Genomic DNA, 57,671 nt, shown 5'->3' with positions numbered 1-57,671 from the left:
CTAAGAGGTAAGAAAATACTAACACAAACTATAGACAATTTTTTGTATAATTACTATTTGATGAGACACAAAGATATAAAAAGATTTGTAGAGAGATATAAAAAAATACTATGAGGTGGTAGGTTTGTGATTATTGTATATATGTGCTATGGAAGTGCCCACTCTTCTGTTGTAGCTGCTTCTATACACATAGGACTTTTACCTATTGACAGAGTGCCTACTTATGAAGAAATTGTTTCTCTTCCGCATTATGATAAAACTTCCAACGATGAAATTGGTACTCTTTTTTATATGGGTAAGGATGAATTTGGGAACCATGTGTACATTGTCGGTGCGAGAAATGGGCGAGGAATAGTGACAAAAGCTATTTACAGTTTTTTGTCTTTATATGGAATTTCTGAAAAAGATATATTAGTCGTAGATGCACTTCCTATCATAGGACTTACTACAAAGATTGGAGGTATTACGTCAAGGCGCTTAGGAATTATCTTTTTAGGTAGGCCTATAACGGTATATGGTATATTGAAAAAATACAACAATTTCGTAAAATTAGTAACAGATATTAAAATAAAGTTGCAAATAAGATCTTGACGTATTGATAGGATTAATTCATAATTGAAAAGAGAGGAGTTAATTTAGGAGGAAAAATATGCATAAAATAAATATAAAAGATGTAATAAAAGGAAGTATAGCATGGGATTTAGATATACAAAAAGGAGACAAACTCATTACATTAAATGGAAAAGAAATAATTGATATAATAGATTATCGATATGAAGTGTCAAATGAGTTTATACAATTAGAAATTGAAAAGGCTACAGGAGAAAGATATATTTTTGAAGTGGAAAAAGACTATGATGAGGATTTAGGGTTAGTCTTTGAAGAAGAAATAATTGACAAACCAAAACATTGTAGAAATAAGTGTATTTTTTGCTTTATTGACCAATTACCTAAAGGAGTCCGCAAATCTCTTTTATTTAAGGATGATGATTATAGGTTTTCCTTTTTACAAGGTAATTTTATTACTATGACTAATATGAGTGAGGAGGAAATTGCCAGGGTAATAAAATATAAGCTCTCTCCCTTATATGTTTCAATTCATAGCACTGATGATGATGTAAGAATGAAAATGATAAATAACCCGAATGCAAAAGGTATAATGGATAAATTAAAAAAACTTGTTGAGAACGGAATTGAGGTACATGGTCAAATCGTATTATGTCCAGAAATAAATGATGGCAAAATTCTTGACAGAACTATCAAGGATTTGTCAAGTCTATATCCTGGTGTAAAATCAATAGCAGTTGTTCCAGTAGGACTTACAGACCACAGAGAGAAACTTTATAAACTTAGGACATTTACTAAAGAGGAAGCTAAAAATGTGGTTGAACAAGTATCTTCATGGCAAAAGAAATTAAAGAAAGAATTAGGTTCTTCTTTTGTTTTTTTATCAGATGAATTTTATGTGATGGCAGGTGTTACTATACCTTCTTATTATCATTACGAGGGATTCCCTCAAATAGAAAATGGCGTAGGACTTATGGCATTGTTTAAACATCAATTTCAAAGGAGTGTAAAAAGATTAAAAGCGAATAAAGGGAAAAATATAAACACTGCTCCTTACATTATTGTTACAGGAATAGCTGCCTATAATTTTATGGAAGAAGTAGCGAAAGAATTAAGAAAAACGGGGTTTAATGTAAAAGTGGAGAAGATACACAATGAGTTTTTTGGTCACAATATCACAGTAGCTGGACTTGTGGTGGGGAAAGATATAATAAACCAATTAAAAGGTAAAATAAATGAGGAAATTTTAATTATTCCCGATGTCATGTTAAAGGAAAGGTCAAATGTTTTTCTTGATGACACTACTGTTGAAGAAATAGAAAGAGAACTGGGGACAAAAGTTATAGTTTCTGAAGTCGATGGGAATAAATTTTTACAAAAGATACAGAGTGGGAGGTGATAGATATGGCAGGAGCAATGGTAAGCATTGTAGGTAGGCCAAACGTGGGTAAATCTACTCTTTTTAATAAGATTATGGGAAAGAGAATTTCTATTGTTGAAGACAAACCAGGAGTTACAAGGGATAGAATATACGGTAATGCAGAATGGCTGGACAAAAAATTTATATTAGTAGACACAGGAGGATTAGACCCAAATGCTGAAGATATTCTCTTTTCAAAAGTCCGTTTACAAGTGGAAGCAGCAATTGATACTTCTGACGTAATATTATTTTTAGTTGATGCAAAAGAAGGTTTAATGCCAGAAGATGAAGAAATAGCAAACATTTTAAGAAGAGCAAAAAAAGAAGTTATTTTGGTTTGCAACAAGGTGGACAGTTTTAAAGAAATGCCTCCTACCTATTATGACTTTTTTAGCCTTGGTTTAGGCAATCCCATTCCAATTTCAGCGTCAAATGGGTTGGGCATCGGAGAACTTTTAGACGAAGTAGTAAAAAAATTGCCACAGGAAGAGTTAGAATACACTGAAGAAACAATTAAAATTGCTGTTATTGGCAAACCTAATGTGGGGAAATCCTCACTAGTTAACAAGATATTAGGGGAAGAAAGGGTGATAGTCAGTAACATACCTGGTACTACACGGGATGCAATAGATACTCCTTTTTCAAAAGATGGGAAGAACTATGTTCTTATTGATACAGCAGGGATACGTAGAAAAAGTAGAATTAGCGAATCTATAGAAAGGTACAGCGTACTAAGAGCTTTAGCTGCAATTGAAAGGTCTGATATATGCCTTTTGATGATAGATGCTACAGAAGGTCCCACAGAACAGGACGCTAAAATAGCAGGATATGCGTTTGAAAATGGAAAAGGAATCATCATGGTTGTTAATAAATGGGATGCAATAAAAAAAGATAATAATACTGTTAATGAATATACTAAGATGGTAAGAGAAAAACTATCTTTTATATCTTTTGCTCCTATACTATTTATTTCAGCAAAAACAGGGCAAAAAGTACACAGAGTTTTAGAGACTGTAGATAAAGTATGGGAAGAATATAATAAAAGAATTACTACTGGTCTTTTAAATAATGTGCTAAATGAAGCTATGCTTATGTTTCCTCCACCTGCTGATAAGGGCAAACCATTGAAAGTATATTATACTTCACAAGTAGGAATTAAGCCGCCTTCTTTTGTAGTATTTGTTAATGAACCAGAGCTAATGCATTTTTCCTATTTAAGATTTATTGAGAATACGTTAAGACAAAATTTTGGCTTTGAAGGGGTACCTATTGTGATTTCTACTAGAAAAAGAGGAGAAAATTAAAAAAGAAAGGGGGAAAAATATGTACGCTGTTTTGACGGCCATCATTGCTTATTTGATTGGTTGCATAAACAATGCATATATTTTAACAAAATATACGCGAAAAATAGACATTCGCAATTATGGGAGTGGAAATGCAGGGGCTACTAATGTTTTAAGAGTATTAGGGTATAAAGTTGCGGTTCCTGTTTTTGCATTGGATGTGTTAAAAGGAGTAATAGCCGTATTAATCGGTAAGTATTTAATGGGTAATACTGGTGCTATGATTGCAGGGATATCAGTGATATGCGGTCATAACTGGCCTGTGTTTTTAAAATTTAGAGGTGGAAAAGGAATTGCGACAAGCATTGGTGTTATAATGACTGTAAGTCCTCTTTTAGGGCTCATAGCCTTAGCAATTGGTATTACAGTAATTGTTTTGACAAAATACGTATCTTTAGGGTCCATAACAGGATCGATTACTTTTGTGCTTTTAAATGCAATCTTTTGGAGTTCAACACAATTATTCATATTTTCACTTATTATGGCATCTTTAGCAATTTTCCAACATCGTTCCAACATAAAACGTTTGCTGGCGGGAACAGAATCTAAACTTGGAAAAAAGACGGAAATAAAATGAGAAAGGAATGTGGTCATGAAAATATCAGTATTAGGTGCGGGAAGTTGGGGAACAGCTATAGCGATACACTTAAACCGACTTGGGCATCAAATTACATTGTGGATGAGAGATAAAAATCAGTTTGAGGAAATTGTGTCTACTCGTCACAATAAAAAATATCTTGATGTTGATATTCCTCAAGAAATTTACATTACAACAGATTTAGAAGAAGCTGCGGAAAATTCATCGATTGTAGTAATTGCTGTTCCGTCCCATGCTGTAAGAGATATATCGAAAAAATTAAAAGATGTAATTGATAAAAACTCTATTGTGGTAAATCTTGCAAAGGGAATAGAGACTTCCACTTTAAAAAGAATGTCTGAAGTCATAAAAGAATATCTTTCAAATGAGGTAGTTATTTTGTCAGGTCCTAGTCATGCTGAGGAAGTAGTCAGGCAAATTCCTACAGCCTGTGTTTTAGCCTCTTTAAATGTTAAAGCCTGTGAGGTAGTGCAAGATGCCTTTATGGATGAAAACTTTAGGTTGTATATAAACAAGGACGTTGTGGGAGTGGAATTAGGAGGGTCATTAAAAAATATTATAGCCTTGGGAGCTGGAATTTCAGACGGGCTTGGATTTGGCGATAATACCAAAGCTGCACTTATGACAAGAGGTCTTGCAGAAATTACTCGTTTGGGTGTTGCGTTAGGTTCTGATCCGTTGACGTTTTTAGGTTTGGCAGGTGTAGGAGACCTTATTGTCACCTGTACCAGCATGCTTTCGCGAAATAGAAGAGCAGGAATGCTTATAGGTAAAGGCAAAAGTTTAGAAGAAGCATTAAAAGAGATAGGAATGGTAGTAGAAGGAGTTAATACTACAAAATCAGCCTACAGACTTTCTCAAATTCATAAAATAGAAATGCCAATAACTAAAGAAATTTATTCCATTCTTTTTGAGGGTAAAAATCCCTATGAGGCTGTTTATAGTCTTATGACGAGAGATAAAAAACATGAATTGCACGGTATTTGATCTCCGGTTTTCCGGAGATTTTATCATATTTCAATATTTTTTACATATAAATATACTGTTAAAGCATATATATATGAGTGAGAAGAAAAGGATATGGGGATATAAAAAAGGAGGGAAATAGGTTGGAAAACTACGATATCTATAAAAATATTGCAGAAAGAACACAAGGGGATATCTACATAGGAGTAGTAGGCCCAGTGAGAACAGGTAAATCGACTTTTATTAAGCGATTTATGGACATATTGGTACTGCCATACATAGAAAATCTTCCACAAAAAGAGAGAATAAAAGATGAATTGCCACAAAGTGCAGCAGGCAAAACCATAATGACTACTGAGCCTAAATTTGTTCCTGAAAAAGCGGTAGAAATAACAATTAATGAAAACACGAGGTTTAAAGTGAGATTAGTAGATTGTGTAGGATATATGGTTAAAGGTGCACTGGGATACATGGAAGGGGATAAACCCCGCATGGTTTCTACTCCTTGGTATGATTATGAAATACCTTTTGAGGAAGCGGCAGAAATAGGAACAAAAAAAGTGATAAATGACCATTCTACAATAGGATTAGTGATGACCACTGATGGAAGCATAACTGACATACCGCGAGAAAATTATGTAGAAGCAGAGGAAAGGGTAGTAAAAGAATTAAAAGCACTGAATAAACCTTTTATAATAATGCTAAATACAACTAATTCTCAAAGTGCCGAAACAATTAATTTAGCAAAAGAATTAGAGAAAAAATACGATGTACCTGTAGTTGTTTTAAATGTACTTAAAATGGAAATACCAGACATTCATGCAATTTTGGAAAAAGTCTTATTTGAATTTCCTATACGGGAGATTGCAATTGATTTGCCTAAATGGGTAGATGCTCTTGATAAAAGTCATTGGCTTAAGCAAAGTATAATGGAAACAGTAAAAGAAGATATAAAAGATTTGTTTAGATTAAGAGATATACCTAAGTTAGTTGGTAGTCTTAAAGCAAATGAAAACTTTTCTGAGGTGTTTATAAAAAAGATAACTCCAGGTGAAGGCTGTGCAAATGTGGAAATAAAAACACAAGAAGGCTTATTCTTTAAAATATTAAGTGATGAAAGCGGGCTTGAAATTCATGATGATAGAGAATTGATGACAATAATGAGAGAATTGGCTTATGCAAAAAGGCAGTATGATAGAGTTAAAGACGCCTTTTTACAAGCTGAAAAAACAGGTGTAGGAGTAGTACCTGCAAGCCTTGATGACATGAAGTTTGAAAAACCCGAAATAGTAAGGCAAGGCGGGAGATTTGCGGTAAGGCTTAAAGCTTCTGCACCTTCATATCACATATTTAGAACTGATATTACAGCAGAAGTATCGCCAGTTGTAGGAACAGAAAAGCAAAGTGAAGATTTTGTAAAATATTTGACAGAACAGTTTGAGAGTGATCCAGAAAAAATTTGGGAATCCAACATTTTTGGCAAGACCTTGAGTGACCTTGTAAAGGAGGGAATGCAAAACAAGATTGGCGTTATTCCCGAAAATTTAAGTCATAAACTAAGAGATACATTAGAAAGAGTTGTAAATGACAGCGGAGGCGGAATAATCTTTATAATCATTTAACTATTGATTTTTTCTTTTATCTCGTTTATAATAAAAGCTGAACATAGTTTCTTTCTGGGTGTGGCGCAGCTGGTAGCGCGCCAGAATGGGGTTCTGGAGGCCGGGGGTTCAAGTCCCCCCACTCAGACCAGTGAAAATCAGTAACCGCAAGGCTTGGCGGTTTTCTTTTTTCGGAAACCCAACTAGAAATCGAAATTTGCAAACATATTTTTATTTTATGTAATTTTTTTATGTTTAAAAAATACCATACTCTGTATAGGTATTAAGATGAAATTTCACCTATATTTATATTATTGATTTCTTCTAGTGCTTTAACAGCTACCTTTTGAATATCAGGAAATATATGTGAATAGGTATTAAAGCGTGATATTTGTGTGGCTTTATTTTTTAGATACAATTTTTTATACTTGAAATTGTAGAACTGTTTAATTCTGTTATTTGGTATAAATCTTTTTGAGATAAACCTTTTTATATAGGAATTTCAATTGTTTTACTTATTTCTAACTTACTTATGTTAGAAATATTATTCATTTTACTTTTCACAGGGGATACTTCTTTTATTAATTTATCAGGTATATTATCTTGGTCTATTTTATCATAATATCTTCAAAAGTCCATTTTGCAAATTCCCTGAAGAAGTAAGGAAAATAATGTATACAACAAACATAATTGAAGGATTCTACAGGCAGTTAAGGAAAGTTACAAAATCGAAAACAATATTTCCATCTGATGAAGAATTAGAAAAAATGCTATACTTAGTAACAATGAATGTATTAAAGAAATGGACAGTTCAGATTTTAAGAAATTTGTGATATAATTACCTTGCACTTATTCTGATGCCTCCTTTTGTTAGATTGTTTTAACCACTTTTATTATAGCAGGCATTCAGAATAAGTGCTCTCTTTTTTATAGATTTCTTTTTCCACACCCCAACATTTATTATAGAACCTAAATTCATTGTACTCTCTATAAATGATTCTTCTACTTCATCGTCTTATCAGGAATGTTTCTCATAAAACTGGTTTGGCTAAACTTAAAAATTGTGATAATATTAAATTAAAGGATTTTGCATACTTTTGTCAATAAATAGAATTAATTTAAAGTATTTCGGTAATATGTCAAGAGGGTGATAAAAAAATTCAAAAAAAAATTTAATAAAATAACCTAAAAAAGGGTATAGCAAAGCTAACCATCACGCAATAAGCTGATGGAAATTAATGTAAAATATGGTTATGGGATAATATGTTAACTTATACAATCATCTCCTTTCATTATTGGGGATTTATAAAGTTTTTCTTCGCGCAGCAGAGCGAAGACTAACCTTACAGTTTTACGTGCAGTCAATACAAGAGCACGTTTATGCTTGTGAGTTTTGCTTTCTTTAAATTTGCGGGCATAGTATTGTGAGAACTCAGGTAAATACTTCCTGAGCTGGTCAGCTGCTTGAATAAAATAATATCTGAGATACTCATTACCAGTACGCTTGAGATATGTGTCCTCCGCTTTAAAATCAGCAGACTGGTACTCTGACCAATAAAGGCCGGAAAACTTTGCAAGGGCATTATCATTATCAAACCTTGAAATTCCGCCTATCTCAGATATTAAGCCGGCTGCGATGGTTGGGCCAATACCTTTTACTGATGTAAGACAAAGGAATTCATTGTTAAATCCTTTTACCTCATTAATAATGGCTTTTTCTACAGCTTTCTTCTGCTTTTCAAGGGACTGTAGATTATCAAAGCAAGACTTGATAACAAAGTTTAAAGAATCATCTACAGTAGCATTAATTCTATAAGACTTGTGAACAGCCTCTTGAAGCAATTTAGCTGTAGCTTCTGGATCATCAAAGCGATCTTTACTCTTGTCAACCAAAAAGCCGGCAAGCTCATCAAGCGGTCGAGCCGCAATATCATCAAGGGTGAAAAACTCATTAAATATTTCAGTAGCAGTTGCTCCAAAATTATTACTAAATACTTTATTTTGGCACAAACCGCTAAACTTAAGGAACAAATTGCTGAGGAAATAATTTTTTTCTCTAACAATACTATTAACAATGTGAAAGCGATGGCGAGTAAGCCTCTGGAGAGCAAGGTATCTAAAATCTACAGAACAAGATTTAGGGAGTCTACCGAATCTCAGTTTTTCAGCAATAGCAAAGGCATCAATCCAGTCATTTTTAGGCAAATTACCGAGAGACTTTTTAAAAGCATTAATGATATTTGCATTAAAAGTAGTAATAGAAGGTTGATAAGGCTTAAGAGCAGAATGATCAGCCAAATAATACTGGAGGTGCCAGCCATAGACTGAGGTAGATTCCAAACCAATAAAGACCTTTTGGATATTGTATTTATTACAACACTCCAAGATACGTGATACTATAACATCACAACCATGAGGGTTATTTTCTACAGAAAAACGAGAGGAAGCATCATTACCCTCCTGGTCGAGAATATGAACCTTGACATCATTCAGGCTTACATCCATACCAACAAAAAGCTTATTCAAGATTGTTGCACCTCCTTTCAAAATTGATAAAGTAAGTATAAGTAAAAGTTAATTTGAGATAACCCTAGCAACCAGATTATGTAGCAACCTCGCAATTAGCTCTTAATATATAAGCCTGAATCCTCTGCTGCCAGGGGCTTATATATGACAAAGCAGATTTCGCGTAAGAAAAGGCAAATCTGGTGTAGGGACCACACTTTAAAGAGCGGTCAAGCCGCATGGAGGACGAAAGCCTGTCCCACATTAACTTTACAGTATAATAATGCTACAAGTTATCTCAAAAGTAAATAATAAGGCCGAAAAAAGATGAGACGGCCGCGTCATGAATCCTGCATATTGCGCAATATTACGGATTCATGGCAATAGATAAGATTTTAGACAAGATGAGAATATTAAAGATTTCCAGTTATAAATGTGCTTTATTAAATTTTTAAGAAGTGAGACAAATTTATTGTCTTTAAAATTAATTATACGAGGAGGCTAAAGTGATGAACGAAATAAGTATTGCACATCTTGTCAAATCAGAAGATTTAAACCATCACGGAACACTTTTTGCTGGAAGAATAGCTGAATGGTTTGTAGAAGCCTGTTTTATAGCAGCCTGTGACCTTATAAAAAAGCCTGAAAACATTGTTTGCCTGAAAATACACGGCCTTGAATTTAAAAAGAGTGCGACGAAAGGAGATATTATAAAAATAAAATCCCGTGTAGTTTTAACTGGAAGGTCTAGTGTAAAAACTTATGCTAAAATATATAAAAATGATGAAGCTGAGCCTATATTAGAAGGCTTTGCTACTTTTGTTCATGTAGATGAGAATGGAAGGCCAGCGCCGCATAATGTTACCTTACCTGAATCTGAAAGTGAAGAAGAAAGGATACTTAGAGAAAGAGCGAGGCAAATTACTTAAATTTGTGGTGAGAAAGTTATAGTAAAATTTAGAAAATTGTAAAAAAACAAATTTAAAATAAATTTTTAATTTTGTAGAATGAATTTTTGTTGATCCTTTTCTATTTTTCTTATTCTTATTTTTTAATTAAGCATTCATGTTTAAGCAGGCACAATATTGGTAAAAAATAAAACTAGGCGCATACTTAATAAATAGAGGAAAAGGGGGGTGATATAAAAATGGGTATAACAGTAAAAGAAGCATTACAAATAGGAAGACTAAAAGAAGGTAAAGTAGTAGCAGGAGAAAAAGGCTTAAATAGAATTGTAACGTATGTTGATATTTTAGAAGTTCCAGATATGATAGGGTGGTTAAGAGGAGAGGAATTACTACTAACTACGGGATATGCGATTAAGGATAATCCAGATATGCAAGAAAAGCTTATTTCAGAACTTGCGAAAATAAATGCTGCGGGTATTGTTATTAAAGTAAACCGTTTTTTAGATAAAATTCCTGAAATAATGATTAAAAAAGCAAATGAACTAAGTTTTCCAATTATTCAAATTCCACCAGATATACCATATATAGATATAACACATCCATTATTGAAAGAAATTTTACTAAAACAAAATGAAGAAAAATTTATGAACGAAACATTAAAAGAAATTTTATGTAATAATATGAATGACAAAACATTTGTTAAGAGAAAATTAAAATCATTATCTAGTAATTTTGATATAAATGCTCCAATAATAATGTTAGTGGCATCTTATGATAATATGGAGAGTTTAAAGAAAGTTGTAAAGATAGAAGAACTTCAAAATAAAAAGGTAATTGTGTTTGGAGAAATAGAAAATCATTTTGTGATTATTTGTAATGTAGACCATTCTTTGTTAGAAAATGCTGAATGGAAAAGAGATATAGAAGAACTTCTATTTTACTCTGACTCTAGTATTAAGGAAGAAAGAGATAATAATATAATGTGCGTAGTTAGTAGAATAATTACAGATTTCTCAATGATCCAAAAAGAATATCTTAGGTTAAGTAATGCCATTAATGTTATTGAGATAATGAAAGAGATAAGAAAATTGCTTATTAAAAATAAATTATGGTATTTTTACGATGAAATAGTGCATTATATTTTCTTATATACAATAAGTAATAGTGATAGTATAACGGATTTTATAGATTATATACTAACGCCATTTAAAAAGATTCCTGAAAAAGAACGAGAACTCCTTATGCATACTTTATACGAATATATCAGAAATGGGGGCAATATATCAAAAACTTCTCGTAATTGTTTTCTTCATAGAAATACTTTAATATATAGGATGAATAAATTAAGGGAAATTTTAAACACTTCTTTTAATTTTACTGACTCTCCAGAGGAAATGTTCAAATATTATCTAGCGCTTACTCTTCATCAATTCAAAAAATCAATAAATGAAGATGAATTAACTTAAGAAACAACATATGCACAAAAATATTATTTTTTTTTGTGCTTTATTGAACATTGTATAAATAAAAATAAAAATGTAAACTTATAATATAAAAACAAATAAGATATAAGTTTATCACTAATGATATATTGTTCCATGCTTCATATTGTTTCCCATCAATTCCAACCATCTATGATTTTTACTTCTCTATAATTATTCTGCAGAATTGACTAGTAAAATTAATATTTTTAATCAAAGGAGTGAGATAATGTGAAGAAAAAAATAAAAGTGGGACTTATACGAGTAGTTACTCTCTTAGAAGAAAATCTTTTGAGAACTCATGCTAATTTGCTTATGAAAAATTTCGAGAATTTAGAAGTTGAAACGAAATGTATTCCCGATCAACCAGAAGGAATTTATGATGACTATACAGAAAAAATTGCTGTACCCAAAATTGTAAACGTTGCTAGGGAATTTGAGAAGGAAGGGATGGATATAATTTTTATCAGTTGTGCAGCAGATCCAGGTGTGGAAGAATGCCGAAAAGTATTACATATTCCCGTAATAGGAGCTGGCTCTGCATGTGCTGCTGTAGCATATAGTGTTGGAGCAGAATTGGTGTATTAGGAATTACTGAAGAAGTACCTTACGCCATGATAAAGGTACTAAAGGATAAATTAGTTGCTAACATTAAACCAGAAAGGGTTAACACAACGTTGGATTTATTTAACGAAGAAGGAAAGAAAAATGCTTTGACAGCAGCACAATTATTAAAAGAAAAAGGCTGTGATACTATAGCTTTGGGATGTACAGGAATGTCGACAATTAATATTTACAAAAAAATAAAAGAAAATTTAGGCATTCCAGTAATAGACCCTGTTTTAGCAACGGGTGCTATTATTTCTTACTTAAACTTTTGAAGAGAGGAGGTAAAAAGTAATGAGTAAGATAAAATTAACATCTGAGATTGTAGAAGCCGCTGTTCTTGGTGGGTGTGTCTTAGGAGGAGGTGGTGGTGGCTCCATGGATGAGGGCAGAAAAATTGGTATGTTAGCAGTGAATTTGTCTTCTCCAGAATTAGTAGATATTGAAGATATTAACGAAAATGCCTTATTGATTAATGTTGCAGCTGTAGGTGCACCTTCTGCTAAAGATGCTTATGCAGAGCCTGTGCATTATATGAAGGCGATAGAGTTAGTGCAAAAAGTTGCTGATATAAAGATTGAGGGGATTATTTCAAATGAAGCTGGTGGTCTCGCAACTGTAAATGGTTGGTTACAAGCAGCAATGTTAGGAATTCCAGTAGTAGATGCACCATGCAATGGCAGAGCTCATCCTACAGGGATAATGGGCGCAATGGGATTACACAAAAATAAGGACTATAAAGCAATACAGGCAGCGGTAGGAGGAGCAAAAGAAAGAGCGACGTATACTGAAGTTGTAGCTATAGGATCTATCGAAAAGGCATCAGCTATTGTAAGGGTTGCTGCGGTGCAAGCAGGAGGTCTTGTGGCTGTAGCAAGAAATCCAATTTCATGCCAATATGCAAAAGAGAATGCTGCTTTAGGAGCAGTAAAACAAGCGATAAATTTGGGCAAGAAAATGATTGAAGCAAAAGAAAAAGGTGCGACAGAAGTAATAAATACAGTTTGTGATTTTTTAGGCGGAGAACTAATAACGACAGCTGTTGTTGAAAACATACACCTTGAATCAGTTGGTGGTTTTGATGTAGGAAGAGTAATTTTGGAAGATGATTTCGAAATAACTTTTTGGAATGAGTATATGACTTTAGAGAAAAAGGGAGAGCGGATTGCTACATTTCCAGACCTTATCATGACATTAAACACGGAAACAGGTATGCCAGTCACATCTGCTGAGATAAAAATGGGCCAAAAGATCGCTTTAATAAAAGTGAAGAAAGAAAAGATAAAATTAGGAGCAGGTATGAAGGATCCAGCACTTTTTAAAGCATGTGAGGAGGCGGTGGGCAAAAAAATAATAGAATATGTATTTTAGTTAAATTACTATTTTTTTAAAAATACTCAAAAGTGGGGGGATAAAAATGTTAAAACAAGTGATGGAAATATTAGAACTTTTAGATAGTGCCAGTGTAACTGGAGAAAGAGTAAAAAACTTTTTAAGAGGAAGAGGACTTGAAAATATTTGGGTAGAGGAAGTTAAAAGTGATAAAGGGAAAACGGATTTTATTAAAATATTTGTTAAAGGTAAAAAAGGCAAATCAGTTGGGGGTGATGCACCAACAATGGGTATTATTGGAAGATTGGGCGGAATAGGAGCAAGGCCAGAGATGATAGGTTATGTATCAGATGGAGATGGTGCTACTGCTGCTCTTTCTGTAGCGTTAAAACTAGCTGATATGAATTCGCAAGGAGATTTCCTTGAGGGTGATGTAATAATTGCTACTCATATATGTCCAAATGCACCTACTCAACCCCATGATCCAGTCCCATTTATGGGTTCACCAGTAGATATGCAAACAATGAACAAAATGGAAGTTGATCCTCAAATGGATGCAATTCTTTCCATAGATACTACAAAAGGTAATCGCATATTAAATCAAAGAGGATTTGCAATTACTCCTACAGTAAAAGATGGTTACATATTAAAGGTGAGCGATTCACTTCTTGATATAATGCAAACAGTAACGGGAAAATTGCCAGTGGTATTACCTATTACTACCCAAGATATTACGCCTTATGGGAATGGGCTTTATCATCTTAATAGTATAATGCAGCCATGTACTGCTACTTCTAGTCCGGTTGTGGGTGTAGCTATTACTGCAGAAAGTGCTGTGCCTGGTTGTGCGACGGGGGCATCTCATGAAACTGATATTGAGTTAGCTGCACGGTTTGTTTTGGAGGTAGCTAAAAGCTTTGGAAAGAAAGCATGTAAATTTTATGATGAAATTGAATGGGAAAAAATCATAAAACTTTATGGGTCGATGGAATATTTAAAAAAATTGGGGAGAGATAAAGATGAATGATTTTGTTGATATATCAAAAAAACTGCTCATTGATTGTTTAGGAGTTAATAAGGGGGAAAGTTTACTTGTGATAACTGATGATGCTAAAAAGGAGATAGGAGAATATTTTTATGAAGCAGGTAAAGAATTAAATCTTATTTCTATGTTGTTAAAAATACCCCTTGCAAAAAGGTCAGGAGAAGAACCACCTGAAGCAGTTGCTGAAACAATGAAAAAGGTAAATGTAATTATAGCTGTTACTGAGCATTCCCTTACACATACGAAAGCTAGAAAGGAAGCTACTGAAATGGGAGCAAGAGTTGCTACTATGCCTGGAATTACTAAAGAAATGCTTACAAAAGGTGCAATTACAGCTGATTATATTCATGTGGAAAAAATAACAAAGAAAGTAACGCAGATTCTGACGGAGGGTAAAAAAGTTAGAGTAGAAAAAGAGAGACATATATTGGAAATGAGCATAGAAGGTAGAAAAGGCGTAGAAAGTACAGGAAGATATCTTGAAAAAGGTCAGTCGGGAAATTTACCGTCTGGAGAAGCATATATTGCACCAGTTGAAGGGACTGCTGAGGGAACAATCTTAGTTGATGGTAGCATTGTAGGATTGGGAAAACTGAATTCACCTATTTTGCTTAAGATAGAAAAGGGCCTTTTAATAGATGCCGAAGGAGAAAGAGCTGAAGAATGGCTCAAAATATTAGGAGATTCAGAAGCTGCAAGGAATTTAGGAGAATTCGGCATTGGAACAAACCCCAAAGCTCTATTGACAGGAAATATTCTAGAAGACGAAAAAATTTTAGGAACGATTCATGTTGCCTTTGGAAGTAATCATACTTTCGGTGGCAAAGTTAATGCAGGAGTACATTTAGATGCAGTTGTCTTAAATCCTACTGTATATGTGGATGATAAGATAATTTTGGAAAGGGGTAAACTCGTGATATGAAATGAAAGCACAATTGACTATTACTGTTAATACAGGTAAATGGCTTATTTCAAGGGCTATTACAAAAATTCCAGAAGTTCAAAAAGCTTTTGAAAAAGGGAGGATTGTTTTAAAAGGTGGTACTACTGTTTCGTGTGTTTCAGAAGAACTAATAGGGTTGAAACTGCGAATTTCAGGAAGAATTACACCAAGAGGTACGGTGGGGAGCTTTAAAAGTATAGAAGCTCCACATAGTATACTTATTGAAAAAGGCAAATGGGAAAATATTGATGAGTGTTTTATAGAAAAGGTTTTGGGGTTAGAACCTGGTGATGTAATCATAATAGGAGCTAATGCAATAGATACAGAAGGGAATGCTGCTATAATGGCGGGAAGTCCTGGAGGAGGAAACCCAGGAAAAGCTATTGCTGCTCTTACTGCGGAAGGCGTTAACACAATAATTGCTGCGGGATTAGAAAAACTTATACCGGGAAGAATTCCTGAGATTACCCGAAAATGTGGAAGAAAAGTATGTGATTTTGCAATGGGCATGTCTGTCGGATTAATACCAGTTTATGGGCGTATAGTAACTGAAGTTGAGGCATTAAAAATATTAGGTGATGTTGAAGTTACTGTAATAGGTAAAGGGGGAATAAATGGAGCAGAAGGCTCTACAACAATTGTAGTAGAAGGCAGCGAGGAATCAGTAAAAAAAATAATAAAAGAAGTTTCTGAGGCGAGTAACAGGCATTTAAGCGGCAATGAAGAGAGTCTCAAAGAATGTAAACCAGGGTCGCCAGGATGTGTTTATCATTTATCATGTTATTATTCTCATAAAAATAAAATTAAGACCAATTTTAATGAAGTGAGATATTTTAAATAGTGAGGAAAGGAGGTGTCTTAATCCTGAATTGAAGATTAGCAACTATTAATTTAATTAAGAAATAAGTAGTGGAATCTAATTACAAAATAATATGAGGAGGTTCATTTATGGTTAATGAACAAAATTCAAAAAATAATGAAAAACATCCTTCAATTTTTGAGCCGATACCATTGATATTTAATGCTGCAATTGCGGTGTTTGGGGCAATTATTGGGCTTCAACTTATAACAACGTTAGGAGTTTCACCTAATACATCAATTATTGGTGCTCTTATTGCTATATTAGTTTCAAGAATTCCTCTAGAATTTTTTAAAAATTTTAGATCGATTCATCACCAGAATTTAATGCAAACTTCTATTTCTTCTGCAACATTTGGGGCTGCCAATAGTTTAATGATTCCAATTGGTGTTCCATTTTTAATAGGAAAACCAGAGTTGGTTATGCCTATGTTAATTGGTGCTGCCTTGGCAATGTTTACTGATGCTACAATTTTGTATAAACTTTTTGATTCCGATATATTTCCTGCTTCTAATGCGTGGCCCCCTGGGGTTGCTACTGCAGAATCAATACTTGCAGCTGATAAAGGAGGTAAACGTGCATCTCTTTTAGGTATTGGAATATTGTTAGGAATAATAGGGTCATATTTAAAAATTTCAATGTCTGCTTTTGGTATTGCATTTATCGGTAACATTTGGGCATTAACAATGTTTGGAATAGGTTTATTAATTCGCCAGTATTCTACTTCTTTATTTGGAATTGATGTTAACAAGCTATATATTCCCCATGGTATTATGATAGGTGCAGGATTAGTTGCATTAATTCAAATAATAATGATTTTTAGGAAAAGCCGAGATGTTAAAGGAAAAAGTGAGGAAGAAAATAAAAAAATTCGATTAACTCGTACTCCTGGAGAAACAAAACAAACAATAGTGATAGGATTTGTAGCTTATCTTGTAGTAGCAAGTACTATTGCGTTATTAGGGGGACTAGTGGCAAAAATGTCATTTGGAATGTTGATAGTATTTATAATATTTGCTGCTTTAGCTGCGTATTTTCATGAATTAATTGTTGGAATTTCTGCAATGCATTCCGGATGGTTTCCCGCTTTTGCAGTAGCTTTTGTCACACTTTTAATTGGTATGATAATAGGTTTTCCACCAGTAGCACTTGCTCTTTTGGTAGGATATAGTGCGAGTACTGGCCCTGCATTCGCGGATATGGGATATGACCTTAAGGCAGGTTATATTTTACGAGGTATGGGAATGAATCCTCAATTAGAGCTTGAAGGAAGAAAGCAGCAGTATATTACGGCTATGATTGCGTTTGGTGTAGCGTTACTTGTGGTGATTTTTTCACATCAAACATATTTTTTGCAAAACTTAGTTCCTCCAGTTGACAGAGTTTATGTGTCTACTATTAAAGCTGGTACGTCTCCAGAAGTTGCAAAGCAACTCTTAATATGGGCAATACCGGGAGCGATTGTTCAGCTAATTGGAGGTCCAAGTCGTCAAATAGGGGTACTTTTTGCTACAGGTCTTTTGATTTTAAATCCAAATGCTGGTTGGGCGGTTCTTGCTGGTGTTATAATTCGAGGGATAATGATAAAGATTAAAGGGAAAGAAGCGGAAATACCTATGAGCATTTTGGCGGCAGGTTTTATCGCAGGAGATGCACTATATAGCTTTTTTAGCTCTATGTTCCATGTAAAAGCAATAAAGACTAAATGATAATGATGTATCTAATTCAGATACTTAAACTTTATATAAGTGTTAAACATTAGAGAAGTAGCTGATAGAGAAAAATATAGGAAAATCCCTATAGATTATAATTATAATGAAGTGATTTTTGCTATTTGCAAAGTGATTAGTAAAAATAAATTTTATGGAAAAGGGTGTCAATCAATGAAAAAACTCGGAATGATAACAATTGGGCAGGCTCCGCGTACTGATGTAGCTCCTATAATTGAAAAATATCTCAATGGACGAGCTGAGCTTATCCAACGGGGAGTACTAGATGGATTAACAAAAGAATATATTGAGCAGAATTTATATCCTGAAAAAGGAGAATATGTTCTTACAACTCGATTGGCTACGGGGGAATCAGTGATTATATCCCGTGAAAAAATTCAACCAATTTTGCAAGATAAAATTTATTTATTAGAAGAAGAAGGAATTAATCAAATACTTCTCCTTTGCACAGGAGAATTTCCTGGACTTAAAACAAATAAATCTTATCTCATTGAGCCGGATCGTATTTTAACTCCTACGGTTAAAGCTTTAGTTGGCAATCGACAATTAGGAGTAATAGTGCCTCTAGAAGAGCAAATAGAAGCTTTAAAGTCAAAATATTATTCTTATAATTTAGATCCTTTAATTGTAGCTGCTTCTCCTTATAAAAAGGACTTAACAACTTTTACAGAAGCTTGTCAACAAATAAAAGATAAGGTAGATATTATCTTACTGGATTGTATGGGTTATACTGAAGAAATTAGAGAATTAGTATCTGAAATAACGGAATTACCCGTAATATTGTCAAATGCACTTATGGCAAAATTAGTATCGGAGATGATTTAGAAGCTATGAAATTTTAGAGTGATTAAAATAATTTGAGATATGAGTCATAAATGTTAAACAAAATTTTCTGGCCAATTACAAAGACAAGGATCCCCCAAGGGGTCCTATTTTTATACTAAAACTATCGAATATTATATTTTTGTATTCTTCTTTGAAGTGCAAAACGACTAATACCTAAAAGCTCCGCTGCTTTGGTTATGTTTCCAGATGTCATTGTTAATGCCTTATTTATATGCTGTTTTTCTAATTCTGCCAGAGTTAGAAATTCTTTTTTAAAATTATTCTGTGGATTTGTAAGTGTAGTTATAAAGTCGAGAGGTAATTCTTTTTCGGTTATAATATCCTTTTGAGCTAAAATAAAAATGCGTTCCATAATGTTTTTAAGTTCTCTTACATTACCTGGCCAAGAATAATTTTCAAGGAGATATAATGCTTTTGGCGAGAAACCTTTTATATTTTTTTTGAACTGACGATTAAAAATTTGTCTATAGTGTTCTACAAGAAGAGGAATGTCTTTAGGGCGTTCTCTTAATGGAGGTATATTTAATTGTATAGTATTTAATCGATAATAGAGGTCACTTCTAAATTTATAAGCTTCTACTTCTCTTTTGAGATTTTTGTTTGTCGCTGCTATTATTCGTGTATCTACAGGAAAATTTGTAAGACCTCCTACACGTCGTATTTTTTTCTCTTCAAGGAAACGCAGAAATTTTGATTGAAGTTCCAATGGGAGCTCACCTATTTCATCAAGGAAAAACGTACCTTTATCTGCTAATTCTAGAAGTCCTTTTTTACGTTCAGAAGCTCCTGTAAACGCATTTTTTTCATGACCGAAGAGTTCACTTTCAAAGAGGGGGGATGGAATACTTCCACAATTTACTGCTATAAAAGGTTTTTGAGCTCTTGGACTTTTTTCATGGATCATACGAGCTATAAGTTCTTTTCCTGTTCCTGTTTCTCCTTGAATTAATACAGTTGAATCAGAAGATGCAATTAAATCTATTTGAGCTAAAATTTGAAGCATATTTGGATCTTGAGTTATAAATGATGTTTTTTTGCTTTGAGATTTTAAAATTATACTTTCTTTTTTTAATGCTTGCTCTTCTAAAGCATGTTTTACAGCAATTTTTAGTTCATTAATGTCAAAAGGCTTTGTAATGAAGTCATAAGCTCCTTTTTTTATAGCTTCTACAGCAGTAGAGGTATCACCAAATGCAGTTATTATAATAACTATTATATCTTCATTAAAATTTTTAATTTTTAGTAGTAATGAAAGGCCATTCATGTCAGGAAGTCTAAGGTCAAGTATTACGATGTCTGGGGAAAAATGTTCTAATTTTGATAAAGCTTCTCGGGCAGATAAAGTAAAAATAGTATTATATCCTTCACTTTCAAAAGATAGTTTAAGTGCATTACATATTGCTAATTCGTCGTCAATAATAAGAACTTTATAATTCATGATGCAATCACTCCTTTTTATATTTTTTCGACAAAGAAATTTAATATCCTTCTTAGTTTTTTGTCTGGTTATTTTAAAAAATATCTCAGTAGATAAAAATATTGGTAGATGCAATTTTTCAAGGTAATGGTCTAAAAAGTTATTAACAATAACGAAAAAGCCATTGGATAATATCCAATAGCCTTTATTAATACCTAGAATATTAAATAATAATTTGAGACAATATACTAAAATAATTTCAAAATTACTATAAGAACAATTCTATATATAATACAAGATTGTTTATTTAAAAAGCTGTGCTATTCCTGGAAGTGAGCTAATACCTCCATATAGAGTTAAAAGAAATACAAAAATTCCTAAAATTAGAAGTATAATTGGATGTTGATATTCCCCTACAATTTTTTTATTGCGAGAAGCTAGTAGCATTGAACCGAGAGTTAAAGGTAATATTAACCCATTTATTGCCCCAGCAAATGCGCTTCTACTTCCATGAAAGGAAAGAGAAGCCGCTTTTAAGTTGTAATAGATTTTAATCTTTAAGTTGCAGCATCCGTTTGGAATATTCGAATGTTACTACTATCATTGCTATTGCTAACAAAATAGCTACATATACTCCTCCAGCCATAGAACCTATTATTTCCACTAAGTAAGTACTTATCATTGGAGTAGTTCCAGTTACAAATCCATTGCCAACTTGATAAGAGAAACTGATTCCTGTAGTTCTTGCAAGTGTAGGGAATAAAGCAGAAAGATACGAAGCTTGGGAGGTATAAACTAACCCATGGGAGAACCCACCTAATGCAACTGCGCTAACCAATAAAGCAGGAGAATTGAAAGCGATGGCAGCTGATAAAGCTGTGAGTGTTAGTCCCAGTAATCCCAAATATATAAAAGTCCGATTGCCATATTTTTCACTTAAGAATCCCCCAAGTATAACTCCTATTAATTCAGCAATTCCGAAAAGCATTACTATTTTAATATAAACGCCGGAAGAAATTATCCCTTTTGCCATGGCTGTAGCAGGAAGTGTAGTCCAGCTGTATATAAATCCTGCTCCCACTGCTCCTGTCAACATGACACCTGTAAATGTTTGAAGAGGATAACGAGCTACCACAGTCTTTAATGGATCAGGTATTTCTTTTGTTTCTTTTTTGGCTTCTTCATATTCGAAAGCTTCTGGAAACCTTATTCTAAACAGAAGTCCTATGAGCACCAAAATTAAACTGATAAGAAAGGCGATGCGCCATCCCCATGCTGCCATTGTATTTCCTCCAAGAGTTGATTGCAAAATCAGAAGTATACCTGCAGCAAGCATAACTCCAACAGGAACACCACTCTGTACTATAATTTGTGCTACGACTTTTCGCTTTGTCATGTCATAGATATAGCTTGTAGCTGCTCCCCATTCTCCGCCTATTGAGAGACCCATTAAGATTCGAAGTACGACAACCGTAATAGGTGCCCAAATTCCCCAACTAGCATATGTGGGTATGGCACCTATCAAAGATGTTGATAATCCAGCCAGAAATAAAGTCCAGAAAAGAGCTTCTTTTCTCCCACGCTTATCACCAATGTAGCCAAATAAAATTGCTCCTAGAGGTCTCACTGCAAAAGTTATAGCATATGTTACATATACGGCGAGCAAAGCTACCAGAGGATCGTGAGATGGAAAAAAAGCTTTTCCTACGTATACCCCACCTATTGCAAATAAGAAGACATCATACCATTCGAGGATAGTCCCTGTCATTACACCTACAGCGATGCCAGGCGAAAGCTTTGGCCTTTCATTTATTTCTTTCAACTTAATAACCTCCCTTCCCAATTTTTTATAATACCTGATAATGGCCACAAATTTTAGGGCAATATATTTCTGGTTTTCTGAGAAAGAGTACAGGAATTATTTTCCTGGCTTCTTCAACTAGATCTAAATCAATGGATATTTCACTATACTTTTCTCCTATGCTTAAGTCCGTCAGCACAGTACCAAATGGGTCTATTACAGAGGACCTTCCTGTAAAGGTTTTGTTAAATTGACAGGCAACGACCATATAAGAAGTATTTTCTACTGCTCTTGCTCTGATGAGTAAAGATAAGGTTTCTTCTTTAAGCGGGCCTGAATACCATGCTGTAGGCATAATAAACATTTCAGCTCCTTCTAATGCCAGCACTCTATATAACTCTGGAAAGCGTAAATCAAAGCAGACGGATAAAGCTATTTTTACTTTACCAATGTCATAAACTTTTGAAGATTCATTTCCAGCTACTACATAATCAGATTCTTTGTAATTGTATGCGTCAAACAAATGAATTTTTCTGTAAGTTCCAATTAGTTTGCCTTCCGGACTGATGAGAAATGCCGTATTATAAACTTTAGGGGAAAAAAAACTTTTTTCAAGGAAGGCTCCTATAAGATAAATTTTGTGCGATAAAGCTATTTCCTGTAAAGAAGTTATAAAAGAACCTTCTAAAGGTTCAGCCAACTCATATGATTTTTCTGGAGATAATCCTACAAAATGGTAATTAGAATATTCCGGAATTACCACGATTTCTGCATATTTCCTCCTACCTGTTAACTTTTTTATTTTTTCTAAATTTTCTTTTTTCTCTTGGGTAGCTCCAAACTGTACGATCCCAATTGTTAATTCTCTCAATTTTTATTCTCCCTCGCTTTTTTCAGGTATTCCGGGGAGTATCTTGATATTGTATTTATGTTCTAAACTGCGTTTTAATACGGGATCATGCATTAGGATTTTAAATTCTTCACCAAAAAGCAATTCTCCAGTTATAGAAGGAATTGTACCTGAAAAGATTACAAGACCATTTTTGTCTATCTTTAATTCTTTTTCAATGTCTTCAATGAGTTTTTCTGGGGGGTATAGGGCTTTTAACGGGTCTTCTTGGTATAGAATTTCTTTTCCCTTGACTGTTATAAAGCTTTTAATTACGATTTCATCCCAGTGATCCTTTACATCTTTATATTTCCATACCTTTTTTGGAATTATTACTGGATACATTTGTTTGCTCTTGCGTACTCCGTACTTTTCAAGGTCTCTGTCTGTATGGTCACTTCCCACAGTGACATACAAAATATCTTTGTCAACAAAAAGTACATATTCTACTTCGCCATTAGTTTTGTCGTCCAGGACTTCTACTTCCTCATCAAACCTTAAAAGATAGCGAGATATGGGATATAACATGGGGACACGTGGTGGTTTTGGCACGCCCAGTTTTGCTAATTCTTCAATATGTTTCATAACACCTTCAGTGTTTCTTCCACTGTAACCACCGAGTACAAGGTATTTAACTTCAAAGTCCACAGTTTCAGAAAGGCCATCTTTATTGATAACCTCTAATCCTATTTTCACAAATTTGTCCCTCCTCGAGTTAGAATTTTTGTTTGGAATCTAATTAATCACCTCCCTAAAGAATTAATTTTTAGGGTTTCTGGTAACTTTTATATGCATATTTTATGCCAAAGATTGTTTTATCAATTTACCTTTAATACAGGTAAACAGTCAATGTCTATACCGTTCATTTTCGCTCATCAAGTTCGGAATTGCACGCGGAAAAGAAAGATAAATGGTGGTTCCCCTCTTTACCTCGCTTTCTACCTTGATATGGCCGTTATTTTTTGCTACGAGGGTTTGTACAACTGAAAGCCCCAGGCCTGTTCCTTTTGTGAATGTTGAGAAGAAAGGGGTAAAAATTTTTTCTAAATTTTCAGGTGGGATCCCCATGCCATAGTCTTTTACATAGATGCATATCTCATCTCTTTCGCTTATTGCGCCAATTTTTATTTTTCCCTTTATATTACTTGCTTTAATAGCATTAGTTAAAATGTTTAGCATAATCTGTTTAAAATGGTTTTTATCTACCAGGATATATTCTTCATTTGAAAATGATGTAGCAAAAGAAATTCTCTTTTTTTTCGCAAGGTGGAATACTAACATTATACATTCATTTATCGCTTTTTTAATTTCTACAGATTCTAAATTTGGTTCAGATGGTCTGGCATAATTGATTAAGTTTGTTATAATTCTATCTATTCTTTCTATTTCTTGATGTAAAAGAGAAAAAAGGGTATTTGTAGTTTCGTTTTTTTCACAGTAGGGTTCTAGAACTTGTAATGAAGTTTTTATACCCTGTAAAGGATTGCGTATTTCATGAGCTATTATTGCGGACATTTCTCCTACAAAAGCGAGACGGTTTATGTGCTCTATATTCTGCTTTATTTTTTCTTTTTCAGTTACATCTTGAAAGGTGAAAATTATTAAGTTATCTACGAAATTTAAATGATATTCGATATAAAAGGGAAGACCCTTTTTATTCTTGAGGTAAAGCAATGTGTTATGCCCTTTATTATTTTGGCGATTGGGAGATTTTATAATGTTTTTTACTAGTTTTTCTAGTTCAGGAATATTGGAGAAATAAACATCGGCGATTTCGTTCTGAATCAACTTACTGTAGAAAGAATCAAATACAACTATTCCGTATTCGACTCCACGAAGAATTTTTTGATTTAACTCAACCATTTTAGTTATTTCTGCTACATAATTGTCTAACTTTTTTGCCATCCTTAAAAATGCATCTTTTAGAAGAGCTATTTCATCTTTTCCATCGTACTCTATGTCAATAGAAAAATTTCCTTTTGAAATCTCATCACAAGCATTGACAAGTTTTTTATAGGCTTTGTTATGCTGTAGGAGAAAAAAATCGTCAACTGAGATGCAGCAAGAATTGCAATAATTGCTACAAATATAGTATACTTTTGAAGTTCTAGAAGTTGTTTTGCAATAGTTTCGTTATCAACTATTTTCATTGTAATATCATGTGAATAAAGTAATGTAATAAACATTTTGTAGGAGCCATAGTAAGATACGATTCCTACAACAGCTAAGGATAAAGTAAGGATAAATAAAAAAGGAAGAAGGATCTTATTATCAAGGCTTTTCATATCTTTCCCTCCTCTTTTCAAATATTATAACGAGAAGAAAAATAAGCGAGGATAGCAAAAAGCTCCAGAAAGCTGGATGAATGGACAAAAAAGTGTGATTATCAGGCCATTTGTAGTGAATTCCCCAGAAAACTATGTATGAAATAATTCCTACAAAAGAGGAGAATTCCAAAGCTTTCCTAGGAGGCTTTTTTGCAAACAAGACTGTGTATAAAGGTATAAAAGCTGTTACTGTAAATATGCCCCATATGTTTCCACCAAATTGAATCAGCTTTTCAGGTGGATTAAAGGAAAGAATTAGGGAAAAGGTTCCAGCTATGGCTATAATGATTCTATTCCAAAACAGCATTTTTTCATCGTTTGTAATAGTTCTTTTAAATATAAAGGGGAGTATATCATAGGTTATACTATTAGCAATAAGCAGTAGTTCAGCATTAGCAGTAGAAACAGAAGCTGCAATTATTCCAATAAGAAGTACGCCAATGGTATAGTCATTTCTTAATTGTAAAAATAAGGTGGGGATGATCTCATCCACATTTTTTATACTTGGAGAAGTAGGAATAAGTGTTCTCAAGCCTATACTGCCTACTATCATGCCAGAGTACATGATAGTTAAAATAATAAGAGAAAAAATAATCATTCTACGAGCTGTTTTTTCATTTTTTGCGGAAATTATTCTTATTATATACTGGGGATTTGAGGCCAATCCGAGTCCCCAGCCAAAAAAAGAAGTAAACAGGTACATAGGTGGTTGAAGCCCTCTACAGAAAGGGTCTAATAATCCGCCTTTAGGGGTATAAAAATTCCAGCCTTCTATGGGAAGAGTGTCTATATTTTTAGCCATTTCCCATATATTAATGATTCCTCCCGTATGTATTATTATAATTACACCGAATACTATAGCAGCGATTGCCTTAATAGAAGCGTTTACTACATCTGTCCTAGCGATAGAGTATAATCCTCCAAATGTAGTATAAAGGATATAAAGGTATACGAGAAAGATTGCTATGCGATATGGGATGTTCAAAAGAAGTTCCATTGCTATTCCGAAACCTTTGATCTGCATGGTAATGTAAAGGATGTAGGAAATTACAATAAGGAAGGCAAGAAGCAATCTTAAAGAAAAAGATTTATGTATTTCGTATAAAAGCTCGGGGAAAGTTAGCACTTTGCATTTTTTTAATGTGGGAACCAAAAAGCTCATGAGGAATGCCCCTAAAAACCATGGGATTACACTATAAATTATACCAGAGACACCATATATATAAAGAGAACTTCTTAATCCCAGGAAGGAAGCAGCGCTAAACCATGTTCCTACAAAAGTAGCTATGCTGAGCAATGTCCCAAGGGAATGATTTGCTACAAAAAAATCCTTTGAAGTATTTGTTTCGTAGAATCCCTTTCTAGCAGTGTAAATTATCAAAAGAGTGTATAAAAAGAAAAAAATCATCACTATGAGAGATGTATTCAAAGTAGAACACTCCTTTCTTAGCTAGTTTTGATTAACATTTTCGTAATTAGTAATTAATAGGAATAACAGTAGAATGGGGATTTATTTTGTGATAATGATATCATAAATTTTTTCTTTTTTAAAGGTGTGCAGAATGATGTGCGAAAAAGCACACTATGGATATGGATTATATATTGAAGTCTTAGTTAACCTCTTAATTTGGCAAAAATAAATTGTTAAAAGGTAGGAGAAAAACTGGCATGAAAATTGCAAAAAATATAATATTTAGGAAAATAAGAATAAGGGGGTAATCGTGATGTACAGAGTGGATATAAATAGCGATATTGGTGAAAGCTTTGGAGCATATAAAATAGGGATGGATGAAGAGATAGTAAAATACATTTCCTCTGCCAATATCGCGTGTGGATTTCATGCAGGAGATCCAATGGTAATGGCTTTGACTGTTGATCGTTGTTTAGAAAATAGGGTTTTAATAGGGGCACATCCTGGTTTCCCTGATTTGCTGGGATTTGGAAGGAGAAATTTGGATGCTTCTCCAGAAGAAATAAAAAATTATGTGATATACCAAATAGGAGCGTTGCAGGCTTTTGCTGAAAGCAGAGGTATGAAATTACAGCACGTGAAGGCGCATGGAGCGCTTTACAACATGGCGGCAGTTGATGAAAAAATTGCCATGGCAATTGCAGAAGCTATAGCATCTGTGGATAAAAATCTAATATGTGTGGGGATGGCAAATACGGCAATGGAAAAAGCAGCAGAAAAAGTTGGTTTGAAGTTTGCTTATGAGGTGTTTGCAGATAGAAATATAAACCCAGACGGCACTTTGGTTTCCAGGAAGCACCCCAATGCTATAATTCGCGATGAAGAACTTGCCTGCAAGAGAGTATTGAGGATGGTAAAAGAAGGAGTTTGTGAAGCTATAGATGGTACTTTGGTAAAAGTAAAGGTGGATACTATATGTGTCCATGGGGATAATCCTAAGGCCGTAGAATTTGCAAAAAAGATAAGAAAAACTTTAGAAGAAAATGGGGTAGAAATCCTTCCAATGAGCAAATTTGTATAGATTATGGATATAGAATTAAGGAGCTGAGAGGAATGTATGAAAAACCCAGAATATTACCTTTTGGAGACAAAGGGATTGTGGTTGAATTTGGCAACGAAATAACTGTAGAGTGTAACGAAAAAGTTGTAAATCTGTATCGAATATTAAAAAAAGAGAGCAAAAAAGGAATAATTTCTATGATTCCTACATACAGGTCTTTGCTTATAAAATACAATCCTTTAGAAATTTCTTATAATGAACTCGTAAAATATGTTTCAGAGAAAATGGGGAGAGAAGAAATAAAAGAAGAATTTAAACCGCAGGTATATGAAATACCAGTGGTATATGGAGGAGAATTTGGACCTGACCTTGAATTTGTAGCCAAATATAACAATTTGTCTATTGAAGAGGTGATAGCAATTCACAGTGCTCCCCTCTATAGAATTTATATGGTAGGGTTTACTATGGGTTTTGCGTATTTAGGCGGAATGTCCGAAAAGATTGCGACACCTCGACTTGAGACTCCTCGCACAGAAATAAAAGCGGGATCTGTGGGGATTGCAGGAAATCAAACGGGAATTTACCCTCTTTCAAGCCCAGGAGGATGGCGTATAATAGGGAGAACTCCTGTGAGATTGTACGATCCGGAAAGAGAAAAGCCAATTTTATTTGAGGCAGGAAACTATATAAAGTTCATTCCCGTCTCTGAAGAGGAATATTACAAGATAGAAAAAGAAATACAAGAGGGTAAATATCAACTGCGCATTTACGAATATCTAAATCATAATCTGAGTGGGTGATAAAATGGAATGTTTTAAAATATTAGAGCCGGGATTATTTACTACTATTCAAGATCTAGGTAGGTTTGGCTATGAGAGCCAGGGAGTTCCTACTTCTGGCGCAATGGACGAATTTGCTTTTAGGGTAGCTAACAGACTTTTAGAAAATGAAGAAAATGATGCGTGTTTGGAAATTACTCTTGTGGGACCTACTTTAGAAGCATTAACTGATACTTTTGTAGCTGTGACAGGAGCAGAGATGCAACCCCTGGTCAATGATATACCAAGACCCATGTGGTCTTCTTTTCCTGTAAGAAAAGGGGATATCATATCTTTTTCTCCTATAAAGTCTGGATTAAGAGTGTATCTCGCAGTTAAAGGGGGATTTAAAGGGGACTATGTAATGGGAAGCGTTTCAACGTACACTCGCGGCAAATTGGGAGGCTTTAAAGGAAGGCGTTTAGAAAAAGGAGATATACTTGAAAAAAATCCTTCTTCTCAAGCCTCACTTCAGGCAAAAAAGGTGCGTGAAAGGTATATTCCCTCTTATTCCTCTGAAGAAGAGGTGAGGGTTATACTAGGTCCCCAGGATGACTATTTTGAAGAAGAAGCTATAAAGGTGTTTTTGACTTCTTCTTATATCATTAGCAAAGACTCAGATAGAATGGGATATAGATTAGAAGGGCCTTTCCTCAAAGCAAAAGAAAGGTATGATATCGTTTCAGACGGGCTTTTACCAGGAGCAGTTCAGGTACCTGCAAATGGGCAACCTATTGTGATTTTGAAAGATGCGCAGACCACAGGTGGGTATACAAAAATTGCTACGGTAATTTCTTCAGACCTTTCTAAAATAGCTCAATTAAAGCCCGGAGATAGGATTAGATTTAAGGCAATAACTTTGGAAGAAGCCCATAGGGCTTTGGAAGAGATGGAAAAATTAATAGATGAGATAGAAATTTCTGCAAAAGAGATAAAGTACTTTACAGTGAAGGTTGATAAAGAATCTTTCGATGTCAGCGTAGAACCTTTTTGAGGAGTGAAATAAATGACAAAGAAAAGCAAAGAAAAAAAACTTCGCATAAACAAAAAATGGTGCAAAGGGTGTGGGATTTGCGTAGAATTTTGCCCCAAGAAAGTTTTAGAGCTAAAGGAAGGAAAAGTTCATTTAATTGATGAAGAAAAATGCATAAAGTGCGGAATATGTGAGACGTACTGCCCTGATTATGCCATTTACATTGAAGAGGTATGAAGCAATTTACAGGGAGGGAGAAAAATGTGGGAGGAAAAAGAGCTGGAAAAGATAAAGAAAGCAAAAGAAGAATGGGAACAGGACACAGTTAGAAAAGTGCTCAACAAGTTTCCAGAAAGGAGAGAAAAATTTGAAACAAGTTCAGGGATAGAAATTAAAAGGCTTTATACTCCGCTGGACTTAGAAGAATTTGACTACAACGAGAAACTGGGCTTTCCAGGAGAATATCCTTTTACAAGAGGAATACAGCCTACCATGTATCGCGGCAGATTTTGGACCATGAGGCAGTACGCAGGTTTTGCCACTGCAGAGGAATCAAACAAGAGGTATAAATATTTGCTAGAACAGGGGCAGACGGGTTTAAGCATTGCTTTTGACCTTTCCACACAAATAGGTTATGATTCTGACCATCCGCTAGCCGAAGGAGAAGTAGGGAAAGTAGGTGTAGCTATAGATTCACTGCAGGACATGGAAATACTCTTCGATGGGATTCCCCTTGACAAAGTAAGCACCTCCATGACAATAAACGCACCGGCAGCAGTATTACTGGCCATGTATATAGCGGTAGCTGAAAAGCAGGGGGTAACTCCAGATAAGCTTGACGGCACAATACAGAATGACATTTTAAAAGAATATGTAGCGAGAGGTACCTACATTTTCCCAATAGAGCCTTCAATGAGGCTTATCACAAATATATTTGAATACTGTTCCAAGAATGTTCCAAAATGGAACACCATAAGCATAAGCGGTTATCACATAAGGGAAGCGGGCGCCACGGCAGTGCAAGAAATAGCCTTTACCTTTGCAAATGCCATAGCGTATGTAGAAGCTGCCTTAAAGGCAGGCCTTGACATAGACGATTTTGCACCTCGCCTTTCATTTTTCTTTAATGCTCACAATAACCTATTTGAAGAAGTAGCGAAGTTTAGAGCTGCTCGCAGGTTATGGGCTAAAATAATGAAAGAAAGATTTGGAGCCAAAAATCCTCGTTCAATGATGTTGAGATTTCACACTCAAACAGCAGGTTCAACATTAACCGCGCAGCAACCAGACAACAACATCATAAGAGTGACAATTCAAGCTTTAGCTGCGGTTTTAGGAGGTACTCAATCACTTCACACGAACAGTAGAGACGAAGCTCTTGCCCTTCCAACAGAAGAATCAGCGAGAATAGCTCTTAGAACCCAGCAGATAATTGCGTATGAGAGTGGAGTTGCTGATGTAGTGGATCCTTTAGCAGGTTCTTACTATGTAGAGAACTTAACAGATGAAATAGAAAAAAGAGCGATGGATTATATTGAAAAAATTGATAGGATGGGCGGTGCAACTGTAGCTATTGAAAATGGATACATGCAGAGAGAGATTCAGAATAGCGCATATAATTACCAAAAAGAAGTGGAATCAAAAGAAAAAATTGTAGTAGGGGTAAACATGTTCCAGATAGAAGAAGAACCCCCCAAAAACTTATTAAAAGTAGACCCTAAAGTAGAAGAACTGCAAAAACAAAAGCTCAAAAAATTGAGAAAAGAAAGAGATAACGAAAAAGTGCAAAAAGTATTGAATGACTTAAAAGAAGCTTGCAAAGGTACAGATAACCTGATGCCATACATTTTAGAAGCGGTTAAAGTGTACGCTACATTAGGAGAGATCTGTGGGGTAATGAGAGAAGTATTTGGAGAATACAAAGCACCCAGCATATTTTAACTCCAGGAGGTTATAAACATGGAAAAGCCTATAAGGGTACTGGTGGCAAAACCGGGGTTGGACGGGCATGACAGGGGCGCAAAGGTTATAGCAAGGGCTCTAAGAGATGCCGGCATGGAAGTTATATACACAGGATTAAGGCAGACACCTGAGCAGATAGTGGAGGCAGCCATACAGGAAGACGTGGACGTAGTTGCATTGAGCATACTCTCAGGCGCTCACAATACACTTTTTCCCAAAATAACAAAGCTTCTAAAAGAGAGAGGGGCAGAGGACATACTTGTAATAGGCGGAGGTGTAATACCAGAAGAAGACATCCCCTTTTTAAAAGAGCACGGCATAGCAGAAATATTCACCCCTGGTACCCCGACGTCGGCAGTTATTGAGTATATAAAAGCCAATGTTAAGAGGTTGGCAAAAAAATGATGGAATTAGAAAAGCTGCTTCTTAATAGAGACAAAAGAGCAATAGCAAGAGCCATAACCTACGCTGAAGACGACGAAGAAAAAGCCAGGGAGATAATAAGAAAACTTTACAAAAGGTCCGGCAATGCCTATATAGTTGGCATTACCGGACCGCCAGGGGTTGGCAAGAGCACTTTGACTGACAGATTGGTAAAGAAATTGACCCTTATACAGTTGCAGAAGCTCTCTATAGGCAAATACTCGAGAGGAGGGAATGATGTGATCAAAAAGGTAGACCACATAGGAATAGCAGTAAAGAGCATAGAAGAAGCGAGAAAGTTTTATGAAGAAGTGCTGGGCTTGAAAGTGACAGGGATAGAAGAAGTTGAAGAGCAGAAGGTAAAGACGGCCTTTATTCCAGTTGGGGAGAGCGAGATAGAGCTTTTAGAGTCAACATCAGAGGATGGACCTGTCGCTAAATTCATAGAAAAAAGAGGAGAGGGCATACACCACATAGCACTTCAGGTAGATGACATTGAAAAGGCGCTAAAGGAGTTGAAGGGAAAAGGGGTAGTTCTCATAGATGAAGTGCCAAGGTATGGGGCAGGAGGCGCAAGAATTGCCTTTGTTCACCCCAAAAGCGCAAATGGCGTATTACTGGAGCTTTGTGAGAGGAAGTGAAAAATACAACCTTCATGGGGGTATGAAAAATGAGCGTGCAAGCTAAAATAGAAGAACTAAAAAGGAAATATCAAAAAATAAAAGAAGGGGGAGGTGAAAAAAGGATAGAAAAGCAACATGAGGCAGGTAAGCTCACAGCAAGGGAAAGACTAGCCCTTTTACTTGATGAACATAGCTTTGTAGAAATCGATCCTTTTGTGGAGCACAGATGTACAGACTTTGGAATGGAAAAAACAGAAGCACCTGCAGAAGGAGTCATTACAGGATACGGCACAATTGATGGCAGGCTTGTATTTGTATTTGCGCAGGACTTTACTGTTCTTGGAGGCTCTCTTGGAGAATACCATGCAAAGAAAATAACAAAAGTCATGGACATGGCGATGAAAATGGGAGCGCCCTTAATTGGGCTTAACGATTCAGGAGGTGCTCGAATACAGGAAGGAGTAGATGCACTATCAGGTTATGGTCAGATCTTTTACAGAAATACTTTGGCTTCAGGAGTTATACCTCAGATTTCAGTGATAATGGGTCCCTGTGCAGGAGGAGCCGTGTACTCACCTGCCTTAACAGATTTCATATTTATGGTTGACAAAACAAGCTATATGTTCATAACAGGGCCCCAAGTCATAAAAGCAGTGACAGGGGAAGAGGTGACCCATGAGCAATTAGGAGGAGCGACAACCCACAACACATTGAGTGGAGTAGCACACTTTGTGTTTCCAGATGAAAGACAGACTCTGATGGCTGTAAAAAAATTATTAAGCTACCTACCTGCAAACAATATGGAAGACCCTCCTGTTGTTGACACAGGAGACAATCCCAATAGAGTGGAAGTGGAACTAAATACAATAATTCCTGATAACCCCAATAAGGCCTACAATATGAAGGAAGTAATAAAACTGATAGTTGACAGTGGCGAATTTTTTGAAGTTCAACCGTACTATGCTCAAAATATTATCACTGGCTTTGCAAGGCTTAATGGCCGTAGTGTAGGAATAATAGCAAATAATCCAAGTGTTCTTGCAGGAGTGCTTGATATAAATGCATCTGATAAAGCGGCAAGATTTATACGTTTTTGTGATGCTTTCAATATCCCGATACTTAGTTTAGTGGATGTTCCAGGTTTTTTGCCAGGAACACAACAGGAATATGGCGGGATAATAAGACATGGGGCTAAGATGCTTTATGCCTATTCAGAAGCGACAGTTCCAAAAGTTACTTTGATAATAAGAAAAGCTTATGGTGGAGCTTATCTTGCAATGTGTAGCAGAGATTTAGGAGCAGATATGGTTTTGGCATGGCCTACAGCAGAGATTGCGGTAATGGGTCCAGAAGGGGCTGCTAATATAATTTTCAAAAAAGAAATAGAAGAGGCAGAAAATCCAGCGGAAGTAAGGCAGCAAAAGATAGAAGAATATAGAGAGAGCTTTGCAAATCCTTATAGAGCGGCTGCAAGAGGATACATAGATAATGTAATTGAACCTGCTATAACTCGTCCGATTATTATTTCAGCTTTTGATATGCTTACGTCAAAAAGAGAAAAAAGACCTCCTAAAAAACATGGCAATATTCCACTGTAAAATTATGGTTAATGTAGGGATAAAATTTTAGAAAGGTGGTGTAAAAATGGAAAAAGCTATATTAGAAGGACTTTTGGAAGAGGAAAAACTCGTTGCAATTGTAGCAGCGGCTATTGCTGCTTTTTCTGGTATGGAACCGTCAGATTTCTATATTCGATCTATAAAGAGATTTCCTTCTCATACCACTATATGGAGTATGATAGGACGAGGAGAACAAGTATTTTCACGGTTAACTTCTTATTGAAATAATAGGGTTGAGAGTTTAAGAATGCGACAAGGAGGTTTCAGCATGAGAAGATTCATCATAAATGTAAATGGAAAAGATTATGAGGTAGAAATAGAGGAGATAAGAGAAGGTATTACTTCCACAATTTCTACTGCTAGAACAGTAGAAAATACAAAGGGAAGGGGAAGGGAGGAAACTATAGTAGAGTTATCAGGAAAAGAAGATAGAGTAGAGGTAAAACAGGTAAAAAAGGAAACGATAGATAAAGGGCATACCGTTACTGCTCCCATGCCTGGAACTATTGTGGATGTAAAGATAAAAATTGGGGATGTTGTAAAAAGGGGAGATGTCCTTTTGATACTGGAGGCAATGAAAATGGAAAATGAAATTATTACTCCTATTGTTGGAAGAGTTGTGGCAGTGAATGTACAGAAAGGGAGTTCAGTAAAAAGTGGGGATATTTTAGTAATATTAGAGGCTTAAAAACATTCTCTACTAGAGGAAGGATTAAAGTAAGTATTTGTTAGGGGGAGGAATACATCATTGGAGATAAAAGATATCTTTCAGTTAATAAAAGCGATAGAGCAAACACAGATTACCGAATTTAGTATTCAAATTGGTGAAGTAAAGATATATTTAAAAAGAAAAATAGACGATACAAAAAGCAAAGTAGAGGATTTTAGCTTTCAATCTGACGAAAAAAGTGTGGAAGAAGAGAGTACAATTCCTTTTTCCAAAAACAAAAAGATAATTCGTGCTCCTATGTTAGGCATTTTTCATGCTAGTTCTTTTCCTGATGCGGAACCTTTTGTAAAGGTGGGAGATATTATTGAAAAAAGCCAAGTATTATGCATAATAGAATCGATGAAAATGATGAATGAAATTCGTTCTGATAGTAGGGGGAGAATAACAAAAATATTTGTTAGAGAAGGTGATTCAGTAGAATTTGATCAGCCTCTTTTCGAAATTGAGGAGGTTTAAGATGGAAAAGGTGTTAATAGCAAATAGAGGAGAAATAGCAGTAAGAATAATAAGGGCATGTAAAGAATTGGATATAAAAACAGTAGCAGTATATTCTACAATTGATAAAAATTCACTTCATGTTAAATATGCTGATGAAGCTCATTGTATAGGCCCTGCTGAGGTTAATAAAAGCTATATGAAGAAGGAGACCCTTCTCGAAGTTGCACGGATTTCAAAAGCTACTGCAATACATCCAGGCTATGGTTTTTTATCAGAAGATCCAGCTTTTGCAAATTTATGCCAAATATATGGTGTAAAGTGGGTAGGTCCTCCTCCTTCGACAATGGAACTAGTTGCAAACAAAGTGAAAGCAAAGGATTTTATGCGAAAGCAAGGTATTCCAGTGTTGCTTGGTTTTAAGGTTGAAGGGGAAAATATTGGCGATATTTTGCAATCAGTAGAAGAAATTAGATATCCTGTTATAGTTAAAGCTGTATATGGTGGAGGCGGGCGGGGAATACGAGTTGTCTATAATGCTAAAGATTTAAAAGAAGCTATTGAAATAGCTTATAGTGAATCACAAAAAGTTTTTGGACAGAATGAGGTGTATTTGGAGAAATATCTTGCCAAAGCAAGACACATAGAATTTCAAATATTAGCAGACGAATATGGTAATGTAATTCATTTAGGTGAGAGAGATTGTTCTTTGCAAAGAAAATATCAAAAGATATTAGAAGAGACGCCTTCCCCTTTTTTAATGAAAAAGCCAGAATTGAGAGAACAAATGGCGGAATATGCAATAAAAGCAGCAAAAGCAATAGGATATGTTGGTGCTGGAACTGTTGAGTTTATTGTTGACAGCCAGGGGAATTGCTATTTTATGGAGATTAATCCTCGATTACAAGTAGAGCATGGTATTACAGAACTTGTAACGGGAATAGATATAGTCAAGCAACAGCTTAAAATAACTTTTCATGAACCACTTTCTTTAAAACAAGAAGACGTGAAATTTATTGGGCATGCGATAGAGTGCAGAATAAATGCAGAAGACCCGGACAGGGGTTTCAAGCCTTCACCTGGTATCGTAAACACTTTTATTCCCCCAGGAGGGCCAAAGGTAAGAGTAGATACAGCTGTGTATCAAGGATATAATGTTCCATCTTGTTATGATTCTCTTATAGCCAAAATTATGGCTTATGGCAGTGATAGAGAAGAAGCTATTAGGGTGATGAACAGAGCACTTGATGAATTTATAATTGAGGGTATTTCTACTACAATTCCGTTTCATAAAAAAATAATTAATACTTCTCTTTTTAAAAAAGGGGAAATATACACAGACTTTGTGGCAAAGGAAATTCTTCAATGAAAAATTATTGTAAAATGTGCGAAAAAGCACTTTACTGAGCAGCTTTATAACTGTTTCCTTTAGTTTTGTCAAATAAACAAGCTATTTTGAAAGTGGCATAAAAATTGCTAGTCAAAAATTTATTGAAAAAATAGTTGCATAAGTTTTTACTAAAAGTCTAAACTCTTGGAATATTGAGGTGAAAGAAAATGACGACAGTGCTAATGCAGGGAAATGAAGCAGTGGTAGAAGGAGCAATAAAAGCAGGACTGAGGTTTTACGCAGGATACCCCATAACTCCTTCTACAGAGATTGCTGAGCTTTGTGCAGAAAAACTTCCCTTTGTGGGAGGCAAATTCATTCAAATGGAAGATGAGATTGCCAGTATGGCGGCAGTAATAGGTGCATCCCTTGCTGGATTAAAAGCAATGACTGCTACATCGGGTCCTGGGTTTTCTTTAAAACAAGAAAACATAGGCTTCGCTGCTATGGCAGAAATTCCATGTGTTATAGTAGATGTTCAACGAATGGGTCCGAGCACAGGAATGCCTACTTCCCCTGCACAAGGAGATGTAATGCAATCCAGATGGGGAACTCATGGAGACCATCCTATAATCGTTTTATCACCATCTTCTGTAAAGGAAGCTTACTATATTACTATTCAAGCTTTTAATCTTTCTGAAAAATACAGGACACCTGTAATTTTACTTATGGATGAAGTTATAAGTCATCTAAGAGAAGCAGTTAATTTGGATGAATATAAAGATGTAGAAATTTTTGAACGACCCATGCCTGAAGACAAAGAGAACTACTTACCTTACCAGTATATAGAAAATGGAGTTGCACCTTTAGCACCCTTTGGTAAAGGTTTTAGATTTCATGTAACAGGACTTGCCCACAATGAAAAAGGATTACCTACAAATGACCCTAAAGTAACAGAAAAATTGATAAAAAGATTGATGGGAAAAATTGAAAACAATAAAAAAGACATACTGATGTTTGAAGAAAAAGATACTGAAGGTGGAGATATACTTCTTATCTCCTTTGGTTCTTCTGCTAGAGCTTGTGAATCGGCAATTGAAGAACTAAAAAAAGAAGGAATAAAAGTTGGACTTTTTAGACCTATAACCATATGGCCTTTCCCTGATGAAAAATTGAGGGAAATATATCCTAGATTTAAGAAAGTGTTTGTAGTTGAAATGAATACAGGGCAACTTTACTATGAAGTAGATAGAATTATCAAAGGGAATACCTATGTAGGGAAAATTAACAAATTCAATGGAGAGTTTTTTACTCCTTTTGATATTGTAGAGAAGATAAAGGAGAGTTTTTAAAATGGCTTCTGAGTTAGTAGAAAGGTATTTTAGGAAGGAAACATTACCAAATATTTGGTGTCCAGGTTGTAGCAATGGAACAGTAACGTCAGCTATTGTAAGAGCAATTGACAACTTAGGACTTGACCAAGATAAGGTATGTATTGTATCTGGAATTGGTTGTTCTTCAAGGGCATCAGGATATTTAGATTTTAATACTTTGCACACTACCCATGGGAGAGCTATTGCTTTTGCAACAGGTATTAAATTTGCTAATCCTGAGCTTACAGTAATAGTTATTACTGGAGATGGAGATAATGCGGCTATTGGAGGTAATCACTTTATTCATGCTTGCAGAAGAAATATAGACTTAACTGTAGTGATGTACAACAACCATATTTACGGAATGACAGGAGGACAATATTCTCCAACGACTCCGCGGTTTGACAGAGCTACTACTGCACCTTACGGAAATATTGATAGGTATTTTGATATTTGCAAATTGGCTATTGGAGCAGGTGCGACTTACGTAGCTAGGGGTACTGCTTACCATGTTCAGCAATTGACAAAACTAATTGAAAGAGGAATTTCCCATAAGGGTTTTTCCTTCATTGAAGCTTTGAGTATATGTCCTACTTACTATGGAAGAAAAAATAAAAAAGGAACACCTGCAGATATGCTAAAGTGGTTAAAAGACCATGCGGTAGATATAAAACAAGCTAGTAAAATAGACCCTGAAGAACTTCATAACAAATTTATTATTGGGGAGCTTTTAAATATTGATGAGCCTGAATTTGCAGAAGAATATCAAAAAATGTTAAATAATTTGAAGGTGAATTACAAATGAGTTCAATAGAAATTAGATTAAGTGGTTCAGGTGGGCAAGGTTTAATCCTTGCAGGAATAATTTTGGCGGAAGCTGCAATATTGGATGGTAAAAATAGTGTTCAAAGTCAATCTTACGGTCCTGAGGCAAGAGGAGGGTCCAGCAAAGCAGAAGTAATAATAAGTAATGAATATATAACGTATCCTAAGGTGTTAAAGCCAGACATATTACTTACTCTTGCACCTTCTGCCTATTTATGCTATAAAAATGACATGAAAGAAAATGGAATAATTATAATAGACGAATCAATAATTCCTAATAATGAAGATACACAAAAAGTTGTCCGACTTCCTATAATAAAAACTGCGCAAGAGGTAATTGGAAGAGCTTTTGTAGCGAATATAATATCTTTAGGTGTAATAGCAGAGTTAACTAATGTGGTAACAAAGGAATCTTTAGAAAGAGCTGTTTTAAATAGAGTACCTCCAGCCACAGAAGAGATTAACAAAAGAGCTCTATTAGAAGGGTATAATCTTGCAAGGAAGTTGGGTAGGGAAATGAGTTAAAAATGGCTTTATTCAGAGGAACCACAATAACTATGTGAAATTGAGTAAAAGTCAAAAGAAAATAGCGGAATACATCAAATGATGGAGACAAGGTGCTTGTGATTCCAACAAATGAAGAGCTTATGATTGCTAAAAACTGCGAAAACAATGAAAAATTAGACTAGTAATATAAAAAATGAGCAATAATACAAAATTAAGATTAAAATAAATCAAAACAAATAATGAAATATGACTAGATAATTCTTTGAAGGATTATTAAAAAATTTGTAGAATATAAAATATGTGTTTATATATAAAAGTTTTTAAAACGGTTAATTAATAAATTAAAAAAGGAAGGATGGTAAAAAATGACTCAAGAATTACTAAATCCGTTATTTATTGTCCAAAAACAAATCAAAAATGCTTGTGATTTGCTGGGGTTAGAAGATTCTGTCTACGAACTTTTAAAAGAACCCATGAGAGTCTTGGAAGTTTCAATTCCTGTACAAATGGATGATGGGTCAATAAAGGTGTTTAAAGGATACAGATCACAACATAATGATGCGTTAGGGCCTACAAAAGGAGGAATAAGGTTTCATCCCGATGTTACATTAGACGAAGTCAAAGCGCTCTCTATGTGGATGACTTTTAAATGTGGAGTCGTAGGACTACCTTATGGAGGAGGAAAAGGAGGAGTAGTGGTAAATCCAAAAGAATTATCTAACGATGAGCTACAGAGGTTGAGCAGGGGCTATATAAGAGCAATAACGAGCATAATAGGTCCTAATAAAGATATACCTGCACCAGATGTAAACACTAACATGCAAATTATGGCTTGGATGGTAGATGAATATAATAAAATTGTGGGATATAACAGTCCTGCTGTTATTACAGGAAAACCCTTGATATATGGAGGATCTAAAGGAAGAACTGCTGCGACAGGATATGGAGTTGCGTTAATGGCTCGCGAAGCTGCAAAACGTTTACAGATAGATTTGAAAAATTGTACTGTTGCTGTACAGGGATTTGGAAATGTTGGAAGTTATACTGCTCTTATTCTTCAGGAGTATGGTGCAAAGATTGTGGCTATTTCTAACAGCAGAACATGCATTTATAATGAAAACGGAATAGATATCAAAAAACTTATGGAATACAAAGAGCAAACTGGAAATATTTTGGGATTTGCTGGTACCAATGAACTTCCAAAAGAAGAAATTCTTATGTTAGATGTAGATATACTTATTCCAGCTGCTTTGGAAAATGTTATAACAAGTCAAAATGCAGACAAAATTAAAGCGAAAATAATTTGCGAAGGTGCCAATGGACCTACTACTCCAGAAGCTGACAAAATACTGTTTGAAAAAGGTGTGTTTGTAGTACCAGATATATTAGCTAATGCAGGAGGAGTTATAGTTTCATACTTTGAATGGGTACAAAATCTCATGAATTATTACTGGACAGAAAAAGAAGTGGAAGAAAGACAAGAACTTATGATGGTAAATGCTTTTAATGCTATATATGAATTAGCACAGCAGTACAAAGTTGATATGAGGACAGCAGCTTACATGATATCGATTAAACGAGTCTATGAAGCTATGAAAATTAGAGGATGGTTATAACGCTTAAATAAAAATAATAACAAAGGAAGTCAGTTAAAAAGATATTAAAGTAAAATAAGTGTAAAGTAAAAAGTGAAAATCTGCATAGGGAAACTCCTTCCTCTTGGTAAAAATAGGGATGAATGTAATCGACATATAGAAAAAGTAATGCCAATGAGGAGGCAGAAAATAATTGATTAATATATTATTGCGATTATTGTAACCTAAATCAAATAACTTTTAAGAGGGATGCTTATGCTCAGATAGAGAAATAGGTCACATTAAAACTTGAAGAAAAAAAGAAGCTGATATAGTAATTTCTTTTTTCAATTTTTTGAGAAATGTAGAGATGGGAAGTATAGTGCAAAAAATTTTATAATCATTAAAAAAATATTGAAAAGCCATAAATATTAATGATATAATATTCTATGTATTCAGATTTTACATATTGTATAACACTTTTAATGAAAGGATGAAAATAAATGAAAACCATAATAAACACCGACGCAGCCCCTAAAGCTATTGGACCATATTCGCAAGCTGTAATGATAGACGGCTTTTTGTACGCATCAGGACAAGTAGCAATTGATCCTGCTACAGGAGAATTTGTAGAAGGAGGTATTGAAGCGCAGACGGAAAGGGTTTTAGAGAACATAAAAGTGATTTTAAAAGCTGCCGGAATGGACCTTAATAATGTTATAAAGACAACTGTATTTGTCACTAACATAGGGGATTTTGCAAAAATTAATGAGATTTATGGAAGGTATTTTAAAGATAATCCACCTGCCCGTTCTTTAGTTGAAGTAAAAAGTCTTCCTAAAGGTGCTCTTATAGAAATAGAAGTCGTTGCTCATAAATAAATTTTTCTCTTTTTTTAAAGAATTATTAAACGATTACAAGCTGGGGAAATAAAAATAGGAGGGTGTTTTTTATGTATGACGATTTAACGAAAATGGCAGAACCTTATAAAATCAAAATGGTAGAGCCACTTAAGATAACAACTCGAGAAGAGCGCATAAAGCTTATTAAAGAGGCAGGATACAATCTCTTTTTGTTAAAGTCAGATGATGTATATATTGACCTTTTGACTGACAGTGGTACTTCTGCCATGAGTGATTACCAATGGGCTGGCATAATTCTGGGGGATGAGTCCTATGCGGGAAGTAGAAATTATTGGCACCTTTGTGGAGTAGTTAAAGATATTTTTGGATACAACTATGTTGTTCCAACTCATCAAGGTCGCGGTGCTGAAAAGGTTTTATTTCCATTGTTAATTAAAAAAGGACAATATATATTGGGAAATATGCATTTTGATACTACAAAAGCTCACATAGAATTAGCAGAGGGCATTGCAGTAGACATGGTGATAAAAGAAGCAGAAGACACAGAAAATTATCATCCTTTTAAAGGTAATTTTGACCTCGAGGCTTTAGAAAATTTCATAAAAGACAAAAAGCCAGAAAATATAGCATTTATTTTGGCAACTGTTACTTGTAACAGTGCTGGTGGACAACCTGTTTCCATGGAGAACATCAAAGAAGTGCGGAGAATAGCGGATAAATACGGATTAAAGCTTTTCTTTGATGCGGCCAGATTTGCAGAAAACGCTTATTTTATAAAACAGAGAGAAAAGGGATATGAGAACAAATCTATTAAAGAAATAGTGAGAGAGATGTTTTCTTATGGAGATGGTTTTACAATGTCTGCGAAAAAAGATGCACTGGTAAATATTGGTGGACTTATTGCCATAAAAGATGATGAAGAACTTTTCACCAAAGTCAAGACAATGCTCATTCCTATGGAAGGGTTTGTAACATACGGTGGCCTTGCTGGAAGAGATATGGAAGCTATGGCAAGAGGGCTTGAAGAAGTCCTAGATGAAAATTATTTAGCATGGCGAATTAATCAGGTAAAGTATTTGGGTGACAAACTAAGAGATGCAGGGATACCGATTCAATACCCAACAGGAGGACATGCTGTTTTCATAGATGGCAAAAAGTTTTTGCCTCATGTACCACAAGAACAATTTCCTTCCCATGCAATTTGCGTAGAGCTTTATATAGAAGCTGGTATTCGTGCAGTAGAAGTAGGAGCATTGCTTGCTGGCCGTGACCCTGTTACTAAAAAAGAAATACTTCCTAAATTAGATTTTGTACGCCTTACAATTCCAAGGAGAGTTTACACTAACAGCCATATGGATGTTATAGCAGAAGCTGTAAAAAGAGTTTATGCAAGAAGAGATAAAATAAAAGGATATAGATTTACTTATGAGCCGCCAATATTAAGGCATTTTACTGCGAGATTAGAACCAGTAGAGTAAACATAAAGGAGATGGCATTTTGCTAATCTCCTTATTTTGTCTATAAAAATATTGAAAACTGTGATAAAATGAATATATGCGTAAATTTGTAGAAGGAAAATCGGCATTTATATAGAATATATTGATAGGTGAGAGTTGTGAAAAGGTTAGCTAAAATTGTAGTTATATTATTGGTGATAGTTTACATAGGTAAAGTAGGAGTAACGACTTTTGCACACAAAAATAAAACTACAGTAGTAACTTATGGAAGTATTTCAATAGCCTTTAATGCCCAAGGATATGTTATAAAGAATGAAATGTTGATAAATGCTCCTTTCGATGGCAAAATAAAAAAACTTGTACAAAGTGGCGAAAAAATTTCGAAAGGTACTCCTATTGTGGAAGTTTATTCTGCCGATTTTGATGAAGAAAAACTACATCAATTAGAAGAGATAGACAGAAAACTAAAAAATCAGGATACTAATATACCTTTTTATTCAGATATTCAAAAATTAGATAATATAATAAAAAAAGAAGAGCAAAATTATCAAAATGCGATACAACAGGGTAGTCCTAATGCAGATAAAATACAAAAAAGGATTGAAGACTTAAAAGCCAAAAAAGAAGAAATTTTAAGTAAAGGGCCAATAATACTTCAAAAGATTGAAAGCTTAAAAGAGCAAAAGGAGTATTTAAAAAAATATGTAGAGAAAAATATGATTACTGTGAATTCACCAGAATCAGGAATTGTAAGTTACTATTTCGATGGCAATGAAAGTATTCTAAATGAAAGAAATATGTTCAATTTAAATCCGACACAGCTTGAAAATTTAAACTTTCAATCTAAAGAAATTAGTACAGAAGTAAAAGGAGATTACCCTTTTGTAAAAATAGTGGATAATTTGGAGTGGTATTTAGCGTTGGTTTTAAATGAAAAACAACAGGACTTATTAAAAGAAGATAGTAATGTGAAAATTTTGATTGATAATTATGGTGGTGAATTGCGGGGAAAAGTTATAAAAACCTACAAAGGTGACGATAAATTATATATAGGAATAATTGAGATGATAGATGAATATCCCGATTTTTATAAAACTTCTAAAATAAATGTAAAAGTTAAAGTTAAAGAGTACAATGGACTTAAAATACCTCTTTCTTCTATTGTGCAAAAAGAAGGGAAAAAAGGAGTTTTTGTAATAAAAAATGGCAAAGTTCCTACTTTTAAAGAAGTAGTAATAAAGGCTACAGATGGCAAATATGCGATTGTAGAAAGCGTTGATAAAACATCTGGATTAAAAGTGTATGACGAAATAGCGGTAAATGGAGAGGATTACTTGAGCAAATAAGGGGGGATAAATACGACTATATGTGAAAATATAAGAAAGATAAAAGAAAACATAAAAGAGCATGCATTAAAGGTAAATAGAAATCCGGAGGAAATATTAATTGTGGCAGCTACTAAAACTTTCAGTGTTGAAACTATAAAAGAGGCTATTGCTTGTGGAATAACTGACATAGGTGAGAATAAGGTTCAAGAGTTAAATGAAAAGTATCCTTATTTAAAAAATGAGGTAGAATTTCACTTTATAGGACATTTACAGACAAACAAAGTGAAATACATTATTGACAAAGTTAAGTTGATACATTCTTTAGATAGTATCAAACTGGCAGAAGAAATAGACAAAAGGGCTAAACAAAAAAGTCTCATAATAGATTGTTTGGTGGAAATCAATATTGGTGGAGAGGAAAGTAAATACGGAATTCCTCCTGAAGAAATGCATAATTTTGTTAAAGAAATGGAAAAATATGATAATATAAGAATTAGAGGGCTTATGACAATAGCTCCTTACCTTCCACCAGAAGAGGTAAGACCCTATTTTAGGAAGATGAAAGAGCTATTTGAAGAGCTAAAAGAAATTAAGCAACATAATGTACAAGTAGAATTTTTGTCAATGGGCATGTCCAATGACTATTGGGTAGCAGTTGAAGAAGGGGCGAATATTGTTAGAATTGGCACTTCCATTTTTGGGCAAAGACAATATAATGTGGAGGGATAATTAATGTCTTCAAAAGTGATTGATAAATTAATGAGTTTCTTTGGTATCGATGAGCCAGAAGAAGAGAAAGAAGAAGTAGACTCTTTACAACCTGTCATACCTTATGATAGAAAGCCTAAAATTGTCAATATTCATACACAGCCCCAAGTAAAAGTTTTGATTTTAAAGCCAGAAAAGTTTGAACAAGTGATGAATATATGCAATGAGTTAAAAAATAAAAAACCGGTGATTGTTGATTTACAAAAGATGGACAAAAATGAAGCTCAAAGAGTAGTGGATTTTTTAAGCGGTGCAGCCTATGCTCTTAATGGAGAGATAAAGAAGATATCTAGCTATATATTTTTAATTGCGCCTGAGAATTTTGATATTACAGGGGATATAAAGGATGAAGTAAATTCTTTATACAATCTAAATTGATAAGGAGGAAATGATTTTGCCTGTAAATTTTGCAATTTTAACAGCATTAGATTATTTTTTTGAAGTTATAAATTGGCTTATATTGATAAGGGTTATTTTATCTTTGTTACGAATGGAAAATATGTCAAATCCACTTTCTCGCTTTGTGATCGTAACGACAGAACCAATACTTGAGCCTTTTAGGGCATTACAATTTAGGTCTTCTATTGGAAGAAATTTAATGATAGATTTTTCGCCAGTTTTGGCGATTTTGGTGATTCAGTATTTAGTTCGTCCTTTAGTTTTTAAATTAGTATTATTACTGATGAGGTATATATGATGGACAAAGAATTTACTGTATCCCGATTTGAAGACATAATTAAAGGTGTTTTAAAATCTAAAAGAGAAAAATATACAGACTTTTTAAGCCTCTCTGAACAAAAAATTTTTGAAAAAACTATATTAAAGTATCGACAGCAAGATATAAACTATAATCTAGATGGGGGATATTCTTTAGCAGAAAGAAAGATAGCAATTATTTATCCCGATTTTTTACAGCCGGAAGATACCCCTATTTGCGCTGTAAGAATTGAAGGCAATTTTTCTAAGCTATCTCATAGAGATGTGTTGGGTTCACTTTTAGGGTTGGGGATAAAAAGACAAAAAATAGGCGATATAATTGTAAAAGAGGATAAATGTGATATATTGTTACATAAAGATGTGGGAAGTTATGTACTTATGAACCTTTTTAAAGTCGGGAAAGAGAAGGTAAGAGTTAATTCAATTGACTTGAAAGATGTGTTGGAACCTGAAATAAAGTACAAGGACATTTTTTCTACCGTAGCCTCACTACGGGTTGACAGTGTAGCAGCTGCAGGTTTTGGCATATCAAGGACGAAGGCTTCAGAATTTATAAAGTCCGGTCTTCTTCAAATAAATTGGGAGTATACAGAAGACCCTTCTTCAGAAGTAAAAGAGGAGGATGTAATTTCTTTACGTGGTTTTGGAAGAATTAAATTAGAAGAAGTGAGAGGTAATACAAAAAAAGGTCGCGTTTCTGTACATATTCTAAGGTTTATATAATGTTACAAAAGAAAAGGAGGTAATATTATGCTGACGCCTATGGATATACATAATAAAGAATTTAGGCGGTCTTTTAGGGGTTATAATGAAGAGGAAGTGGACGAGTTTTTGGATAAAATTATGGAAGACTATGAAATGTTATACAAAGAAAATGCGGAGTTAAAAGATAGAATTAATATAATGAATGAAAAACTTCAAAGCTACATAAATATGGAGAATACTTTAAACAATACTTTGATTGTTGCTCAAAATACTGCAGAGGAATTGAAAAGAAATGCAGAAAAAGAAGCTCAACTTATCATACAAAATGCACAACAAAATGCAGAAAAAATATTAGAGAAGGCAAATCAAGAAGTTGTGAGAATAAGAATGGAGTTAGAAAGATATCGCAAGCAATTAAATGTTTTTAAAGCGAAATTTAAATCTCTTTTAGAAGCCCAGTTGGAATCAATACTTTCAATAGATGAGAAAGAATTGATTCCAGATGAGGATGAGGAGAAGGATGCAGAATAGATTAGGGGTTGTTGGAATATTGATTAAAAATAGAGAAAATGTGGCGGATAGGGTAAATCACATATTGAGTGAGTACGGCCACATTATTGTAGGAAGAATGGGTATACCCTATAAAGATAGGGGAGTATCGGTTATCGCTTTAATAGTTGATGGTACAACGGATGAAATAGGGGCTCTTACTGGTAAACTTGGAAGTCTGCCTGGTGTAAAAGTGAAATCTGCTCTGACTGCATGAGATATGCATACTATTGACGAAAAACTTGTAGTATTATATAATTGTGTAAAAAATATTGTTAAAAGCTATGATGAGGACGAGTAAGTAGAAGCAACTTTCAGAGAGTTGGCGGTAGGTGCGAGCCAATAAGTTCGTTTCTACTGAAAATCACCTCGGAGCTGCAGGCTGAACTACAGTAAGCTGTGCCGGATTTCCCGTTATCTTAAATGAGAGATTAAGGCGAAGTTTTTCTTTGTCTTAATAAGTAGGGTGGTACCGCGAACTTCTCGTCCCTGACGAGAAGTTTTATTTTTAGTTTGAAAGATAATATTTGAAGAGGAGGTAATGTTCAGTGGATTACAACAAGACACTTAATTTGCCGAGGACAGATTTTCCTATGAAGGCTAATTTGCCAACACGAGAGCCAGAGATATTAAAAAGATGGGAAGAAATGGATATTTATCATAAAACATTGGAAAAAAATAAAGGCAAGGAAAAATATATTTTACACGATGGTCCGCCTTATGCTAATGGAGATATACACATTGGAACTGCTATGAATAAGGTATTAAAAGATATTATAGTTAAATACAAAACAATGAGGGGTTATGATGCTCCTTATGTGCCAGGATGGGATACACACGGTCTTCCTATTGAACAGCAAGCTATAAAAACTTTAGGTATAAAAAGGCATGAAGTAAGTCCTACAGAATTTAGAAAAGTGTGTAGGGATTTTGCTTTTTCTCAGATTGAAAAGCAAAAAGCTCAATTCAAAAGATTGGGAGTAAGGGGAGATTGGGATAATCCTTATCTTACCTTGAATCCGGAGTATGAAGCTAAACAGATAGAAGTTTTTGGTGAAATGGCTAAGAAAGGCTATATCTATAAAGGTCTAAAGCCTGTATATTGGTGCCCCAGCTGTGAGACTGCTTTAGCAGAAGCAGAAATTGAATACTTTGATGAAACCTCTGATTCTATTTATGTAAAATTTAGAGTTAAAGATGATTTGGGGAAATTCAAGGGAATTGTTGAGAATCTTAATAATGTGTATTTTGTAATATGGACAACTACTACATGGACTATTCCAGCTAACCTTGCAATTGCTTTAAATCCAGAGTTTGATTATGCGCTTGCAAAGTTTGGAGACGAAGTATATATAATGGCAAAAGATATGTTAGATACTGTAAAGAAAGAAGCTAACCTTTCAGATTATGAAATAATTGCTGTATTTAAAGGAAAAGATTTGGAGGGCATGAAGGCTACCCATCCTTTATATGACAGAGATTCTTTAATAATCTTGGGTGAACATGTAACTTTAGAAGCTGGTACTGGATGTGTTCATACTGCTCCCGGCCATGGTGAAGAAGACTTTTTAGTTGGGCAAGAATATGGTCTTGATGTTTTAAATCCAATAGATAATAAGGGATATTTTACAGATAAAGCGCCAGGATATGCTGGTCTGTATTATGAAGAGGCTAACAAGGTCATAAAGGAAGACTTGAAAAAAGCTAATGCGTTAGTAGCAGAAACCCGTATTACCCACTCATATCCTCACTGTTGGAGATGTAAAAGTCCAATAATATTTAGGGCGACAGAACAGTGGTTTGCTTCTGTGGAAGGATTTAGAGAAGAGGCACTAAAAGCTATTAAAGAAGTTAATTGGTATCCTTCATGGGGCGAAGAGCGCATAACTAACATGGTAAGAGATAGACGAGACTGGTGTATTTCAAGGCAAAGGGTATGGGGTGTGCCAATTCCTATATTCTACTGTGAAAAGTGTGGGAAACCGCTTATAAACGATGATACAATAAATGCAGTTAAAGAGATCTTCAGGCAAAAGGGTTCAGATGCATGGTTTGAAATGTCAGCTGAAGAGATATTGCCAAAAGGGATTACTTGCGAATGCGGTTCTACAAAGTTTAGGAAAGAGACAGATATAATGGATGTGTGGTTTGATTCAGGCTCCAGCCATGCAGCTGTGCTGCAAACTCATCCTGACCTAAAGTGGCCTGCAGAGCTTTATTTAGAAGGTTCAGACCAACACAGAGGATGGTTCCAGTCTTCTCTTTTGACATCTGTGGCAACACGTGGAAAAGCACCTTATAGAAACGTATTGACCCACGGATTTGTTGTAGACGGTGAAGGAAGGAAAATGTCAAAATCTTTAGGGAATGGTATTGACCCAGCAGACGTTATAAAAGAATATGGAGCGGATATTTTGAGGCTTTGGGCTGTTTCTGCTGACTTTACTTCAGATATGAGAATTTCACAAGAGATTTTAAAACAGATGACAGAAGCGTACAGAAAAATACGTAACACTAGTAAGTTCTTGTTAAGCAATCTTTATGACTTTGACCCTGATAAGGATATGCTCCCTTACGAAGAGCTTTTAGAGATAGATAAATGGGCTTTATTTAGGCTTAACAGAGTAGTTGAAGAGCTTACAGAGGCTTTTGATAAATATGAGTATTACGATTTTCTCCATCTGGTTCATACCTTCTGTGTAGTAGATATGAGTAGCCTTTACCTGGACATTTTAAAAGACAGATTGTACACTTATCCTGCTACTTCTAAAGAGAGAAGAGCGGCTCAAACGACACTTTACATTATTTTAGACACTCTTGTAAGGTTGATAGCACCAGTGCTTACATTTACTTCAGAAGAAATATGGTCATATATGAAGCACGACAGTCAAAATAATTTTGAAAGTGTTCAGTTAGCTGATTGGCCAGAGGTCCAAGAAAAATACAATAATCCTTATATAATAGAAAAATGGGAAAAACTTTTTGACATAAGAAAAGATATTTCTAAAGCTCTTGAAATAGCGAGAACTGACAAAAAGATAGGTCATTCTTTAGAGGCACAAGTGGATATATATCCATCTCAAGAGCTTTATGATTTCTTTAAAGGCTTTAATGACCTCGAATATGTGTTCATAGTTTCAAAAGTGGTACTTCACGAACCAGAAGAACATGTTCCTCAAAATGCTTATGAAAGTGAAGATTATAATTTGAAGATTGTGGTAACCCATGCACCGGGGGAAAAATGCGAACGCTGCTGGATGTACAGTGAAACAGTAGGAACTATAAAAGAGCATCCAACTATTTGTGCAAGATGTGCTTCTCACATCGAGCAGCAAACACAAGTTTAAAAAGGGGATTTTTCCCCTTTTTAAACATTATTTTGAGGAGGGATATTATGAATTTGCTTATAAAAAATGTAGCTTTGCTATCTATGAAAGAAGAACAGCCACTTATGGAAAACACCAATATATATATTGAAGGCGATACGATAACTTACATAGGAGAAATTAATCCGGATATAAAAGTTGACAGAGTCATAGATGGAACAAAAAAAATTGCAATGCCAGGTCTTATAAATGCTCATACTCATTTGGGAATGTCTTTATTTAGGAATTATGCAGATGATGTGCCGTTATTTGATTGGTTGAGTAAACATATCTGGCCCGTTGAATCTAAACTTTCAGCAGAAGACGTTTACTGGGGTTCTTTATTGAGTATGATAGAGATGATTTATTCTGGTACTACTACTTTTTGCGATATGTATTTTTTTATGGATGAAGTAGCTAAAGCAACAGAAGAAGTAGGGATAAGAGGAGTGTTGACAAGGGGTATTATAGAAGAAAGTGACGCTGAAATAAATAAGGAAAAGTTAAGAGATACGCGAAAACTTTATAATACCTGGCATAATAAAGCGGAGGGAAGAATAAAAGTAATGGTGGGTCCTCATGCACCTTATACCTGTAGCTCCTCTTATTTAAAGGAAGTAGTAGAGTTAGCTAAAGAGTTAAATACAGGAATTCATATTCATGTATCAGAAACAAAAAAAGAAGTAGAAGAAAGTTTACAAAAGCATGGAAAATCTCCTGTGAAACATTTAAAGGACATAGGAGTATTTGATGTTCCAACTATAGCAGCTCATTGTGTTCATGTAAGCGATGAAGACATTGAAATATTAAAGGAAATGAAGGTATCACCAGTTTACAATCCTACCAGTAATGCCAAGTTAGCCAGTGGTTTTGCTCCGGTGGATCAAATGCTAAAAAAAGGAATAAACGTAGCTTTGGGGACAGATGGCCCAGCCAGTAACAATAACTTAAACATGTTTGAAGAGATTCATTTTGCTGTCACTATTAATAAGGCGTTAAATTACGATGCTCTTGCTGTACCGGCATTGGAAGCTCTAAAAATGGCGACAATCAATGGCGCTAAAGCTTTATTGTGGGATAAAGAGATAGGTTCCATCGAAGTGGGAAAAAAAGCGGATATAGTGATTGTTGATATTGACAAGCCGCATTTTTATCCACACCACAACTTAATTTCTGCTTTAGCTTATACTGCTCAAGCATCAGATGTGGATACAGTGATAATAAATGGCAAAATAATAATGGAAAATAGAGAAATAAAAACCGCAGATGTGGAAAAAGTAATGTATAATGTTGAAAAAAGGGCAAAGGAGTTAATAGGGAAAAAATAACATGGAAAAGGTATTCTGCTAACGCAGGATACCTAAATTTTTGTAAGTTGACACTTTATTTGCATTATTATATGATGGCTTTAGTAGAAGTTGTAAAATCATTTACACTAGAGTACATATTAAAAATGGGGTGATAAAAGTGCTATTAAAATCAGAAAGAGAACAAATAGTAGATTATGGCAAAAAACTTATAAATTCTAATCTTACAAGAGGTACAGGAGGGAATTTAAGCATTTACAATAAGGAAAAAGGATTGATGGCTATAACTCCTTCAGGAATGAATTATTTTGAAATTAAGCCTGAGGATGTAGTAGTAATGGACTTAAATGGTAATGTAATAGAAGGTAATAGGACTCCTTCTTCAGAGTATGAGATGCACAGAATTTTTTACGCTAACAGACAAGACATAAACGCTATTATACACACTCATCCAGTATATTCTACAACTCTTTCCTGTCTACATTGGGACCTTCCACCAGTTCATTACCTTGTGGCTTTAGCAGGACCAAATGTCAGATGTGCTAAATATGCAACTTTTGGTACAAAAGAATTGGCAGAAAACGCTTTTGAGGCTATGAAGGATAGAAAAGCTGTGCTATTAGCCAATCACGGACTTTTGGTAGGAGCTAAAGATTTGCCTAATGCTTTTAATATAAGTATTCAAATTGAGTACGTGGCAGAATTATATTACAGGTCAAAATCTATAGGAGAACCAGTTATTCTTCCAGAAGATGAAATGAGGTTAATGTTAGAAAAGTTTAAAACTTATGGGCAGGTAAAAAAATAATAAAGAGGTGAAAAAAGTGGGAGAGATTAAAACTATAGAATTTAAAGATGGAGTTTTATATTTAATTGACCAAAGAAAATTGCCCAATAGTTATGAGATTTTTGAGTGCAGAACTTATAAAGACGTAAATTTTGCTATAAAAGACATGGTGGTAAGGGGGGCACCGGCAATTGGAGCTGCAGCAGCTTATGGGATGGTATTAGCTGCAAAAGAATTTATTAATGAGGAGAAAGAAAGTTTCTTCAAAAAAATGGAGGAAGCTTTAGAAATTCTCTCAAAATCAAGACCTACTGCTGTAAACCTTATGTGGGCAATAAATAGAATGAAAAAAGTTATTGAGAATAATAAAGAGCTAGAACTACAAGACCTATATGAGCTATTAAAAAAAGAAGCAGATGATATTTACTACGAAGATATAGAAACCAACAAAAATATGGCTAAATTTGGGAATGAGATAATTAAAGAAAATGCAGTTATTTTGACTCATTGCAATACGGGAGCCCTTGCAACCGTAGGGTATGGAACTGCTTTAGGAGTTATTAGAGAAGCCCATTACAGTGGGAAAAATATTTTTGTATATGCTGATGAGACAAGGCCTAGGCTTCAAGGCGCAAAATTGACAGCATGGGAATTAGTACAAGAAGAAATTCCTGCAAAATTAATTGCTGATAGTGTTGCTGCCACTTTGATAAGAGATGGGAAAATAGATGTAATATTAGTAGGGGCCGATAGAATTGCTTTAAATGGGGATACTGCCAATAAAATTGGAACTTTTATGCTCTCTGCTATCGCAAAGATATACCACGTTCCTTTTTATGTGGTAGCACCTACCAGCACAATTGATTTTAACATTGAGACAGGGAAAGAGATAGTTATAGAGGAAAGGAGTCCTGAAGAGGTAACTCATATAAATGGCGTAAGAATTGCACCTGAAGGAATAGAAGTGTACAATCCAGCTTTTGATGTGACTCCTCATGAAAATATAACGGGAATAATTACAGAAAAAGGAATAATTAGGCCTCCTTTCAAGGAAAACATATTAAAGCTAAAGTGAAGGATACTCGGATTAATTTTGATTATTTGCATATAAATACAAAAGACAGAGGGGGTACATTTTAAATGGAAAAGGCGATTATTGGTGGTACTGGATTTTACGAAATAGGACAAAAGGTGTCAAAAAAATTGGTAGATACAAAATATGGAGAAGTGGAAATTGATATTGTGACTATTGAAGGGGAAGAAATTGGCTTTTTGCCCCGACATGGGAAAGATCATGCAGTTCCACCTCATCTCGTAAATTATAGGGCAAATATTATGGCATTGAAACAAATGGGAGTAAAATATGTGTATGCAACAGCTGCAGTTGGTTCTTTTAATGAAAATTATGAGCCAGGGGATGTTGTAGTACTTAAAGATTTTTTAGATTTTACTAAATCGAGACCATTGACCTTTTTTGAAGGGGAAGATGGAGTGGTAAGGCATGTAGATATGAGTGACCCTTATTGTAGCAATTTAAGGGCGAAATTTTACAATGCTGCTAAAAAAGAAGACTTATTGATAAAGGGAGATGCAGTTTATGTGTGCACTGAAGGTCCACGATTTGAAACTGTACAAGAGATAAGAATGTATAAAAATTTAGGTGCCGATGTAGTTGGTATGACTAATGTTCCAGAAGTAGTTTTAGCGAAAGAATTAGGAATGTGCTATGCTGCGGTGGGGATAGTTTCAAATTGGGCTACAGGAATGAAGGGCAGTATAACATTACATGAAATAAAAGATACCTTAGAATTGAACAAAGAAAAAGTGATAAAAACGTTTGTAAGAGTTTTTTTAGAAGAAAAATTAGACCAAGAGCATTGTAATTGCAGTAAAGCAGTAATTGAATTATGATTAGATGTGATTAAATTATAGGAGGAACTACTATGGGAGTAAATAAAAACTATCGGTTTGACACAAAAGCAATTCATGGAACTGAGTTTAAGAAGAACCCTGAAAATGCTTTGAATCCTCCAATTTTTCAGACGACTACTTTTGTTTTTGATGACCTCGAACATGTTGAAAAGGTGATGTCTTTTCAATCTCAAGACTATGTTTATACAAGAGGTAATAATCCGACCTTAAGATTATTTGAAAACAGATTAGCGGAGTTGGAATATGGCAAAGGGGCAGTAGCTTTTTCTTCCGGGATGGCTGCTATTAGTTCAGTTTTATTTTCTCTTTTAAAACCCAAAGATACTGTAATAGTTCATAAGACTCTTTATGGTTCAACTTATAACGTAGTGACAAATATACTGCCTAAATATGGAGTAAATTATAAAATAGTGGACCTTACAGATATAAGCGAATTAGAAAAAAGTGTAGATGACTCCACAAAAGTTGTGTATTTTGAGACTCCTTCTAATCCAAATTTATCTATTATAGATATTGAAGAGGTTACAAGGGTATGCCATAAAAAAGATATTAAAATTGTTGTTGATAATACTTTTGCTACCCCCTATTTTCAAAATCCTCTTCTATTGGGAGCCGATGTAGTTGTTCATAGTGCTACTAAATATATAGGAGGTCACGGTGACGCACTTGGAGGAGTTGCAGTTTCACAAGATGAAAAGTATATACATTATTTAAAATTTGATTATATGTGTGAATTTGGTGGGGTAATGAGTCCTTTCAATGCTTGGTTGATATTAAGAGGCATAAAGACTTTAGGCTTAAGAATGAGGCAACATGAAAAAAATGCAATAGAGGTAGCAAATTTTTTAAATTCGCATCCTAAAGTAAAAAACGTTATGTATCCTGGTCTTAAAAGTTTTAAAGGCCATGAAATAGCGAAAAAACAAATGAGAGGATTCGGAGCTATCATAAGTTTTGAAATAGAGGGAGGAACCAAAAATTTAGAGAAGTTTATAAGTAATTTAAGATTGTGTCAGTTAGCGGTAAGCTTGGGAGATACAGAAACATTAGTGGAAGTACCTTCCCTTATGACTCACAGAGGGTATCCAAAAGAAAAGCTTGAGGAGTCCGGCTTCACAGAAAGTATGGTGAGAATATCAGTAGGGCTTGAGGATTACAATGATATAATAGAGGATTTGGATCAAGCTCTTAAACAAATTTAAAAAGGTTTTGAGGTGATAAAGTGCCAGTTGTCAATTTAAGCCTGCAGGTATTGACTTGCATAAAAATATATTGACAAATAATTTAATGCGTTATAGAATTAAAATAACACAATATAAATATGTATGAAATCCAATGACCGGGAAGAGTAGATATCAGCGTTTAGTCAAAGCGAGCTCGGGAGGGTGGGAGCCGAGTACTGTAGCTGATATTGAATGGGCCCGTGAGGTGAGATGTGAACTTTTAAGTAGCAGTATCCGGTGGTCTACCGTTAAAAAGACAGGGTATCGAGGAATCTCCGTACCCGAAAGAGTGGTCCTGTGTTAAAAAGGTGGCACAAGCGAGCATTTCGCCCTTTTGGTGAAATGCTTTTTTTAGTAATACAGGACAAATTGGGTGGCACCGCGAGTCACTTCGCCCCAATGGGCGGAGTGACTTTTTTTTAATTTTCAGGAGGTGATAAAGTGGTAAATATTTCTAAAGAAGATTTTTGCGAACACAAAAAAAGAGGATATGTCTTCCCAGTCTATACAGAAATAAACGGAGATGAATTAACGCCAATAAACATTTTTTATAGTCTTGAAGGCAAAAACAAATTTTTACTGGAAAGTGCAAATGGAGGTACTAACTGGGGGAGATATTCCTTTATAGGAAGAGACCCATATTTATTAATTCTAAGTTACAACAGAGAGATAAAAATTATCACAGACAGAGAAGAGCATAAAAAAGGTATGGCCTTTGAAGAGATAAAAAATGTTTTACAGGTTAATTATAATCCTTTAGGACTTGATATTCCTTTTGTTGGAGGGGCTGTAGGTTATGTATCTTACGATACGATAAGGCTTTATGAAAGACTGCCGGATAAAAACCCTGATGAAATAAATATACCGGATGTATACTTTATGTTTTATAAAAGTTTTATTTGCTATGACCACTTTAAACACAGAATTTATATTGTTTATAACGTATATCCTGATGAAGATGTAGAGTATGAGAAAGTTTTGCAAGAGATTAACGGTCTTTTGCAAGAGATAAAATCAACTAACATAGAATTTCATGACCTTTCACCTCAAGAGGGAAAAGAAGTCAATTACAACTTCACCAAAGAAGAGTTTTGCCAAATTGTTGAAAAAGCAAAAGAATACATCGAAAAAGGAGACATATTTCAAGTAGTACTGTCACAAAGATTAAAAGCACGAGTTAATTCGCACCCTTTTGAGGTTTACCGAAGGTTGAGGTCAAAAAATCCCTCTCCCTATCTATTCTATATCGACTTTGGTGATTTTCAGCTTCTTGGTTCTTCACCTGAAAGCCTTGTAAGTGTTTTTGGAGACAAAGTGACTACAAATCCAATAGCGGGTACAAGGCGAAGAGGAAAAGATGAAGAAGAAGATTTAAGACTTAAAGAGGAACTTTTAAAAGATGAAAAGGAAAAGGCAGAGCATGTGATGTTAGTTGACCTTGGAAGAAACGATATAGGAAAAGTTAGTGAATTTGGAAGTGTAAAAATAGAGCGTTTTATGGAAGTAGATTTTTACTCTCATGTAATGCACATTGTATCGACTGTTTCAGGAAAGCTAAAAAGAGGACTTACGGCTTTTGATGCTCTTATAGCTTGTCTTCCTGCAGGTACAGTTTCTGGGGCACCAAAAATAAGGGCGATGGAAATAATAGACGAACTTGAAAATGTGAGAAGGTCTTTTTACGCAGGAGCTGTTGGTTATTTTTCCTACAATGGCAATATGGATATGTGCATAGCAATAAGGACTATTCTCTTCAAGGAAGGTTATGCTTACCTTCAAGCGGGAGCAGGCATTGTATATGATTCGATTCCTGAGATGGAATA

General features: G+C 34.7%; 57 protein-coding genes, 1 tRNA gene, 2 pseudogenes and 2 other annotated features (2 of these 62 running past the window's edge). Of the genes and pseudogenes, 52 read left to right on the top strand and 8 right to left on the bottom strand.

Annotated elements, in window-relative coordinates:
- The 9 genes and pseudogenes from THYS13_RS04290 to THYS13_RS13800 form a co-directional block, all read left to right on the top strand.
- Nucleotides 1-114: the end of a DUF3189 family protein gene (locus THYS13_RS04290; protein ID WP_042833301.1), read on the top strand. 318 nt of this gene lie to the left of the window's left edge; 114 of the gene's 432 nt are visible here — the last part of the coding sequence; the start codon falls outside the window, past its left edge; the stop codon is at nt 112-114.
- A gap of 12 nt (nt 115-126) precedes the next feature.
- A complete protein-coding gene (locus THYS13_RS04285; RefSeq protein ID WP_042833299.1) occupies nt 127-591 on the top strand; it encodes a DUF3189 family protein in 465 nt (154 codons plus the stop codon).
- A gap of 58 nt (nt 592-649) precedes the next feature.
- Nucleotides 650-1,966, top strand: a complete 1,317-nt coding sequence (locus tag THYS13_RS04280; protein WP_042833298.1) for a radical SAM protein — start codon at nt 650-652, stop codon at nt 1,964-1,966.
- A gap of 5 nt (nt 1,967-1,971) precedes the next feature.
- A complete protein-coding gene (gene der / locus THYS13_RS04275) occupies nt 1,972-3,291 on the top strand; it encodes a ribosome biogenesis GTPase Der (protein ID WP_042833297.1) in 1,320 nt (439 codons plus the stop codon).
- 19 nt (nt 3,292-3,310) lie between these two features.
- Nucleotides 3,311-3,907, top strand: a complete 597-nt coding sequence (plsY, locus tag THYS13_RS04270) for a glycerol-3-phosphate 1-O-acyltransferase PlsY (RefSeq protein ID WP_042833296.1) — start codon at nt 3,311-3,313, stop codon at nt 3,905-3,907.
- A gap of 15 nt (nt 3,908-3,922) precedes the next feature.
- The gene (locus THYS13_RS04265; RefSeq protein WP_042833295.1) at nt 3,923-4,915 is read left to right on the top strand and encodes an NAD(P)H-dependent glycerol-3-phosphate dehydrogenase; all 993 of its coding nucleotides are present in this window, start codon (nt 3,923-3,925) and stop codon (nt 4,913-4,915) included.
- A gap of 122 nt (nt 4,916-5,037) precedes the next feature.
- A complete protein-coding gene (gene spoIVA / locus THYS13_RS04260; RefSeq protein ID WP_042833294.1) occupies nt 5,038-6,516 on the top strand; it encodes a stage IV sporulation protein A in 1,479 nt (492 codons plus the stop codon).
- 54 nt (nt 6,517-6,570) lie between these two features.
- Nucleotides 6,571-6,646: transfer RNA gene (locus THYS13_RS04255), tRNA-Pro, on the top strand.
- A 481-nt stretch (nt 6,647-7,127) separates the two neighbouring features.
- A pseudogene (locus THYS13_RS13800) lies at nt 7,128-7,304 on the top strand (transposase); the annotation flags it as partial.
- A gap of 457 nt (nt 7,305-7,761) precedes the next feature.
- Here THYS13_RS13800 and THYS13_RS04250 read toward each other — a convergent pair.
- Entirely contained in the window at nt 7,762-9,000 is a 1,239-nt protein-coding gene (locus tag THYS13_RS04250) for an IS110 family transposase (protein ID WP_201035670.1), read from the bottom strand.
- A 509-nt stretch (nt 9,001-9,509) separates the two neighbouring features.
- Between THYS13_RS04250 and THYS13_RS04245 the strand changes: the two genes are divergently transcribed.
- The 10 genes from THYS13_RS04245 to THYS13_RS04205 all read left to right on the top strand — a co-directional run bounded on the left by THYS13_RS04245 (nt 9,510) and on the right by THYS13_RS04205 (nt 18,729).
- The gene (locus tag THYS13_RS04245) at nt 9,510-9,929 is read left to right on the top strand and encodes an acyl-CoA thioesterase (protein ID WP_042833293.1); all 420 of its coding nucleotides are present in this window, start codon (nt 9,510-9,512) and stop codon (nt 9,927-9,929) included.
- A 218-nt stretch (nt 9,930-10,147) separates the two neighbouring features.
- Entirely contained in the window at nt 10,148-11,374 is a 1,227-nt protein-coding gene (locus tag THYS13_RS04240; protein WP_042833292.1) for a PucR family transcriptional regulator, read from the top strand.
- 246 nt (nt 11,375-11,620) lie between these two features.
- Nucleotides 11,621-11,977: an aspartate/glutamate racemase family protein gene (locus tag THYS13_RS14775; protein ID WP_201035653.1), complete on the top strand. Its 357-nt coding sequence runs from the start codon at nt 11,621-11,623 to the stop codon at nt 11,975-11,977.
- 26 nt (nt 11,978-12,003) lie between these two features.
- Nucleotides 12,004-12,270, top strand: coding sequence for an aspartate/glutamate racemase family protein (locus tag THYS13_RS14770; protein ID WP_201035652.1), 267 nt, complete (start codon nt 12,004-12,006; stop codon nt 12,268-12,270).
- Nucleotides 12,271-12,289: 19 nt separating this feature from the next.
- Nucleotides 12,290-13,366, top strand: coding sequence for a DUF917 family protein (locus THYS13_RS04230; RefSeq protein WP_042833291.1), 1,077 nt, complete (start codon nt 12,290-12,292; stop codon nt 13,364-13,366).
- Between the two features lie 46 nt (nt 13,367-13,412).
- Nucleotides 13,413-14,354 (top strand): DUF1177 domain-containing protein, encoded by a 942-nt coding sequence (locus THYS13_RS04225; protein WP_042833290.1) that lies wholly within the window; start codon nt 13,413-13,415, stop codon nt 14,352-14,354.
- Nucleotides 14,347-15,294 (top strand): aminopeptidase, encoded by a 948-nt coding sequence (locus tag THYS13_RS04220; protein ID WP_042833289.1) that lies wholly within the window; start codon nt 14,347-14,349, stop codon nt 15,292-15,294. The genes THYS13_RS04225 and THYS13_RS04220 overlap by 8 nt, the downstream gene beginning before the upstream one ends.
- 1 nt (nt 15,295) lies before the next feature.
- Nucleotides 15,296-16,156, top strand: coding sequence for a hypothetical protein (locus THYS13_RS04215; RefSeq protein WP_052210458.1), 861 nt, complete (start codon nt 15,296-15,298; stop codon nt 16,154-16,156).
- Nucleotides 16,157-16,263: 107 nt separating this feature from the next.
- A complete protein-coding gene (locus tag THYS13_RS04210) occupies nt 16,264-17,883 on the top strand; it encodes an OPT/YSL family transporter (protein WP_042833288.1) in 1,620 nt (539 codons plus the stop codon).
- A 174-nt stretch (nt 17,884-18,057) separates the two neighbouring features.
- On the top strand, nt 18,058-18,729 hold the full coding sequence (locus THYS13_RS04205) for an AroM family protein (protein ID WP_042833287.1): 672 nt from the start codon (nt 18,058-18,060) through the stop codon (nt 18,727-18,729).
- Nucleotides 18,730-18,850: 121 nt separating this feature from the next.
- Here THYS13_RS04205 and THYS13_RS04200 read toward each other — a convergent pair whose 3' ends face one another.
- The 7 genes from THYS13_RS04200 to THYS13_RS04170 all read right to left on the bottom strand — a co-directional run bounded on the left by THYS13_RS04200 (nt 18,851) and on the right by THYS13_RS04170 (nt 26,613).
- Nucleotides 18,851-20,188, bottom strand: a complete 1,338-nt coding sequence (locus tag THYS13_RS04200) for a sigma-54 dependent transcriptional regulator (RefSeq protein WP_042833286.1) — start codon at nt 20,186-20,188, stop codon at nt 18,851-18,853.
- Nucleotides 20,189-20,717: 529 nt separating this feature from the next.
- Nucleotides 20,718-21,989: an MFS transporter gene (locus tag THYS13_RS04195; protein ID WP_052210457.1), complete on the bottom strand. Its 1,272-nt coding sequence runs from the start codon at nt 21,987-21,989 to the stop codon at nt 20,718-20,720.
- 25 nt (nt 21,990-22,014) lie between these two features.
- On the bottom strand, nt 22,015-22,839 hold the full coding sequence (locus THYS13_RS04190) for a carbon-nitrogen hydrolase family protein (protein WP_052210456.1): 825 nt from the start codon (nt 22,837-22,839) through the stop codon (nt 22,015-22,017).
- Between the two features lie 3 nt (nt 22,840-22,842).
- Nucleotides 22,843-23,553, bottom strand: a complete 711-nt coding sequence (locus tag THYS13_RS04185) for a DUF2848 family protein (protein ID WP_052210455.1) — start codon at nt 23,551-23,553, stop codon at nt 22,843-22,845.
- Nucleotides 23,554-23,703: 150 nt separating this feature from the next.
- Nucleotides 23,704-24,762 carry a nitrogen regulation protein NR(II) gene (locus tag THYS13_RS04180; protein WP_042833285.1) on the bottom strand — a complete coding sequence of 353 codons (1,059 nt, stop codon included), beginning with the start codon at nt 24,760-24,762 and terminating at the stop codon, nt 23,704-23,706.
- A 50-nt stretch (nt 24,763-24,812) separates the two neighbouring features.
- The gene (locus tag THYS13_RS14565; RefSeq protein ID WP_042833284.1) at nt 24,813-25,142 is read right to left on the bottom strand and encodes a hypothetical protein; all 330 of its coding nucleotides are present in this window, start codon (nt 25,140-25,142) and stop codon (nt 24,813-24,815) included.
- Nucleotides 25,129-26,613, bottom strand: a complete 1,485-nt coding sequence (locus THYS13_RS04170; protein WP_042833283.1) for a sodium:solute symporter family protein — start codon at nt 26,611-26,613, stop codon at nt 25,129-25,131. Before THYS13_RS04170 ends, THYS13_RS14565 begins: the two co-directional genes overlap by 14 nt.
- Before the next feature lie 295 nt (nt 26,614-26,908).
- Between THYS13_RS04170 and THYS13_RS04165 the strand changes: the two genes are divergently transcribed.
- From THYS13_RS04165 to trpE, 33 genes and pseudogenes are all read left to right on the top strand, one after another.
- Nucleotides 26,909-27,676, top strand: a complete 768-nt coding sequence (locus tag THYS13_RS04165) for a LamB/YcsF family protein (protein WP_042833282.1) — start codon at nt 26,909-26,911, stop codon at nt 27,674-27,676.
- A gap of 32 nt (nt 27,677-27,708) precedes the next feature.
- Nucleotides 27,709-28,455, top strand: a complete 747-nt coding sequence (pxpB, locus tag THYS13_RS04160) for a 5-oxoprolinase subunit PxpB (protein ID WP_042833281.1) — start codon at nt 27,709-27,711, stop codon at nt 28,453-28,455.
- A gap of 4 nt (nt 28,456-28,459) precedes the next feature.
- On the top strand, nt 28,460-29,467 hold the full coding sequence (locus THYS13_RS04155) for a biotin-dependent carboxyltransferase family protein (RefSeq protein ID WP_042833280.1): 1,008 nt from the start codon (nt 28,460-28,462) through the stop codon (nt 29,465-29,467).
- A 12-nt stretch (nt 29,468-29,479) separates the two neighbouring features.
- Nucleotides 29,480-29,683 carry a 4Fe-4S binding protein gene (locus THYS13_RS04150; protein WP_042833279.1) on the top strand — a complete coding sequence of 68 codons (204 nt, stop codon included), beginning with the start codon at nt 29,480-29,482 and terminating at the stop codon, nt 29,681-29,683.
- A 24-nt stretch (nt 29,684-29,707) separates the two neighbouring features.
- On the top strand, nt 29,708-31,387 hold the full coding sequence (locus THYS13_RS04145) for a methylmalonyl-CoA mutase (RefSeq protein WP_042833278.1): 1,680 nt from the start codon (nt 29,708-29,710) through the stop codon (nt 31,385-31,387).
- Between the two features lie 18 nt (nt 31,388-31,405).
- Nucleotides 31,406-31,813: a cobalamin B12-binding domain-containing protein gene (locus THYS13_RS04140; RefSeq protein WP_042833277.1), complete on the top strand. Its 408-nt coding sequence runs from the start codon at nt 31,406-31,408 to the stop codon at nt 31,811-31,813.
- Nucleotides 31,810-32,001, top strand: a pseudogene (locus THYS13_RS14845) (methylmalonyl Co-A mutase-associated GTPase MeaB); the annotation flags it as partial. The gene THYS13_RS04140 and the pseudogene THYS13_RS14845, both read left to right, overlap by 4 nt.
- 69 nt (nt 32,002-32,070) lie before the next feature.
- Nucleotides 32,071-32,472 carry a methylmalonyl-CoA epimerase gene (gene mce / locus THYS13_RS14840; protein WP_042833949.1) on the top strand — a complete coding sequence of 134 codons (402 nt, stop codon included), beginning with the start codon at nt 32,071-32,073 and terminating at the stop codon, nt 32,470-32,472.
- 29 nt (nt 32,473-32,501) lie between these two features.
- The gene (locus tag THYS13_RS04130; RefSeq protein WP_042833276.1) at nt 32,502-34,052 is read left to right on the top strand and encodes an acyl-CoA carboxylase subunit beta; all 1,551 of its coding nucleotides are present in this window, start codon (nt 32,502-32,504) and stop codon (nt 34,050-34,052) included.
- A gap of 46 nt (nt 34,053-34,098) precedes the next feature.
- Nucleotides 34,099-34,296, top strand: a complete 198-nt coding sequence (locus THYS13_RS04125; RefSeq protein WP_052210454.1) for a hypothetical protein — start codon at nt 34,099-34,101, stop codon at nt 34,294-34,296.
- 45 nt (nt 34,297-34,341) lie between these two features.
- Nucleotides 34,342-34,761 carry a biotin/lipoyl-containing protein gene (locus tag THYS13_RS04120; RefSeq protein ID WP_042833275.1) on the top strand — a complete coding sequence of 140 codons (420 nt, stop codon included), beginning with the start codon at nt 34,342-34,344 and terminating at the stop codon, nt 34,759-34,761.
- 60 nt (nt 34,762-34,821) lie between these two features.
- A complete protein-coding gene (accB, locus tag THYS13_RS04115) occupies nt 34,822-35,259 on the top strand; it encodes an acetyl-CoA carboxylase biotin carboxyl carrier protein (protein ID WP_042833274.1) in 438 nt (145 codons plus the stop codon).
- 1 nt (nt 35,260) lies between these two features.
- Nucleotides 35,261-36,607 (top strand): acetyl/propionyl/methylcrotonyl-CoA carboxylase subunit alpha, encoded by a 1,347-nt coding sequence (locus tag THYS13_RS04110; protein WP_042833273.1) that lies wholly within the window; start codon nt 35,261-35,263, stop codon nt 36,605-36,607.
- A 188-nt stretch (nt 36,608-36,795) separates the two neighbouring features.
- On the top strand, nt 36,796-37,920 hold the full coding sequence (locus tag THYS13_RS04105; RefSeq protein WP_042833272.1) for a 2-oxoacid:acceptor oxidoreductase subunit alpha: 1,125 nt from the start codon (nt 36,796-36,798) through the stop codon (nt 37,918-37,920).
- 1 nt (nt 37,921) lies between these two features.
- Nucleotides 37,922-38,746 (top strand): 2-oxoacid:ferredoxin oxidoreductase subunit beta, encoded by an 825-nt coding sequence (locus THYS13_RS04100; RefSeq protein WP_042833271.1) that lies wholly within the window; start codon nt 37,922-37,924, stop codon nt 38,744-38,746.
- Nucleotides 38,743-39,291: a 2-oxoacid:acceptor oxidoreductase family protein gene (locus THYS13_RS04095; RefSeq protein ID WP_042833270.1), complete on the top strand. Its 549-nt coding sequence runs from the start codon at nt 38,743-38,745 to the stop codon at nt 39,289-39,291. The genes THYS13_RS04100 and THYS13_RS04095 overlap by 4 nt, the downstream gene beginning before the upstream one ends.
- A gap of 347 nt (nt 39,292-39,638) precedes the next feature.
- Entirely contained in the window at nt 39,639-40,889 is a 1,251-nt protein-coding gene (locus THYS13_RS04090; protein ID WP_042833269.1) for a Glu/Leu/Phe/Val dehydrogenase, read from the top strand.
- A 461-nt stretch (nt 40,890-41,350) separates the two neighbouring features.
- The gene (locus tag THYS13_RS04085; RefSeq protein ID WP_042833268.1) at nt 41,351-41,728 is read left to right on the top strand and encodes a RidA family protein; all 378 of its coding nucleotides are present in this window, start codon (nt 41,351-41,353) and stop codon (nt 41,726-41,728) included.
- Between the two features lie 71 nt (nt 41,729-41,799).
- The gene (locus THYS13_RS04080) at nt 41,800-43,188 is read left to right on the top strand and encodes a tryptophanase (RefSeq protein ID WP_042833267.1); all 1,389 of its coding nucleotides are present in this window, start codon (nt 41,800-41,802) and stop codon (nt 43,186-43,188) included.
- Between the two features lie 137 nt (nt 43,189-43,325).
- Entirely contained in the window at nt 43,326-44,513 is a 1,188-nt protein-coding gene (locus THYS13_RS04075) for an HlyD family efflux transporter periplasmic adaptor subunit (RefSeq protein WP_042833266.1), read from the top strand.
- A 6-nt stretch (nt 44,514-44,519) separates the two neighbouring features.
- The gene (locus THYS13_RS04070; protein WP_201035669.1) at nt 44,520-45,224 is read left to right on the top strand and encodes a YggS family pyridoxal phosphate-dependent enzyme; all 705 of its coding nucleotides are present in this window, start codon (nt 44,520-44,522) and stop codon (nt 45,222-45,224) included.
- Between the two features lie 3 nt (nt 45,225-45,227).
- A complete protein-coding gene (locus tag THYS13_RS04065; protein ID WP_042833264.1) occupies nt 45,228-45,641 on the top strand; it encodes a cell division protein SepF in 414 nt (137 codons plus the stop codon).
- A 16-nt stretch (nt 45,642-45,657) separates the two neighbouring features.
- On the top strand, nt 45,658-45,960 hold the full coding sequence (locus tag THYS13_RS04060) for a YggT family protein (RefSeq protein ID WP_003867667.1): 303 nt from the start codon (nt 45,658-45,660) through the stop codon (nt 45,958-45,960).
- The gene (locus THYS13_RS04055) at nt 45,957-46,703 is read left to right on the top strand and encodes an RNA-binding protein (RefSeq protein ID WP_042833263.1); all 747 of its coding nucleotides are present in this window, start codon (nt 45,957-45,959) and stop codon (nt 46,701-46,703) included. Before THYS13_RS04060 ends, THYS13_RS04055 begins: the two co-directional genes overlap by 4 nt.
- Nucleotides 46,704-46,730: 27 nt before the next feature.
- Nucleotides 46,731-47,216: a DivIVA domain-containing protein gene (locus THYS13_RS04050; protein WP_003869629.1), complete on the top strand. Its 486-nt coding sequence runs from the start codon at nt 46,731-46,733 to the stop codon at nt 47,214-47,216.
- A complete protein-coding gene (locus tag THYS13_RS04045) occupies nt 47,206-47,451 on the top strand; it encodes a TM1266 family iron-only hydrogenase system putative regulator (RefSeq protein ID WP_006570311.1) in 246 nt (81 codons plus the stop codon). The genes THYS13_RS04050 and THYS13_RS04045 overlap by 11 nt, the downstream gene beginning before the upstream one ends.
- 58 nt (nt 47,452-47,509) lie before the next feature.
- Nucleotides 47,510-47,728 (top strand) — a binding site (T-box leader).
- Between the two features lie 54 nt (nt 47,729-47,782).
- A complete protein-coding gene (gene ileS, locus THYS13_RS04040; protein ID WP_042833262.1) occupies nt 47,783-50,581 on the top strand; it encodes an isoleucine--tRNA ligase in 2,799 nt (932 codons plus the stop codon).
- Between the two features lie 47 nt (nt 50,582-50,628).
- Nucleotides 50,629-51,927: an amidohydrolase gene (locus THYS13_RS04035; protein ID WP_042833261.1), complete on the top strand. Its 1,299-nt coding sequence runs from the start codon at nt 50,629-50,631 to the stop codon at nt 51,925-51,927.
- Nucleotides 51,928-52,066: 139 nt separating this feature from the next.
- Nucleotides 52,067-52,714 carry an L-fuculose-phosphate aldolase gene (locus THYS13_RS04030; protein WP_042833260.1) on the top strand — a complete coding sequence of 216 codons (648 nt, stop codon included), beginning with the start codon at nt 52,067-52,069 and terminating at the stop codon, nt 52,712-52,714.
- Between the two features lie 16 nt (nt 52,715-52,730).
- Nucleotides 52,731-53,768: an S-methyl-5-thioribose-1-phosphate isomerase gene (gene mtnA, locus THYS13_RS04025; protein WP_042833259.1), complete on the top strand. Its 1,038-nt coding sequence runs from the start codon at nt 52,731-52,733 to the stop codon at nt 53,766-53,768.
- A gap of 65 nt (nt 53,769-53,833) precedes the next feature.
- A complete protein-coding gene (locus tag THYS13_RS04020) occupies nt 53,834-54,604 on the top strand; it encodes an S-methyl-5'-thioinosine phosphorylase (protein ID WP_042833258.1) in 771 nt (256 codons plus the stop codon).
- A 32-nt stretch (nt 54,605-54,636) separates the two neighbouring features.
- Nucleotides 54,637-55,827, top strand: a complete 1,191-nt coding sequence (locus THYS13_RS04015) for a PLP-dependent aspartate aminotransferase family protein (RefSeq protein ID WP_042833257.1) — start codon at nt 54,637-54,639, stop codon at nt 55,825-55,827.
- A gap of 124 nt (nt 55,828-55,951) precedes the next feature.
- Nucleotides 55,952-56,250, top strand: a binding site (T-box leader).
- Between the two features lie 39 nt (nt 56,251-56,289).
- Nucleotides 56,290-57,671, top strand: partial view of an anthranilate synthase component I gene (trpE, locus tag THYS13_RS04010; RefSeq protein ID WP_042833256.1) — the 5' portion only. It continues 46 nt past the right edge of the window; the window shows 1,382 of its 1,428 coding nt (coding positions 1-1,382); it begins with the start codon at nt 56,290-56,292; the stop codon falls past the right edge of the window.

It is taken from the genome of Thermoanaerobacter sp. YS13 (assembly GCF_000806225.2).
Lineage (GTDB): Bacteria > Bacillota > Thermoanaerobacteria > Thermoanaerobacterales > Thermoanaerobacteraceae > Thermoanaerobacter > Thermoanaerobacter uzonensis.
This window is presented reverse-complemented; position numbering and strand designations above follow the sequence as displayed.

Bases quoted from the DNA above. Each gene is read 5' to 3' on its own strand.
- THYS13_RS04280 (WP_042833298.1), top strand. From the start codon at position 650: ATGCATAAAATAAATATAAAAGATGTAATAAAAGGAAGTATAGCATGG.
- der (WP_042833297.1), top strand. From the start codon at position 1,972: ATGGCAGGAGCAATGGTAAGCATTGTAGGTAGGCCAAACGTGGGTAAA.
- plsY (WP_042833296.1), top strand. From the start codon at position 3,311: ATGTACGCTGTTTTGACGGCCATCATTGCTTATTTGATTGGTTGCATA.
- THYS13_RS04265 (WP_042833295.1), top strand. From the start codon at position 3,923: ATGAAAATATCAGTATTAGGTGCGGGAAGTTGGGGAACAGCTATAGCG.
- THYS13_RS04250 (WP_201035670.1), bottom strand. From the start codon at position 9,000: ATGGATGTAAGCCTGAATGATGTCAAGGTTCATATTCTCGACCAGGAG.
- THYS13_RS04245 (WP_042833293.1), top strand. From the start codon at position 9,510: ATGAACGAAATAAGTATTGCACATCTTGTCAAATCAGAAGATTTAAAC.
- THYS13_RS04240 (WP_042833292.1), top strand. From the start codon at position 10,148: ATGGGTATAACAGTAAAAGAAGCATTACAAATAGGAAGACTAAAAGAA.
- THYS13_RS14770 (WP_201035652.1), top strand. From the start codon at position 12,004: ATGATAAAGGTACTAAAGGATAAATTAGTTGCTAACATTAAACCAGAA.
- THYS13_RS04230 (WP_042833291.1), top strand. From the start codon at position 12,290: ATGAGTAAGATAAAATTAACATCTGAGATTGTAGAAGCCGCTGTTCTT.
- THYS13_RS04225 (WP_042833290.1), top strand. From the start codon at position 13,413: ATGTTAAAACAAGTGATGGAAATATTAGAACTTTTAGATAGTGCCAGT.
- THYS13_RS04220 (WP_042833289.1), top strand. From the start codon at position 14,347: ATGAATGATTTTGTTGATATATCAAAAAAACTGCTCATTGATTGTTTA.
- THYS13_RS04215 (WP_052210458.1), top strand. From the start codon at position 15,296: ATGAAAGCACAATTGACTATTACTGTTAATACAGGTAAATGGCTTATT.
- THYS13_RS04210 (WP_042833288.1), top strand. From the start codon at position 16,264: ATGGTTAATGAACAAAATTCAAAAAATAATGAAAAACATCCTTCAATT.
- THYS13_RS04205 (WP_042833287.1), top strand. From the start codon at position 18,058: ATGAAAAAACTCGGAATGATAACAATTGGGCAGGCTCCGCGTACTGAT.
- THYS13_RS04200 (WP_042833286.1), bottom strand. From the start codon at position 20,188: ATGAATTATAAAGTTCTTATTATTGACGACGAATTAGCAATATGTAAT.
- THYS13_RS04180 (WP_042833285.1), bottom strand. From the start codon at position 24,762: ATGGCAAAAAAGTTAGACAATTATGTAGCAGAAATAACTAAAATGGTT.
- THYS13_RS14565 (WP_042833284.1), bottom strand. From the start codon at position 25,142: ATGAAAAGCCTTGATAATAAGATCCTTCTTCCTTTTTTATTTATCCTT.
- THYS13_RS04165 (WP_042833282.1), top strand. From the start codon at position 26,909: ATGTACAGAGTGGATATAAATAGCGATATTGGTGAAAGCTTTGGAGCA.
- pxpB (WP_042833281.1), top strand. From the start codon at position 27,709: ATGTATGAAAAACCCAGAATATTACCTTTTGGAGACAAAGGGATTGTG.
- THYS13_RS04155 (WP_042833280.1), top strand. From the start codon at position 28,460: ATGGAATGTTTTAAAATATTAGAGCCGGGATTATTTACTACTATTCAA.
- THYS13_RS04150 (WP_042833279.1), top strand. From the start codon at position 29,480: ATGACAAAGAAAAGCAAAGAAAAAAAACTTCGCATAAACAAAAAATGG.
- THYS13_RS04145 (WP_042833278.1), top strand. From the start codon at position 29,708: ATGTGGGAGGAAAAAGAGCTGGAAAAGATAAAGAAAGCAAAAGAAGAA.
- THYS13_RS04140 (WP_042833277.1), top strand. From the start codon at position 31,406: ATGGAAAAGCCTATAAGGGTACTGGTGGCAAAACCGGGGTTGGACGGG.
- THYS13_RS04130 (WP_042833276.1), top strand. From the start codon at position 32,502: ATGAGCGTGCAAGCTAAAATAGAAGAACTAAAAAGGAAATATCAAAAA.
- THYS13_RS04125 (WP_052210454.1), top strand. From the start codon at position 34,099: ATGGAAAAAGCTATATTAGAAGGACTTTTGGAAGAGGAAAAACTCGTT.
- THYS13_RS04120 (WP_042833275.1), top strand. From the start codon at position 34,342: ATGAGAAGATTCATCATAAATGTAAATGGAAAAGATTATGAGGTAGAA.
- THYS13_RS04110 (WP_042833273.1), top strand. From the start codon at position 35,261: ATGGAAAAGGTGTTAATAGCAAATAGAGGAGAAATAGCAGTAAGAATA.
- THYS13_RS04105 (WP_042833272.1), top strand. From the start codon at position 36,796: ATGACGACAGTGCTAATGCAGGGAAATGAAGCAGTGGTAGAAGGAGCA.
- THYS13_RS04100 (WP_042833271.1), top strand. From the start codon at position 37,922: ATGGCTTCTGAGTTAGTAGAAAGGTATTTTAGGAAGGAAACATTACCA.
- THYS13_RS04095 (WP_042833270.1), top strand. From the start codon at position 38,743: ATGAGTTCAATAGAAATTAGATTAAGTGGTTCAGGTGGGCAAGGTTTA.
- THYS13_RS04090 (WP_042833269.1), top strand. From the start codon at position 39,639: ATGACTCAAGAATTACTAAATCCGTTATTTATTGTCCAAAAACAAATC.
- THYS13_RS04085 (WP_042833268.1), top strand. From the start codon at position 41,351: ATGAAAACCATAATAAACACCGACGCAGCCCCTAAAGCTATTGGACCA.
- THYS13_RS04080 (WP_042833267.1), top strand. From the start codon at position 41,800: ATGTATGACGATTTAACGAAAATGGCAGAACCTTATAAAATCAAAATG.
- THYS13_RS04065 (WP_042833264.1), top strand. From the start codon at position 45,228: ATGTCTTCAAAAGTGATTGATAAATTAATGAGTTTCTTTGGTATCGAT.
- THYS13_RS04055 (WP_042833263.1), top strand. From the start codon at position 45,957: ATGATGGACAAAGAATTTACTGTATCCCGATTTGAAGACATAATTAAA.
- THYS13_RS04050 (WP_003869629.1), top strand. From the start codon at position 46,731: ATGCTGACGCCTATGGATATACATAATAAAGAATTTAGGCGGTCTTTT.
- THYS13_RS04045 (WP_006570311.1), top strand. From the start codon at position 47,206: ATGCAGAATAGATTAGGGGTTGTTGGAATATTGATTAAAAATAGAGAA.
- THYS13_RS04035 (WP_042833261.1), top strand. From the start codon at position 50,629: ATGAATTTGCTTATAAAAAATGTAGCTTTGCTATCTATGAAAGAAGAA.
- THYS13_RS04020 (WP_042833258.1), top strand. From the start codon at position 53,834: ATGGAAAAGGCGATTATTGGTGGTACTGGATTTTACGAAATAGGACAA.
- THYS13_RS04015 (WP_042833257.1), top strand. From the start codon at position 54,637: ATGGGAGTAAATAAAAACTATCGGTTTGACACAAAAGCAATTCATGGA.